The 57,671-nt window shown below is 33.8% G+C and carries 44 protein-coding genes and 1 pseudogene (1 of these 45 running past the window's edge); 28 read left to right on the forward strand and 17 right to left on the reverse strand.

What is annotated here, in order from left to right; genetic code table 11:
* The 6 genes from ERL59_RS21395 to ERL59_RS05680 form a co-directional block, all read left to right on the forward strand.
* Positions 1–4,072: S8 family serine peptidase (locus ERL59_RS21395; RefSeq protein WP_160645219.1), on the forward strand; the 4,072-nt coding region annotated here is incomplete at its 5' end.
* 125 nt (positions 4,073–4,197) lie between these two features.
* Positions 4,198–8,979, forward strand: a complete 4,782-nt coding sequence (locus ERL59_RS05660) for an RHS repeat-associated core domain-containing protein (protein WP_160645220.1) — start codon at positions 4,198–4,200, stop codon at positions 8,977–8,979.
* A gap of 9 nt (positions 8,980–8,988) precedes the next feature.
* On the forward strand, positions 8,989–9,339 hold the full coding sequence (locus tag ERL59_RS05665; RefSeq protein WP_160645221.1) for a hypothetical protein: 351 nt from the start codon (positions 8,989–8,991) through the stop codon (positions 9,337–9,339).
* A gap of 519 nt (positions 9,340–9,858) precedes the next feature.
* Positions 9,859–10,347, forward strand: coding sequence for a hypothetical protein (locus ERL59_RS05670; protein ID WP_160645222.1), 489 nt, complete (start codon positions 9,859–9,861; stop codon positions 10,345–10,347).
* Between the two features lie 178 nt (positions 10,348–10,525).
* Complete coding sequence (locus ERL59_RS05675; RefSeq protein WP_160645223.1) at positions 10,526–11,266, forward strand: peptide ABC transporter permease; 741 nt, start codon at positions 10,526–10,528, stop codon at positions 11,264–11,266.
* 79 nt (positions 11,267–11,345) lie between these two features.
* Entirely contained in the window at positions 11,346–11,798 is a 453-nt protein-coding gene (locus ERL59_RS05680; RefSeq protein WP_160645224.1) for a hypothetical protein, read from the forward strand.
* A gap of 386 nt (positions 11,799–12,184) precedes the next feature.
* Here ERL59_RS05680 and ERL59_RS05685 read toward each other — a convergent pair whose 3' ends face one another.
* Positions 12,185–13,699 (reverse strand): thiol-activated cytolysin family protein, encoded by a 1,515-nt coding sequence (locus tag ERL59_RS05685; RefSeq protein WP_407925683.1) that lies wholly within the window; start codon positions 13,697–13,699, stop codon positions 12,185–12,187.
* Positions 13,700–14,550: 851 nt separating this feature from the next.
* Between ERL59_RS05685 and ERL59_RS05690 the strand changes: the two are divergent.
* The 11 genes and pseudogenes from ERL59_RS05690 to ERL59_RS05740 all read left to right on the forward strand — a co-directional run bounded on the left by ERL59_RS05690 (position 14,551) and on the right by ERL59_RS05740 (position 31,250).
* Positions 14,551–15,767: pseudogene (locus ERL59_RS05690) on the forward strand (IS110 family RNA-guided transposase).
* Positions 15,768–16,506: 739 nt separating this feature from the next.
* The gene (locus ERL59_RS05695) at positions 16,507–17,253 is read left to right on the forward strand and encodes an N-acetylmuramoyl-L-alanine amidase (RefSeq protein WP_160645225.1); all 747 of its coding nucleotides are present in this window, start codon (positions 16,507–16,509) and stop codon (positions 17,251–17,253) included.
* A 177-nt stretch (positions 17,254–17,430) separates the two neighbouring features.
* A complete protein-coding gene (locus tag ERL59_RS05700; protein ID WP_160645226.1) occupies positions 17,431–19,203 on the forward strand; it encodes a methyl-accepting chemotaxis protein in 1,773 nt (590 codons plus the stop codon).
* 515 nt (positions 19,204–19,718) lie between these two features.
* Positions 19,719–20,504: a TIGR00266 family protein gene (locus ERL59_RS05705; RefSeq protein WP_160645227.1), complete on the forward strand. Its 786-nt coding sequence runs from the start codon at positions 19,719–19,721 to the stop codon at positions 20,502–20,504.
* Positions 20,505–21,130: 626 nt separating this feature from the next.
* Positions 21,131–21,769: a GDSL-type esterase/lipase family protein gene (locus ERL59_RS05710; RefSeq protein ID WP_160645228.1), complete on the forward strand. Its 639-nt coding sequence runs from the start codon at positions 21,131–21,133 to the stop codon at positions 21,767–21,769.
* A gap of 294 nt (positions 21,770–22,063) precedes the next feature.
* The gene (locus tag ERL59_RS05715) at positions 22,064–22,834 is read left to right on the forward strand and encodes an electron transfer flavoprotein subunit beta/FixA family protein (RefSeq protein WP_160645229.1); all 771 of its coding nucleotides are present in this window, start codon (positions 22,064–22,066) and stop codon (positions 22,832–22,834) included.
* Positions 22,827–23,807, forward strand: a complete 981-nt coding sequence (locus ERL59_RS05720; protein WP_160645230.1) for an electron transfer flavoprotein subunit alpha/FixB family protein — start codon at positions 22,827–22,829, stop codon at positions 23,805–23,807. Before ERL59_RS05715 ends, ERL59_RS05720 begins: the two co-directional genes overlap by 8 nt.
* 83 nt (positions 23,808–23,890) lie before the next feature.
* Complete coding sequence (locus tag ERL59_RS05725; RefSeq protein WP_160645231.1) at positions 23,891–25,564, forward strand: long-chain-fatty-acid--CoA ligase; 1,674 nt, start codon at positions 23,891–23,893, stop codon at positions 25,562–25,564.
* Positions 25,565–25,576: 12 nt separating this feature from the next.
* The gene (locus ERL59_RS05730) at positions 25,577–27,949 is read left to right on the forward strand and encodes a 3-hydroxyacyl-CoA dehydrogenase/enoyl-CoA hydratase family protein (protein ID WP_160645232.1); all 2,373 of its coding nucleotides are present in this window, start codon (positions 25,577–25,579) and stop codon (positions 27,947–27,949) included.
* A 212-nt stretch (positions 27,950–28,161) separates the two neighbouring features.
* Complete coding sequence (locus ERL59_RS05735) at positions 28,162–29,340, forward strand: acetyl-CoA C-acyltransferase (RefSeq protein ID WP_160645233.1); 1,179 nt, start codon at positions 28,162–28,164, stop codon at positions 29,338–29,340.
* Between the two features lie 122 nt (positions 29,341–29,462).
* Positions 29,463–31,250: an acyl-CoA dehydrogenase family protein gene (locus ERL59_RS05740; RefSeq protein ID WP_160645234.1), complete on the forward strand. Its 1,788-nt coding sequence runs from the start codon at positions 29,463–29,465 to the stop codon at positions 31,248–31,250.
* Between the two features lie 36 nt (positions 31,251–31,286).
* Here the strand turns inward: ERL59_RS05740 and ERL59_RS05745 are convergent, their stop codons facing one another.
* The 5 genes from ERL59_RS05745 to ERL59_RS05765 all read right to left on the reverse strand — a co-directional run bounded on the left by ERL59_RS05745 (position 31,287) and on the right by ERL59_RS05765 (position 35,060).
* A complete protein-coding gene (locus tag ERL59_RS05745; protein ID WP_160645235.1) occupies positions 31,287–32,297 on the reverse strand; it encodes a polysaccharide deacetylase family protein in 1,011 nt (336 codons plus the stop codon).
* Between the two features lie 171 nt (positions 32,298–32,468).
* Positions 32,469–32,771, reverse strand: coding sequence for a hypothetical protein (locus tag ERL59_RS05750; protein ID WP_160645236.1), 303 nt, complete (start codon positions 32,769–32,771; stop codon positions 32,469–32,471).
* Between the two features lie 137 nt (positions 32,772–32,908).
* The gene (locus ERL59_RS05755; RefSeq protein WP_160645237.1) at positions 32,909–33,238 is read right to left on the reverse strand and encodes a hypothetical protein; all 330 of its coding nucleotides are present in this window, start codon (positions 33,236–33,238) and stop codon (positions 32,909–32,911) included.
* Between the two features lie 344 nt (positions 33,239–33,582).
* Entirely contained in the window at positions 33,583–34,065 is a 483-nt protein-coding gene (locus tag ERL59_RS05760) for a bactofilin family protein (RefSeq protein ID WP_160645238.1), read from the reverse strand.
* A gap of 20 nt (positions 34,066–34,085) precedes the next feature.
* The gene (locus tag ERL59_RS05765) at positions 34,086–35,060 is read right to left on the reverse strand and encodes a peptidoglycan DD-metalloendopeptidase family protein (protein WP_160645239.1); all 975 of its coding nucleotides are present in this window, start codon (positions 35,058–35,060) and stop codon (positions 34,086–34,088) included.
* A gap of 157 nt (positions 35,061–35,217) precedes the next feature.
* Between ERL59_RS05765 and ilvD the strand changes: the two genes are divergently transcribed.
* On the forward strand, positions 35,218–36,903 hold the full coding sequence (gene ilvD, locus ERL59_RS05770) for a dihydroxy-acid dehydratase (protein WP_160645240.1): 1,686 nt from the start codon (positions 35,218–35,220) through the stop codon (positions 36,901–36,903).
* 199 nt (positions 36,904–37,102) lie between these two features.
* Here the strand turns inward: ilvD and ERL59_RS05775 are convergent, their stop codons facing one another.
* From ERL59_RS05775 to ERL59_RS05800, 6 genes are all read right to left on the reverse strand, one after another.
* Entirely contained in the window at positions 37,103–37,747 is a 645-nt protein-coding gene (locus ERL59_RS05775) for a TVP38/TMEM64 family protein (protein WP_328699909.1), read from the reverse strand.
* A gap of 216 nt (positions 37,748–37,963) precedes the next feature.
* Complete coding sequence (locus ERL59_RS05780; protein WP_160645241.1) at positions 37,964–39,634, reverse strand: M4 family metallopeptidase; 1,671 nt, start codon at positions 39,632–39,634, stop codon at positions 37,964–37,966.
* Between the two features lie 510 nt (positions 39,635–40,144).
* Complete coding sequence (locus ERL59_RS05785) at positions 40,145–41,791, reverse strand: M4 family metallopeptidase (RefSeq protein WP_160645242.1); 1,647 nt, start codon at positions 41,789–41,791, stop codon at positions 40,145–40,147.
* 541 nt (positions 41,792–42,332) lie between these two features.
* Positions 42,333–43,469 (reverse strand): Ger(x)C family spore germination protein, encoded by a 1,137-nt coding sequence (locus ERL59_RS05790; protein ID WP_160645243.1) that lies wholly within the window; start codon positions 43,467–43,469, stop codon positions 42,333–42,335.
* Between the two features lie 43 nt (positions 43,470–43,512).
* Positions 43,513–44,931 (reverse strand): spore germination protein, encoded by a 1,419-nt coding sequence (locus ERL59_RS05795; RefSeq protein WP_160645244.1) that lies wholly within the window; start codon positions 44,929–44,931, stop codon positions 43,513–43,515.
* 56 nt (positions 44,932–44,987) lie between these two features.
* Positions 44,988–46,082, reverse strand: coding sequence for a GerAB/ArcD/ProY family transporter (locus tag ERL59_RS05800; protein ID WP_160645245.1), 1,095 nt, complete (start codon positions 46,080–46,082; stop codon positions 44,988–44,990).
* 188 nt (positions 46,083–46,270) lie between these two features.
* Here ERL59_RS05800 and ERL59_RS05805 point away from each other — a divergent pair, with 188 nt between their 5' ends.
* From ERL59_RS05805 to ERL59_RS05850, 10 genes are all read left to right on the forward strand, one after another.
* On the forward strand, positions 46,271–46,741 hold the full coding sequence (locus ERL59_RS05805; RefSeq protein WP_160645246.1) for a DsrE/DsrF/DrsH-like family protein: 471 nt from the start codon (positions 46,271–46,273) through the stop codon (positions 46,739–46,741).
* A gap of 53 nt (positions 46,742–46,794) precedes the next feature.
* Positions 46,795–47,103 carry a rhodanese-like domain-containing protein gene (locus ERL59_RS05810; RefSeq protein WP_160645247.1) on the forward strand — a complete coding sequence of 103 codons (309 nt, stop codon included), beginning with the start codon at positions 46,795–46,797 and terminating at the stop codon, positions 47,101–47,103.
* Between the two features lie 68 nt (positions 47,104–47,171).
* Positions 47,172–47,744, forward strand: a complete 573-nt coding sequence (locus ERL59_RS05815; RefSeq protein ID WP_407925684.1) for a sulfurtransferase TusA family protein — start codon at positions 47,172–47,174, stop codon at positions 47,742–47,744.
* A 16-nt stretch (positions 47,745–47,760) separates the two neighbouring features.
* A complete protein-coding gene (locus tag ERL59_RS05820; protein WP_160645249.1) occupies positions 47,761–47,997 on the forward strand; it encodes a glutaredoxin family protein in 237 nt (78 codons plus the stop codon).
* A 49-nt stretch (positions 47,998–48,046) separates the two neighbouring features.
* Positions 48,047–48,442 carry a DsrE/DsrF/DrsH-like family protein gene (locus ERL59_RS05825; RefSeq protein ID WP_160645250.1) on the forward strand — a complete coding sequence of 132 codons (396 nt, stop codon included), beginning with the start codon at positions 48,047–48,049 and terminating at the stop codon, positions 48,440–48,442.
* Positions 48,443–48,484: 42 nt separating this feature from the next.
* The gene (locus ERL59_RS05830) at positions 48,485–49,618 is read left to right on the forward strand and encodes an MBL fold metallo-hydrolase (protein ID WP_160645251.1); all 1,134 of its coding nucleotides are present in this window, start codon (positions 48,485–48,487) and stop codon (positions 49,616–49,618) included.
* A gap of 21 nt (positions 49,619–49,639) precedes the next feature.
* Positions 49,640–49,867, forward strand: coding sequence for a sulfurtransferase TusA family protein (locus ERL59_RS05835; protein WP_160645252.1), 228 nt, complete (start codon positions 49,640–49,642; stop codon positions 49,865–49,867).
* Positions 49,868–49,909: 42 nt separating this feature from the next.
* A complete protein-coding gene (locus ERL59_RS05840) occupies positions 49,910–51,568 on the forward strand; it encodes a SulP family inorganic anion transporter (protein WP_160645253.1) in 1,659 nt (552 codons plus the stop codon).
* A 28-nt stretch (positions 51,569–51,596) separates the two neighbouring features.
* Positions 51,597–52,175, forward strand: a complete 579-nt coding sequence (locus ERL59_RS05845; protein ID WP_160645254.1) for a carbonic anhydrase — start codon at positions 51,597–51,599, stop codon at positions 52,173–52,175.
* Positions 52,176–52,301: 126 nt separating this feature from the next.
* Positions 52,302–52,562 (forward strand): metal-sensitive transcriptional regulator, encoded by a 261-nt coding sequence (locus ERL59_RS05850; RefSeq protein WP_160645255.1) that lies wholly within the window; start codon positions 52,302–52,304, stop codon positions 52,560–52,562.
* Between the two features lie 79 nt (positions 52,563–52,641).
* Here ERL59_RS05850 and ERL59_RS05855 read toward each other — a convergent pair whose 3' ends face one another.
* The 5 genes from ERL59_RS05855 to ERL59_RS05875 all read right to left on the reverse strand — a co-directional run.
* Positions 52,642–53,055, reverse strand: coding sequence for a bactofilin family protein (locus ERL59_RS05855; RefSeq protein WP_235929803.1), 414 nt, complete (start codon positions 53,053–53,055; stop codon positions 52,642–52,644).
* A 43-nt stretch (positions 53,056–53,098) separates the two neighbouring features.
* A complete protein-coding gene (locus ERL59_RS05860; RefSeq protein WP_160645256.1) occupies positions 53,099–54,148 on the reverse strand; it encodes a M23 family metallopeptidase in 1,050 nt (349 codons plus the stop codon).
* A gap of 171 nt (positions 54,149–54,319) precedes the next feature.
* On the reverse strand, positions 54,320–55,642 hold the full coding sequence (locus ERL59_RS05865) for a GerAB/ArcD/ProY family transporter (RefSeq protein ID WP_160645257.1): 1,323 nt from the start codon (positions 55,640–55,642) through the stop codon (positions 54,320–54,322).
* A 248-nt stretch (positions 55,643–55,890) separates the two neighbouring features.
* Positions 55,891–57,078: a Ger(x)C family spore germination protein gene (locus tag ERL59_RS05870; protein ID WP_160645258.1), complete on the reverse strand. Its 1,188-nt coding sequence runs from the start codon at positions 57,076–57,078 to the stop codon at positions 55,891–55,893.
* Positions 57,071–57,671 carry the 3' end of a spore germination protein gene (locus ERL59_RS05875; protein ID WP_160645259.1) on the reverse strand. 1,016 nt of this gene lie beyond the right edge of the window, so only the last 601 of its 1,617 coding nucleotides appear in the window; the start codon falls outside the window, past its right edge; its stop codon occupies positions 57,071–57,073. The genes ERL59_RS05870 and ERL59_RS05875 overlap by 8 nt, the downstream gene beginning before the upstream one ends.

The raw sequence follows: 57,671 nt of genomic DNA on the forward strand, positions 1-57,671 counted from the left end.
TACAGATGCAGGTATTTTAGTAATTGCAGCAGCAGGGAACTTAGGATTAGGGGAAGAAACTTTAATCTTTCCAGCAGGATATCCAGAAAGCATATCTGTTGGTGCTGTTGATGAAAACTTAAAACGAGCAGAATACTCTAGTACAGGTTCAGAATTAGAATTAGTGGCTCCAGGAACATCGATATTAAGTACTTTAAATGACAATACATATGGTGAAATGTCTGGGACATCAATGGCTGTACCTCATGTAACAGGAGCAGCAGCAGTATTGTGGGCTAATGATAAAAAACTAACTTCTGAAGATGTTAAGAATCAATTATTTGCTTCAGCTGTATCTTTAGGAGATATGTCTGAATATGGACATGGGCTAGTAACAATACAAGAAGGACTTCAAGAGATACAGGAATCAAATGAGATAGATGAGGAGATTATTGAAGAAGAACTATTGAATGACATACAAGTAGATGAAGAAGAATTATTAGATTTACCTGAAGAAGATCAAGAATATTTGTTAAATGATAAAGAAGCTATAGAATCAATAAACTTAAATTTAATAACCAATACATCTGTTCCTTTTACTTATAATAAAATTAAATATAATCATATTAGTGGAAGTTATCACACAGTTGGACTTAAAAATGATGGAAGTGTAGTGGCTGTAGGAAGAGATAATTATGGTCAATTGGAAGTTGAAAGTTGGACGAATATTGTAGAAGTATCTACAGGATCTTCTCATACAGTAGGCTTAAAAAGTGATGGAAGTGTAGTAGCCGTAGGAAGTGATAATTATGGTCAATTGGGAGTTGATAGCTGGACAAATATTGTAAAAGTTTCGGCAGGAAGTTCTCATACAGTAGGCTTAAAAAGTGATGGAAGTGTAGTGGCCGTAGGAAGTGATGGTTCTGGTCAATTGGGAGTTGATAGCTGGACGGATATTGTAGAAGTTTCGGCAGGAGGTTCTCATACAGTAGGCTTGAAAAATGATGGAAGTGTAGTGGCCGTAGGTAGGGATGATTATGGTCAATTGGGAGTTGATAGCTGGACGGATATTGTAGAAGTTTCGGCAGGATCTTATCATACAGTAGGCTTGAAAAATGATGGAAGTGTAGTGGCCGTAGGTAGGGATGATTATGGTCAATTGGGAGTTGATAACTGGACGGATATTGTAAAAGTGTCCGGAACATTCTATCATACAGTAGGCTTAAAAAGTGATGGAAGTGTAGTAGCCGTAGGAAGAGATAATTATGGTCAATTGGGAGTTGATAGCTGGACGGATATTGTAGAAGTGGCAGCAGGATACTATTACACAGTGGGCTTAAAAAGTGATGGAAGTGTAGTAGCCGTAGGAAGAGATAATTATGGTCAATTGGGAGTTGATAGCTGGATAGATATACAAATCCCTATGATTAGTGGTGGTGATTATACACCAAACACTCCCCCAGAAATCCTGTTTTCTACGATTACTTCAAGTGATGGAGGAGATAAGGCAGGTTTAAGAAGTACTGTGAAATTAGCAATTGGATTGGATGAAGCAGTAATGAAGGATCCGAAAATTACGATTATGGGAAAAACAGCCGATATATCATACTTTAGACATAGTATAGTAGCATCCATTACAGTAACGGAAGAAGATCCTGTTGGAGATATTGAATTTACGATACAAGGGTTAGAAGATTACTCAGGAAATATTGCAGAACCTATCACTTCCATAACAGCGTTGGATGGAACTAAAATCACAAGAGTCATTGACACTGATCTCATTTTAATGACAGAACCTTTAGGCTACAGTAAACAATTCATACTTGAAAAAGCACAGGAGGTTCTGATTCCTCTTTTAGAAGAAAGAGATATAAGATTAGATTTATCTGCAGATACATTAGGAAAGTTTGTACAAACCCCAGTTAAAGTTAGTACTACTGTAAAGAACAATTATTATACTACTAGTGGAGATGTGGGAACATATGGAGTCTCTATAGGGTTTGATTCTATTCCTTCTGTAAACACCATTGTATTGAGTCATATGGATTTGGTAGAAGAAGTTTCAGGATTTACTTTATCTACGAATAAATTAACAATGGAGGTTAGGGCATTAGACAGTAATGGAAATATTGTTACTTTATATAGTGGTATAGTTTGTGATGCTAATAATGATAGTACAGATCGTCAATATAGTTGCTCTGCATATATGGATTTATCAGGTTCAGGTATTGATTATAGTGATTGGGGAGATATGGTCGTTTACTCTAATCCGGATCAGTTACGTTTATATTCTATCGGTTTTATAGCAGAGGCATATGACTCTAGAGAACTCATTAATGAATATACAGAAAACTATATCAGTGATGAATATATCTACGAATATATTTTTGAGCAAGAAGCTATGATTTATAAAGATTCAATCCAACAGAATTTAGAAGTGAATAAATCAACAGAATACGTAGAGTATTATGACATCTTAAGTGATGGTGAACACAGCAGTCCAAGAGGTATTAAAGGTAGGGCTAATTTTATATTAATTCCAGAAGGGAACTTAATTTATCAACCCTATTCTGATAATAAACCTGATGAGAATTTTACTTATATTTCAAATCCAAATTATTTTACCATAGAGAGTCTTAATGTAAGTATAAATGCACAAAATAGTAATTTTGAAGATAAAGTATATAATAGAGAGTTAGCTGCCCATGATATGGAAGATCAAGTCATTAGATATGCAAGTATAGCAGAGGATTTAACTGAAGAATCTATAAGAGTTTTTATAGATGGAGAGACTTTATATAATCAAGAGACTGGTGTTCTTATGCAAGATGATGATGCTATTTATAAAAGAACTCCGGAAATAGAATATTTGGATTATGAAATGAACTTAACTGATGCTGAAGGAAGTATTTATGGATTATTTCTATACGATCAATTGGATACAACTTTCATCATGGAAGGAATGGATTCAGTAAACTTTGATTTTATTGGTTTAGGGAATGAGAACAATCAATCTAGTATTCAATCCTTGATAGAATATAATAACGGCAAAGGTAAGTATATAGATAACTCAGATATAGATATTGCGATGAGTAATTTAGCAGATTATATTATAGAAAAAGAATATGGTATTAACAGACCCATGAATCTACAGGCTCTGACAAGTGACTCGAAAGTTGATCTTACATGGGATGTGAAAGAATCCGCAGAGAGCTATAATGTCAAACGCTCTTCTACATTAGAAGGTCCTTATGTAACGATAGCAGAAAATCTAATTCATCCTTATTATAGTGATACAACAGTTGTGAGTGGGGAGAGCTATTATTATGTTGTAACCTCAATAAGTGGTGTTGGGGAAAGCCCAAATTCCAATGTTGTATATGTGAAAGTAAATCATTTGCCAAACGTAAACATTACTTCACATCATGATGGACAACAATTAGCAGAGAATATAGTTATTTTTAAATGGAATTATAGCGATATAGATACAGAAGAACAAATCGCGTATCAAGTGATCGGCTCACAAAACAACTGGGAAACATGGTCATATTTTTCTGATACGGTATTTTCATCTCTCACAACACATACCACTCCGCAATTAGCAGGTGGAGAGTGGGATTTTGGGATTCAAGTATATGATGGAAACGATTGGTCTGGATGGAGTTATGTTAACGATATTCTATTACCTATTTCATATGAACCTAACGATGATGTAAGTACTGCATATCCAATTGTTTATGATAGCAGTTATACTTCAACCATTAGTTCAGAAAATGATTCGGATTTCTATACGTACATTCCTACTCAAACAGGAGTGGATTATATTACGTTTGAGTCACCCGAGAATACTAAATATCATTTATATGTTTATGATGCTAATATGAATCTCCTAAATGGATTATTAGCTAGTGAACTCTATTATTTCGTAGAAAGCGGACAAACCTACTATATAGAAGTATTCAGTATAGATGGTAGCTTTTCAGAAGAAGCCTATTCATTTACAATAAGCCCTCTGCAAATGAATATTGAAACGCAATATCAATATGATGACAATGGAAATCTAATCAATAAACAGACAACGGTTGAATATTAAAATAATCATTCATTTTAATTATACAAGAATCATGGTAGTTGATGGTGGAATTAATTATATAACTGAGGAGTACTTTCTTCATCAACTACTAGTGACAGTACTTATAATTAGTAGGAGGAAATCAGGTGAATAAGAAGTTATTTAAAACTATAATCTTGTCTTTAATTTTTACTTTATTAGTAACCAGCTTTAATTTACAAGCATTATCTCCATCCGTTTATGCCAAGAATGATAAGGCAAAATCCATTGAGGTTAAAAAACCTCTAAAATCAGCAAAAAAGGACAAAAAGAATCTTGAAAAACGTTTTGATGTGACTCAAGAATTTATCCAAAATGAGTTAAATAAAGGATTTACGTTAAAAGACATTGAAGAAGCGTTAAAATATCAACAGGAAAGCAATAAAACCTATCAAGATAGCATAAAAAAGATCAAACCAAAATTTATTAACCCATCTAAAAATGCTCAAAGTATCATTCGTAACGAGCTTCCTAATCAAGAAGATGAGAAAGAAAAAAAGAATAAAGAAGATAAGAAAGATAAGGATGAAAAAAAAGAGAAGAATAATGAAGTTTCAATTTTACAAGAAGAGATACCGATTGAACCCGATGAAGAAACTTTAAATAATGTGAATTTACAAACTAATGAGGCACCGTATTCTATTGATTTAAAACATGAAACAGTATCTACTCTATCCGGTAGTTTATCGATTCAAGAAACAGATTTTGTTCTACCTGGAAGAAATGGATTATCTTTTGCTTTAACTAGAACCTATAACAGCGGCTCCTCTCAATTTTATAAGTTATCTATGGAAACAGGAAGAAGTACTTATGAAGATCAACTATTTCCATTTGGAAAAGGGTGGAGCTGGGACCTTTCCTATATAGAAGAAATCAATGACAAGAAATATTTGAAACTAGCAAGTGGAGGAAGTTATGAAATAAAAGATAATAATCTAGTAGGGTACCCATTAAAAGATCTTACGTTTACAACTGACACATCTGTATCAGTGGATGGAACCAGGTCACAGTATGTACTGAAATCTATTAATGGAGTTAACCAATATTTTGATAGCAATGGTAAATTGATTCAAATAAAAGATGAATATTCAAATACCATTGATTTTACGTATAGCGGATCTGTTTTACATACAATTACAGATGCTATAGGCAATAAGATTACGATAACGAGTACTTCATCTAATGTGTATGTTCAATATGGTGATAAAACCGTCACATATAAAAAGATAAATGAAGGTAGTGTGACTCTTTTAAGCCAAGTCATCGATCCATTAGGTAGAGTAACAACTTACGATTATGACTTGAAACCTGCAGAATACAGTTTAACAAGTACAACACCGAATACTAGCAACCCCTATGCTTTACTTACGGGTGTAACTCATCCAACAGGATCTAAAAGTATTTATACGTATGAAAACCCTGTAAAGAGATATCTTTCTAATAGTTCCGTTAACGAAGCTTATCGCGTTAATACTAGAGAAGAGCTTGTTTTCTATGAGAATGGAACAGAAGAAAGTAAAAACTTGCAAAGTTTTACTTATATGGGTGATCTCAGTAGTTCCTATAATAAGGATTTAACATTTTCAACGACGTTAAATAGTGGACAGAAATCAACAACATTCCATTATAAGAAAGATTATATTGACTCTACCAACCCAGCTATTTATTACAACACAGAAGTGGCCACACAAGCAGGGGATTTAAAAGAAACAACAGCATATACTTATGATGAAGAGCGTGGTCTATCATGGTTACCAATTGAAACTAGTAGCCAAACAATGAATATGGTAGATAGCACCACTTCAGAAATGGTGACCACATCCACTGAATATGATGATTACGGAAATGTGATTAGTTCAACGAATCCACTAGGTATAACATCTACAAATAGCTATGATACAGATACGAAGTTACTGAAAAATATCAATCAACCTATCAATGATACAACGAACCTTTATACTGTATTTGAGAGAAATGAACAGGGAAGCATTACCCAAATGCAAGTCTATGAAAATGATGAAACAGGTGAATTACTACAACAAATCAACTATGAAAACTACGATGCATACGGAAATGTAACACAAACACGAATTAAAAATGATGTAAAAGATATTGTTTCACAAATGTTATATAATGAAGAGTTTCAATTTGCATACCCGACGATAAAGTCAATGGATGTCACAGATATCGATGGTATAGTCTCTACGATTTCTACTGAAGCATCATATGATATAACATCTGCACAAACCACACAATATGTCGATGGAAATGGAAATATTAGCTCATACGAGTATGATGCACTAGGTAGAGTGACAAAAGCAATTCATCCAGATGGAAGCTATATTCAAATCCACTTTGATGATGTAGATAATGTCATTATCAAAACAGATGAAGAAGGAATTAAAACCGTTACAAAATTTAATCCATTAGGATGGAATACAGAAGTTGGCATCATGGAACATGGTGTATATAAATCTAAAGAAAAATATGGTTATGATGAAGCAGGGAATCAAATCTGGATAGAAGATGCTCTAGGAAATCGCACGGAATTTATTTATGATGCTTGGGATCGAAATATTGAAACGATACAAGCAGATGGATATTCTTCAACTACCCAATATGATAACATTCAACATACAGTGACAAGTACTGATCCAGAAAATAATGTATTTCGTACCACTTTTGATGTGTTAGGTAGGACAATAAAAGAAGAAGAACTTACAAATGGAATTAAAGTATTAGCAACCTATCAATATGATGATCTAGGAAACGTCATTGAATCAGTTGATGCCAAAGAAAATGTGACTCAATTTGAATACGATTCTTTAAACCAATTAATGGGTGTTATCAATGCAAAATTAGAACATACACAGTATGACTATGATATGGTAGGAAATCTCACTACAATTACTTATGCTGATTCCAATCAATTACAAAAACAGTTTGATGAACTTGGCAGAATGATTAAAAGAGTAGATGCTAAAAATAATGAAGACAGTTACACATACGATGCAAATGGTAACTTAATAGAGAGAGTGGACAGAAACGGAGATAGATTTACATTTGAATATAGTAATCGAAATTTCTTAACCGAAAAAACGAGTGTAGATGAAACGATTGGATTTACGTATGATTTATCTGGTAAACACCTATCCATAATTGATGCTACTGGAACAACTTCTTATGATTATGATGATTATAATGGGTTATTAAATAAAAAGACTTATCCAGACGGGCGAAATATTCAATATTACTATGATGAATTAGGTAATCGAATTCAAATGACAGATCCATTTGGTCTAAATTTATATTATGATTATGATGAAAATAATCAATTAAGTTCAGTCGGAAAAACGTTGCAAAACGCAGAGGCTACCTATTCATACTATACAAATGGGCAACTTCAAAAGATAGAGCAACGTAATGGTGTTGAAAGTATTTATACGTATGATGGTTTAAATTTAGATACGTTAAATCATCAAAAACAAGACGGTACGATAATTAATCAATATCAGTATGGATACGATAATAATCGTAACATTACATCTAAAACAGAAAATGAGAAATCAAATCAATATGACTATGATGAATTGAACCGTATTTCAACATCTGATGAATTTAATGAAACCTATTCGTATGATCCTCGAGGAAATAGAGAAGAGCTTTCTAGTACTTCTATGAGTAATGATCTAAGTGCAGAATATACGTATGATGATCGCGATCGATTGATTCAAGCTGTAGTGGATAGAAGTACTGTACAATATAAATACAATGGTGATAACTTATTATATGAGAGAACTGAAAATGGAGAAACGACTCGATACTATTATGACGGTACAGTAGTTATTGCTGAAGCAACAGTTATAAATGGTGAAACTCGTTTAAAAGCACGATATATTCGTGGTAATGGATTAGTTTCTACAGAAGACACCTATTCAAATTCATATTATTATCTTAGCAATGGTCATGGAGATGTAGTAGAATTAAGAGACAATACTGGAAATACAAGATTAAATCAATATGACTATGATATTTGGGGTAATCCTATAAAATCTATTGAAATGGTTCATAATCCATTCCAATATTCAGGTGAACTATGGGATGATACAACTAATCTACAATATTTACGTGCACGTTGGTACGACCCAAGTGATGGAAGGTTTATTAATGAAGATACGTATCAAGGAGATATAAGTAATCCTTTATCATTGAATTTGTATACGTATGTTTATAATAATCCGTTAATTTACGATGACCCTACGGGAAATTGGTGCCAATCAGTCGATTCTAATGGTAGACCAGATGGTAAATGGTCACATCCTGGGACATGTAGTAATCCCAATAGTAAATTTACATTTGATATTGACCATGATGGAGAATATATGATTTCAAATGGGGTTTTAATGGCGAAATATTACTTCATTCATGAACCGTCGAATATTAGAGAAGATGATAGTATTGTTTATGATATGATCGGTGGAGGACCTGTGTTAGCAAAAGCAGGTGTAAAAAAACTCTATAAATCTGTCACAAAGAAAGTAACTAAGAAGACGAGTATAATTGATGAGGCAGCGAACCTTGCAAGAAATTACAAATTAGATAATAAAACATACAAGAATCATATTTTGGAAAGACATGGTTATGGTTCAACTGGTTACTCTTACAAGAGTAAGTTTAGTTCGGATTTCGATATACTTGACGGAATTGACAAAGTGCTCACAGGAGGAAATTCTGTAATTAAACCTAATACAAATGATAGAGCAGGATTTATTTTTGAACAGACATTTGACTCGATAATTGGATATGACAATAAAGGGAAAGAATTGCATACATTAAAAGTAGTTATTGATGAAGCTGGTAACGTTATAACAGCATTCCCTAAGAAATAGGAGGTATATATGGCAATTAGTTTTGTTTTAGCAGCTAATATAGATGCTGTTGAGTTTGCTGAGAATACTGTAGAGTATTCAGAGGAAGTCCATAACTTTTTAATTAAAAATAAGCAGATGTTTGAGGGTAATGTTGAAATTGATATTCTTATTGGATTAGATCCATATAGCGATACGTGTATATCACAAGAAGAAATACCCATTGTAAAAGAAGCGGCTCAGATAATTCAACATACATTAGAAAGTCTATCTGATAAGAATGGCATTATTAAAGAGTTACTAGATTTTGCACAATCAATTATAGAGTTTTGTGACGAAGCAATTCAAAAGAAAAAATGTTTGATAGCAATCGGAGACTAAAGTAAGTACTGTATATTTCTAAAAAATTTGTAACATAACTCAGAGCCATGAAATTGACAACAAATCAAGTCGTTTCATGGCTTCTTTTCGCAGAAGAAAATCCCTATGCATTATCATAATTCTGTAGTAAGCTACACCAAAATACACTCTAATTTAAACGCAAACACTATAAATATTATATGTTTGTATCCAATTAAGTACATGGTAAGAAACGAATATTGTGATTAGTCCTTTAATTAGGTTTAAAAGTGTTATTTTTACCATCAACATTTTTTTCTAAATATAAAAAATCTCTATTTTAACTTTTCAAAGTTTATTAAATAGTTAGAGAACTCCTATGCAATTAGTCCAAGTAAAATACTAGTGCTTGATGGGGTGGCAAGATAATATCATGAACAAAACAAACAAGAAAAAATTCTATGATAGCCAAGCAAGAATGTAAGAATTAGTAGATATTATTAATCTACGTTATTCTGGAAATGTAATTATTACTAAAAAGTGATGAGAGGGAGTGTGAAGGTGTATTTTAATTTTTTAACAAATGAAAAAACTTATCATATATGTATAGAAACTTTACGTAATATAATTCATGATTACGACATTTCAGAAACAGAGGCTCTACAAAGAATTAATGAAGATTGGAAAGGTTTATCTTTGGAAGAAGATGTATTTTTAATTGATGAAGATCCTAAGTTTTGGTCAGATTATATTTATAAGGGTATTGCAAAAGGTAAACTTGGTTTTAACACCAATTCCGATGGATATGTATTATGTTTAGAAATAGTACGAACGATGAAAAATGATTTTGGTATTTCTACTGAAGAGGCAATAGGAAGGATAAGAAGTAAATGGAAAGGTAATGACATTATTGATGAAGATGATTTGGTATTTTATGAAGGACCAGATTATTGGGCATATGATATATATTATGGTCTCTACTCTGCTTGGTGGCAAAAAACCAAAGAGGAATTAGCTGAACTATCTCCTTTGCCTTATAATGAAGAATAATACAAAATGCAACATATAAAATGGTAATACTAGGATATTTAATAGAAGATGATGATTTCGATTATTGAAGTCATCTTTTTATTGATTTTGATAGGAATAATTTTTTAAAGATTAAGGTTTTTCTCCTAGCGTAAAGGACTAAATACTATTAATAAAGAAATTTTAAGAGGGGGATATTATGAAGAAAATAAGAAGCGTTGTTTATTTATTCAGCAATGTTAAAGAAAAATGCATACATTCAACAGGAATTGATTTCAATGAATACGTTAATTCAATGTGTCAAGATTTAAATCATATTCTATTGTTGTCATCACAATATGAGGGGAATGATTATCATAATGGTCTTAGAATGGATTACGTTAGGAAGGAAGATCTAGACAATTTATTAAAAGAAGATGTTTATAAATTTGGTGAATTTAGCTGGATAGATTTTGAAGAATTGAATTCTTTAGACTTACTTAATCCACAAGATGTTTCTAATATTTTATATCTTGATCATATGAAAGAACCAATAAATACTCCTTTTTTTGAAACATTAAATAATAAATATGTGTATTTAGCTCATGATGATGGTTGGTTTAATAAATGCTATGTGAAAGAGCAAAATTCCTATGAAAGATTAATTTCTAATTTAATCCCTCTAAAGTTAAAAGAGATTCATAGAAAAAAAACATCTATGATTAGGAAAGAAGTTGGGGAATACCTTTTCAAATTATCTACAGAAGGGTTGTTAATTGATTTCAAAGAAGCTTCTACTAGTGTTCGAGATTTTAAATTACCAGTGTATATTATAGGAGAAAATTATAATTTTGATAATCTAATCAATAATTTAGATTTCCATAAGAAGAAAGCTAAAGAAAAGCTATGGTTAGTGTATAAGGAAAAGCTATGGAATATAATGAACGATAACAATAACTAAATTTAAAGTTTAAAATCACCAATTACTCACTCAAGGGTAGTTCCTATACTTGTTTTCCCATAGAAAGGATTTGATAATTATGCAATATTATACAATTACTAATTATGGAGACCCTGAAGGAGATTTAATACGGAAAAGTAATCAATTAAAATATAGAGAACGTTTTAATACATTGGAAGGAAGGTTGAATAAAAAAGTTTTCCAATTTTTCAAGAATCGAACTTTTCATGATTATAAATTATTTAAATTTGAACTAGAACATGGAATGAATGGTGACAAGTATCCAATAAACATAAAAATTTTACTAACATCATATGACTTAGATATTTGGGAACTACATTTTAAAGGTGTTTCAAAGTTACAAACGAATTATGTAGAAGATTCTTTCTCCTCAGGCTTTGAAGATTGGATTTATGAAGAACTTTTAGATGTAGATGAAAATACATTATCTTTTGAAGTATTATTTGCATCAGAAGCGAGTATTTTGATTCACTTTAAGAATAAGATGCTATCAATAAGACAGCTTAAATAATTTATAGGTATACTCAATTACAAGTTAAGTAATGTACTTAACTTGTAGTTTTTTAGGTATGCTCAGATTTACGAAATAATTAAACTTTTATGTTCTCATAAGATTTGAGAGCAGTATTTAGAACTACCAAATTTTTTTCAAGAATATTGGCTGTTTATATTAAAATTTATAATGTTGATCCGCATTTTCCTGAGACCATTTGTAACAAAAACAATCTTTTTAGTTACAGGTACACTCTCAACGTAGAGAACATTTATACGAATATTACTTTTCATAATTAACTATATCTAAAATTGAGTAAAACGGGATATTAAGCCTTTTGGTGTAAAAACAAGCAAACGCACTAGCGCTTACACTAGTACGTTTGCTTAATTTAGAATAAAACTTTAATTAATATAACTAATACTACCCTTCGGGTGTAATGTAGTACTCCAGATAGAAACTTTTATTTCATTAAATAACGGAACGTTGTATTCATCTATAACCGTTCTCCATCCTTCCCATATAAGACCAGTATGTTCCTCTGCTTTAATTCTTATATTTTTTGAATTCGGTGGAAGTGGTATAACTGTAGAATAACGAGCCGTTCGATTTTTATTGTTTCCTTCCCAAGTTTTATGGGTTAAGACTTCATTTCCATTGTTATCATACGAGATTTCATCCCAGGATACCTCAAATCTAGCAATATATGCACCCGTATGTTCAAGTGATATTTTACCTTTAGAATATACAGTAGATGTAGTTTCAATATATTCTGTACTGTTTTTTACACTAGCAATGGAGTTATCTTTTAGGAAAATACTTGTATATGAAATGGGGTACGCTGGATTTTTAAGACTAAATTCTGAGTTGTCTTTAATTATATTTCGTATTACATCAAAGTCTTTTGTAACAACCTTATTATGCTCTGCTGAATCCCCACCTAGTACTACAGCAGTAAAGGAACTATCTTCAAAAATTTCTTGGTACTTTAATCTAGTTTCTAGATCAAGATCAGCATTCTGAAGTAAAGCTCTAAATGCAGCCTGAACATCCTTGCTTTTAGAATTCGTTTCTAACTTCACATAAATGGTTCTACCATACCCTACATTTGACACCATGACAGGTGGAGCCTCATTGCTTACTCCTTTACGAGTTAACTCTTCAAAAGTAACACTATCATCAAAAAGATCTGATGGATTATTAGTTAGTTCTGCACTAACAGAATAGAATATTTGCTTGTATGCGGCAACCATTACCTTTTTTTCATCATTTGAAATAGCATCAAAATCTATTCCAAGTGAACTATCAAGAACTTGAGCATTCACATTAAGAGCAGCTGCGATTTGAGATTTACTATATACCATAGATTCTGCATATTGAATTCTAGCAGGGATGGTATGGGTATCTGAATACTTTTCATTCCAAATAGATACTAACTCATCTATGGCTCCAGCAACATTCCCATATGTTGGGTTGTGTACAGTGATCGTATTCTCATCTCTCATCCCAGGTAAATCTATACTAATGTTCAAAGGCTTTCTACTAGAACTTATTACAGTAGGTTGATTATTTGTAAAAGCCTCGTTTGCCAGTTGTAATGCTCCCGGATAAGAACGACTAGCCATAGAATCTATAATCGATATATCTACAGGTGAAGTTGTAAGTGATTTTTTCTCACGTTCTATCACGATAAATTTACCATCTGAATAAATACCTTCCTTTGGAACAAAACTCTCAACTTTATCACCATTTACTGCTAAAATACTGCTGCTATTATAGTTTAAATTCGCTATCCCAGTATCAATGTCAATCGAGTTATTTGTTTCTGCAGAAGAAATAAGTGGATAATTCATGATGCTTAGACTCATAAAAAAACAAACCATAAGACTAATCATTTTTTTAATTTTCAAAAAGAACACTCCCTTCTAAATTATATTTCTATATTATAGCATAAATAGAATATATATACATTTAAAATTTATAACTATCAAGTTTTGATAGATTTGTGACTTTTTAAAGAACTTACGAAGGTCGCCATCTCCAATGACAAAAAGAAGGTACTATGAATCTATTAACCTACAAAACATGCCTTCTAAATAAGTAATGATAATACCTTAAACCATTGAACGTTACACCAAGATATAAATTCTTGTCCCAAAATCCAAAAATATTTGGAATAATTATGCATTAATGAAAGTATTTTATGTTGAACACTACGCTCTATTCGATATTTATATCTATGCCCTAACCAAAAGATTTTTGATATAAACGCCATCCGTAACCATCCTAAGCTCAGTATGATCTGGGCTTAGGTTTTTGTTTATTACACACTTAATTACACCCTAATTCTATCAAAAAATGGTATAATATAACTATGTACAACAAATAGTTTGGCGAGAGCGGTAGGCTGAAACCAAATTTCTCTTTATTTTTCAAGAGATTGGAGGTGATGCCATGATCATAGAATTTTTAAACTTGTTGGTTAATATAACAAGGTTAATTCTAGATTTTCGTCGTAAGAAAAGACGAAAACATACTAAGATTAGTAGTGCAGACCAAGGCATTGGTTCGCACTACTATTTTTTTATATAGTAGAAGTGAAGAATAGATCGAGGCGGTCTAGGGATCTGAATCCGTGACGAAAACAGGTCTACTTCACTACCCTTATTTGAATCAGGTTTAAGTATGTTGGATCCACTGAGATCGTGTATAAGAAATGGGAATCGATAAGGATAGAGTGAAGCTTCAAATCAATATAAGGAGACTAGAAATGAAACAACATGTAATGGCTTTTGATGTGAGTATGGGGAAAAGTTATATGGTCGTATATAATCCAATGAAAACATGTGTCATGGAAAAAGAAATAAAACATAATCGTCCTGAATTTTTGGAGTTAAAAAAGACAATTGAAGATTTAATCAGTAGAGATGGGGAACAACCACAAATCGTATTCGAAGCTACAGGTGTCTATTCTAGACAACTTGAACGTTTTATGCAGGAAAATGGATATTCTTATTGTCTATTGAATCCATTAGAATCAAAAATACAGTGTAGTGCTCTTCGCATTCATAAAACAGATCGGAGTGATGCTCATCAGCTTGCTCTTACTCATTTTTCTCATGAGAGAAGGGAGTATACCGTTGAAAACGAGGTATACCATCAATTAAAAAGATGTTCAAGATATTATGATGAATTGGATGATGAACTGAGTATTGTTCGAAATCGAATGCACAAACTGATTCAGGAAACCTTTCCCGAACTCGAACAAATCTTTACAAAGAAGTCTGCATTATTTTTAAACGTAGTCCAACTTTATCCTCATCCAGATTTCGTATTAGTTCTAAAACGATAATTAAAAATCGAATTCTAGCTAATACCAACAAACGAATGTCCAAGAAATCTGCTGAAAATAAAGCGATAGAATTGATCGAGGCAGCACAGCTTTCTTATCCAGCAGTATCTAAAATAAATGTACTTTGTAACCAAGTAAAATCTTATGCGAAGCGTTACCAAGAGCTACTTTTCCAAAAAGAAGAGTGTATCGAAAAAATGACATCGTTAGCTCATTCCCTAGAAGAGTTTAACTTGATCCTAAGTATTCCAGGTATCGGATTCAATACTGCTGTCCGTCTTATAGCTGAAGTCGGTGATATTCGACGATTCCATAATCATAAACAACTCAATGCGTATGCAGGGATTGATATCCGTCGTTTTCAATCTGGAAAGTCTTTTTTTAAAGATAAAATCAATAAACGGGGAAATTGACATCTCAGGAAGCTATTATACATTATTATTCAAAATATGATTAAGTTAAGGAGAAATGGTCAGAATCACTTCATAGATTACTATGACAAATTAAAAACGCAACCCTATAACAAGTGTCACAAGGTTGCATCCATCGCATGTGTAAACAAACTGTTAAAGACTGTATTCTATCTTGTTACACATAATATAAACTATGACTACAGGTATGCCGCCTCATCATAGTTACATAATTAATTTTAACATAAACTAGCCTAGTAAAAAAAATAATCCAGCTAGGTCTATTTGTGTTCTAATAAATAATTAAATTTTTAAAATAAATTCATCTTCCTATTAATTCTAAGATATACTTGACTAATCGTAAGAAAGACCGCTCTCTTCACTAAAAGGCACGGTCTTTCAATAGGTTGAGCCTTCCGTTTTTCAACGGACTATAAATTGTACTTATATCCCCGTAGGTGTTGGAGCACCTTCGGGATTTCTTTATTATTATATTCAATATCTTACTTATATTATACATTTGGAAACGTTATGTGGCAATATTTATCAACAAAGTGCTTTCTTGAAATTAAAATGAGGAGTGAAACAAAGATGATTAAATGAATAACGTTACATTGTTAAATTGGAGAATATTATATGAGTAAGATAATAATAGACCGCAGACGCTGTGAACGCCTACGGTTTAATGAACAAGAGATTGCCCTAAGGGCAGTTGGCTCGTTAATTTGTAGTAAAGCCGCGTCTGGTTGGGAACAAGGGCGGCTTTATTTCTTTTTTTGGAAGGATAATATCAAAACATATACCATATATTAGTATTTTAATTGTTTTAAAAAATTGATTATGTTATCTAAAGGCGCTAATAATAGGCGCCTTTTTTCGTATGTAGAAAAAAATAGACGCTTAAAAACAGGTGATTGTCCATGTCAATCATGACTAGCAAAACATAAGATAATATAAGGAGGTGATGATAATAGATCCTATATTAATCATAGATCCTGGTCATGGTGGAAATGATCCTGGTGGTGGAACCAATCACTTATGGAAAGAGAAAGATTTAGCATTACAGATTTCATTATACCAATATGATCGATTCAGGCAGTTGGGTGTTCCAATCACTATGACTCGTATGGAAGATATAAAAATTAGTTCCGTAGAACGTGCTAGAATGGTGCGAGAATCTGGTGCAAAGTATTGTTTTAGCAACCACATTAATGCTGGTGGCGGGGATGGTGTTGAAACCATTTACTCTATTTTTGATGATCCTACTTTAGCAAAACAATTAGCGCAAGGCATCGTGGATAAAGGACAAAACCTTCGCAGAGTATTCTCAAGGAGATTAACTACAGATCGGACAAAAGACTATTATTTTATGCATAGAGAAACTGGTAATGTTCATACCACAATAATAGAGTATGGTTTTGCTGATAGTAAATTAGATGATGTGGAACAGTTGCAAAATCATTGGATAGATTATGCTGAAGCAGTAGTAAAGACCTTTACTACTTTTATTGGTCATAAATATACATCACCTAATCAACAGCTCCCTAACGTACAAAGAAAAATAAATGGAAATTTAAACGGAAAAAGAGTGACACTCGATTCTTTTTTAATTAACAATACAACTTATGTGCCCCTGCGTCTTATTGGAGAATCATTTGGTGCCAAGATAGTATGGGATTCACAAAGGTTTGAATATCATATTTATAATTAAAAAATAATTTTTTCTTTCAAATAAATAGTTTAACAAAGCCAGTGGAGAAAGGGATTTCTATGACATTTATTCTACTGGTTTTCAATTTTTTTACAAATTGAATTAAAATTTTTTATAGATTCAGCCGATATAAAATAGGGTACATAGTTTACGATTATAATCCATAGGAGTGGTTAAATGTTGTTCATAAAATTAACAAAAAACATGTCAACAAGTCAGAAGTTATTATTGATATTTGGGGTTCCTCTCATTCTTGGATTAGTGTCTTCCATTTTTTTATTGAATCTAAATCAGCAGAATGAAAATAAACTTACAGAAACTTTGTATGATATTTCATTTCAAACGAACACACTGATTTTAGATGCAGATAAAGATCTGTATCAAGCATTGGTAGCTTATCTGTCTTTAACAAGAAAAGAAACTTTAAATAAGGGAGAATTACGTGAAGAAGTGAAGACAAAGATAGCCAATGCCAATGAAAAAGTGGATGAAGCGATTTCGATTATTACAAAGTATCAATTAGAAGATTTAACCTTAGCAAGTACATCTTTAGGGGAAGCAGCTGATAATCCGGAATCATCTAGTGATAAGAATACAATTAAAAAATATCTTTCCGAATTCGAAACGCAATTTGAATCCTGGGCAAGAATTACAGATGTAGAGAACCCTACATATGATTTGTATTTTATGGCACTTCCATATTTTGAAGGAGGGAGAGAAAAGTTAAAGATATCTGGTGATATCTTAAACGGGTATGCCCAAAATAGCATTCAAGAAATACATGCGTCAAACCAAACAACGAAAATATGGATTTACATCATTTACATTGTTATCTTTGTATTAATCACGATAAGTGGATTAATTTTTATTAAAGAAAATGTAAGACTCATAAAAGGGGTTGCTAAGAAAATTGATCATGTTAAAGAAGGAAATTTACTAGTAGAACCTTCTGAAGAGTATACCAAAGACGAAATGGGACAAATGGTAAAAGGTTTGGATGTGATGGTCTCCAATTTAAGAGATTTAATACATGGTATTGTTGAGCAATCTAGAACGGTAGCAACGTCTTCAATAGAACTAACACAAAGTACGCAGGAATCTTCTGCAGCTTCAAATCATGTAGCTGACAATATTCAAACGATTACTGAAGGAATAGAAATTCAAACAAAAACAACAGATGAAACAAGCAGAGCGGTTGAAGAAATGGCATCAGGGATACAAAGAATAGCTGAAAGTACTACATTTGTTTCTGAACTTTCACAAAAAACAGATCAGCAAGCTGATCGAGGAAATCAAGTGATTGTGGAATTGAACAATCAGATCGTATCTATGTACAATACGGTTCAGGAATTATCTACAACTGTAGATTCTTTAAATCAGCGTTCTGATAAAATAGGCGCTATCATGGATGATATTACAGGGTTTGCAAACCAAACGAATCTGCTTTCCCTTAATGCTTCGATTGAAGCAGCAAGAGCAGGAGAACATGGACGAGGTTTTTCAGTAGTAGCGGATGAAATTAGAAATCTAGCTTCTAGTTCATTAAAATCAGCAGATAATATTCAAAAGTTAATCATAGAAACGCAGAAAGAAATTACGATGGTATCTAAAAACATGACGTTAGCAGTTGAAGAGGCAGAAAAAAGTAATCAATCTATGGTAGAGGTGAGTCAAGATTTTCATAAAATCTCAGATAACGTGAAAGAGATTGATACTCATATTCAAGAAACTTCTGCCATTACAGAAGAGCTTTCCGCAAGTTCCGAGGAAGTTGCGGCTTCTATGGAACACTCTAATTCTACAGCGCATGAGATATTTAGTAAATCTCAAAATGTAGCAGCAGCAACAGAAGAACAATTAGCACTCATGGAAAATATGGATGATGCAGCAAAGAAATTAATGGATATTGTAAATCAATTAAATCAATCCATATCTAATTTCAAAGTATAAATTTTATTTTAAAAAATAGTTGAATTGTTAAATTAAAGAATATTAGTGTATAATAAGAGTAAGATAATAAAAGACCGCAGACGCTGCGAACGTCTACGGTTAAAATGTACAAAGATTGCCCAAGGGCAGTCGGCGTCTTCTAGAAATAGACCTCCGGAAGTGGCTAACTCAAGGGAGGTCTATTTTATTACGGTGATTAAAACCACAATAAAAGAAAGTAACGTTAGGATAAATATCCCAAATTAAGGAATAAAGATAATGCTTCATGTACTTTCATAAGCATCACCTCCTCTCATGAGGAAGTACGCCAACCTGCCCTTGAATCTATATACCTTTCTATTATGCTTTCCCATAGTTGGAAGTTAGTAGTTAGGAAAAATATTTAAAGACACTATATTATGAGTTGACAGCCACATTATCAATAATAGCCTGATGATAGGCTGGACTATTTTTGATATATTAAAAGAAAGCGAATCTATTAAATATAACCGAACTAAAAAGAAATGAGGGATTTTATGAACGCTCACGAAATTGATTATTTCATATCAGGAGAAGAAATGCAGTATGTTGAGGTAGAGTTAGATCCAGAGGAAAGTGTCATCGCTGAAGCGGGTAGCTTAATGATGATGGATGAACATATTGAAATGAATACGATCTTTGGAGATGGAACGAATCAAGATAGAGGTTTAGTAGGGAAATTATTCGGAGCAGGGAAACGATTATTAACAGGTGAAAGCTTGTTTATGACTTTATTTACGAATAATGGTCATGGTAAACGCAGGGTTAGTTTTGCATCACCTTATCCCGGCAAAATTATCCCTATGGATTTAAGCGAAATGGGTGGTAAGATTATTTGTCAAAAAGACTCTTTTTTATGCGCGGCAAAAGGAGTATCTGTAGGGATCGCTCTGCAAAAGAAATTAGGTGCAGGGTTCTTCGGTGGAGAAGGTTTCATCATGCAGAAACTTGAAGGAGATGGCATGAGTTTTGTTCATACTGGAGGTACGGTATGTAAAAGGCAACTTCAACCAGGTGAGGTTTTAAAAGTGGACACGGGTTGTTTGGTTGCAATGACTCAAGATGTAGAATATGATATTGAATTTGTAAAAGGAATTAAAACGGCCATATTCGGAGGGGAAGGACTCTTTTTTGCTACATTAAGAGGACCGGGCACGGTTTGGATTCAATCTCTACCATTTAGTCGAATGGCCGATAGAATCGTATCCGCATCTGGGGCTACGGGAAGAAAAGAAGAAGGTAGTGTGCTTGGAGGTATAGGAAGACTGATAGATGGAGATTGATAACGAACATGAATGTACTCTAAGCTTGGCAAAATTGAAATTATCCATGGAATAATGGGTTTTTTTGGACTTATTCTTGTCGTATTTAACTAAAAATAAAAAATAGTGGGAAATCGTGATCTTATTACGTTAATATTTGATTCTTATATCTATCATATTCTGGGATAATAACAGTGATATAAGACCTTTGTTTCCCGCTATTTTTCAAAAATCTTAAAAATTCATCTAAGCCCATTCATTCCTCTTATTTTTTAATATTATGAATATTTCATATATTTACTCAAAGAAACCTTCTCCATCTCGAACAAACGCTCACTTACTTGTATTAGAAATACTCCCCTTCATGTAATGCCAAATTTCGACACAATACCTAATAAAAATTGTCTCAAACCGTTTTTCCTTCCAGCCTAACTCTGGGATATATTCTTTTCATTTTACCAATATTTTATATATGAATATTTTGATTCTAAAGCAGGAAATGAACTTAAAAAAGTAGAAATAATAGAAATAAATAATGTAGACAAAACTCTCCATTTTTCACCACAAAATGTTGACTCCTTTTTAAACATTCTAAACAAACTATATGAATAAACTATAACAACATCATTAGATTGGAGAGGAGTCTTATGCATCACGAGCTTTGTTATGTAGCCATTGGTGATTCATTAACCGTTGGTGTAGGTGCACCTGAGGGTAGAGGATTTGCAAATAAGTACCATGCACTACTTGAACAAAATTTAAACAAAAACATACATTTTACGAATGCAGGTATTTCAGGGGCAACTTCACAGGACGTTTTGGAGTTAATCACACTTGATTCATTTATGCAACAAGAACTAAAGGAGGCTGATATCATTACAATTACGGTAGGAGGAAACGATTTACTTCGCGCTGCCGAATTGTATTTTACCGATCAAGAAATTAAACATATGATTGATTCACTAAAAAAGTTTAAAAAAAATATGCGGGAAATTGTCAGTTTAATCAAAAAGTTTAAAGACAATAGGTTAGACAATTGTATGATTAACATGACAAACCTCTACAATCCTAAACCTCAAATGTTAGATGCACAGTTTGTCGTGAATCGTTTTAACAATATGATACAACGTTTTCATAAAGGTAATATTCGTGTTGCGAATGCTTATCAAGCCTATATTGGTTATGAAGAACAATATTTGTTTTCTGATCAAGTTCATCCCAACTCCAAAGGTTATGATGTGCTGGCAAATGCTTTCCACCATCTTGGCTACGAGCCTCTAAAATAAATATAATGAGCAGGACAGACCGCTAGTGAATACTGAAACACTAAATATATGCCTAAATTTGAAAGCGCTACCACATAATGAGTTATATTTTCTAATCCAATTAAAAGTAAATTCATATAAATACAACTTATGAATTTAATAATGCCTCACAATACGTTATGACCAAAACAGTAAGTTAGTCCATAATGGCATGATACTCATATTTCAGCCATAAAATAAAACAAAATGAGAGAAAAGCAGTGGATTCAATTCTACTATAAATGAAAACAAATATTAGAATGGGGGGGTTGAAGTATGAACATCATGGTCTGCCTCAAGCAAACCTTTGATACAGAGGAAAAAATCATCATTGAACAGGATCAGATTAAAGAAGATGGAGTGAAATTCATCATTAATCCTTATGACGAATACGCTTTAGAAGAAGCGATTCGTTTAAAAGAGCAATATGGAGGTGTAGTGACCGCAATCTCCATTGGTCCCAGTCGTGTAGAGAGTGCACTAAGAACAGCTTTAGCTATGGGAGCAGATAAAGCGATATTAATAGATGATGAGCGATTGTTTGGTGATGAGTTCACCACTTCAAAAGTATTAGCTGCAGTTTTAAAGCAACACGATTTCGATTTGATTCTAGGGGGTTATATGTCTGTTGATAATGGTGCAGCTCAAGGAGGAGCACGTTTAGCAGAAGAGTTGGATCTTCCTCATATTTATGCAGCTCTAAAAGTAGAAGTGAATGGATCTCACGTTGAGGTTCAGAGAGATGTAGAAGGAGATATCGAAGTTATTGAAGCAAAGCTGCCCCTGTTAATTACAGCACAACAAGGTTTAAACGATCCGAGATACCCTTCGTTACCAGGTATTATGAAAGCCAAGAAAAAACCAATTCAATATGTTACTGCAGAAGAACTCTCCATTGATCTTACACAAATACAAGCAAAAACAAACATCAAAGATATTACTCTACCACCTGAAAGACAAGCAGGAAGAATTCTGCAAGGGGAATTAGACGATCAAGTGAATGAATTAGTCCAATGTTTAAAAAACGAGGTGAATACAATTGGCTAAACAAGTTGTGGTATTTGCGGAAACTAAAAATGGTAGTTTACGAAACGTATCTTTAGAAGTGTTAGAAGCCGCAAGAAGAGTGAACGATGGAGGTTTGATTACTGCAGTGATAATTGGCAGTCAACCTGAAGCCCTAGCAGATTCACTAGCTGTATATGGAGCAAATGAAGTTGTTTTCATAGAAAACGAGATATTGAATACGTATACTACCGATGGATATACACAAGCGTTCACTACCATCATTGAAGATAAAAATCCAGACATCATCTTAATGCCACATACCGCTTTAGGTAAAGATTTTGCCCCTCGTGTAGCGGCCCGTTTAGGATGTGGATTAATTACGGATTGTACAGATGTGGAAATCAGTGAAGGACATATCGTTTTTACCCGACCGATTTATGCAGGAAAGGCGTTTCAAAGGAGGGTGGTATCTCATGATAAGATTTTTGCTACAATACGGCCAAACAATATACCATGCTCTAAAATGGATCATCATGAAGCTCCAAAAAAGATACAGAAGACATTAAACCTAGATGAAATTCGAACGACTGTAAAAGAAGTCATCCAAAAAACTACGGATGGGGTCGATTTATCAGAAGCAAAAATCATTGTAGCTGGAGGCAGGGGGGTGAAAAGCACAGCAGGCTTTGAACCTTTAAAGGAACTAGCACAGGTGATTGGAGCGGCAGTGGGTGCCTCAAGAGGTGCTTGTGATGCTGAATATTGTGACTATGCACTGCAAATTGGTCAAACAGGCAAAGTAGTGACTCCTGATTTATATATTGCATGCGGTATTTCAGGTGCGATACAACATTTGGCAGGTATGTCGAATTCAAAAATCATAGTGGCGATCAATAAAGACCCAGAAGCCCCAATCTTTGATATTGCTGATTATGGCATTGTAGGTGATTTATTTGAAGTCATTCCATTGTTAACGAAACAGTTTAAGCAAGTGTTGCAAGATCAAGGATAAAAGTATTACTGTATTGCTTGAATCATGTTTGATAGAGAGATGAAAGATCGATTTTATAAAATTTGAAAAAAGAGGTGGTATTGATGCCAAACAATCCATGGAATAAATTTTATCCAACGGAGATTCAACCACACCTTGATTATCCTGACTATCGAATCTCAGATTACTTAAAATTGACTGCAGAACAATTTCCTAATCATAAAGCGATTCATTTTTTCGGTAAAGAATTAACTTTTCAAGAACTGATCACTCGTTCGTATCAAGTCGCAAATGGACTAAAAGATTTAGGTGTCAAGAAGGGAGATCGTGTAGCGATCATGTTACCGAATACTCCTCAGTTTGTCTATTGTTATTTTGGTATTTTATTTGCAGGAGGTATTGTTGTACAAACCAACCCATTGTATGTAGAAAGAGAGCTTGAGCATCACTTTTCAGATTCTGGGGCTAAGATTGTTTTTTGCTTAGATTTGGTCTATCCACGAGTAAAAGCTGTGAAAGAAAAAGTAGGTTTGGAACATATTTTCACCACAAGCATACCCGATGGACTTCCACCACTCAAAAAAATGTTATATCCGCTAGTTCAAAAAATTAAAAAAGGACCAACAGTAGATATCGATTATAGCAAAGAGCCGATTCAAACTTTACATCAATTTATGGAAAATGCCAAATCCACACCTGTGGAAGACCCTAATAATCCAGAAGATGTAGCTGTTCTTCAATACACGGGTGGTACAACAGGAACACCAAAAGGTGTCATGTTAACTCATAAAAATTTAGTAGCTAATGTAACGCAATGTCAGGCTTGGGCATATAAAACGGAAAGAGGAGAAGAAACGGTCTTAGCTGTAGTCCCATTATTCCATGTGTATGGGATGACCATTTGTATGCTTTTTGCAGCCGCACATGCAGCTAAACTGGTTTTAATTCCTAAATTTGATATTGATGTCATGATGAAAACGATCAAAACCCAAAGGCCAACATTTTTCCCAGGCGCTCCAACCTTATATCAAGGAATTATAAATCATCCTAAAGTAACCGAAACAGATCTGTCTTCCATTAAGTTTTGTATCAGTGGATCGGCTCCATTACCTTTAACCACACAAGCTAAGTTTGAAGAACTAACCGGTGGAAAATTAGTGGAAGGGTACGGCCTGTCTGAATCCTCGCCTGTCATTTGTGGGAATCCAGTATGGGGTAAAAGTGTGAATGGAAGTATTGGTATTCCATGGCCAGATACAGAATGCAAAGTAGTTAATCCAGAAGGTGAAGAAGTGAAATCAGGTGAATTAGGAGAAATCATCGGCAAAGGCCCACAAATTATGAAAGGGTATTGGAACAAACCAGAAGAAACGGCTGTTACCTTAAAAGACGGCTGGTTATACACTGGGGACATGGGATATATGGATGAAAATGGTTATTTCTACGTTGTAGATCGGAAAAAGGATCTCATCATTGCTGGTGGATACAATATTTATCCAAGAGATGTTGAGGAAGTTTTATACGAACACCCTGTAGTGAAAGAAGTAATTGTTTTAGGTGTTCCTGATGAATATCGAGGGGAAACCGTCAAGGCTTATATTGTAAAAAAAGAAGGATTCACTATTTCAGAGGAGGCATTAGACCAATACTGTCGTTCCAAGCTTGCTGCCTATAAAGTGCCTAGAATTTATGAGTTCCGGGATGAACTGCCTAAGTCCATGGTCGGTAAAATATTACGCAGAAAGTTAAAAGAAGAAGAAGAGGAAAAATTAGCTTAAGGAGTGGTTATCATGGAGAGAACAATTCGTAAAGCTGCTGTTTTGGGGTCAGGTGTGATGGGTGCGGCAATCGCTGCACATTTAGCGAATGTAGGCATTCAAACCTTACTGTTAGATATGGCTCCAAAGGGAGAGACAGATCCGAACAAAATGAATGACATCGTTGAAGCTTCTAAAAAAAATCTATTAAAAAACAAACCAAGTCCCCTTTTCACAAAAGAGGTTTTAAATCGTATAGAGATAGGTAATTTTGATGAGGATTTACATCGTATTACAGATGTGGATTGGGTGATCGAAGTCATCATAGAAAATCTTGAAATTAAACAAGAATTTTTCAAAAAAATAGAACTGCATTGGTACCCGGGCACCATTGTGAGTTCTAATACTTCAGGTATTTCAGTTCATGCCATATGTGAAAGTAACTCCGAGCAGTTTAAAAAACACTTTTTAGGCACTCATTTTTTTAATCCCCCTAGATATATGAAACTGCTTGAGTTTATCCCTACAAAACATACAGATCCGAACATTGTATCTTTTATGAAGAACTTCTGTGAGAAGAAATTAGGAAAAGGGGTAGTCATCGCAAAAGATACACCTAACTTTATTGCCAATCGGATTGGTACCTATGGTCTTTTATGCTCTCTTAAACAGATGGAAAAACTAGGGCTGACAATATCTGAAGTAGATGAATTGACAGGTCCTTTAATAGGGAGACCCAAAAGTGCTACATTTCGTACGTTGGATTTAGTTGGTATTGATACGTTTGTTTTAGTTGCTAATACAGTGTATGAAAATGTAACAGATCCTGAAGAAAAGGAAATATTTAAAGTCCCAGAACTGATGGAATACATGGTCGAACAAGGATACATTGGGGATAAAGCAGGGTCTGGTTTTTATCAGAAAAAGCGCACGGATACAGGAAAGGTGATATTAGAACTTGATGTTGTAAATAAAACGTATATTCCTAGAAGTAAAAGTAATTTGAGTTCCATAGAAGCAGCAAAAGATACAAAGGGACTAAAAAACAAGTTGAAAGTCCTGATTGAGTCAGATGATAAAGGCGGAAAATTTACTTGGGAATTAATGAAGAAAGGTTGGTTATACGCTGCAAATAAGGTCCCGGAAATATCAGATGATATTCGAGCTGTAGATGAAGCTATGAAATGGGGATTTAATTGGGAGCTTGGACCATTTGAAGCTTGGGATGCAGTTGGCGTTGTAGATACCGTCTCAAGAATGAAAGAGGAAGGAGAGATCATCCCTGTTTGGATTGAATCAATGTTGGCCACTGGGAAAACTTCTTTTTATGAAAAACAAGGTGATAAAACCTTTTATATTCAAATGGATGGTGGTTTAAAAGAAAAAGAAATCGCGAAAGAGATCATTTCCTTAGATCAAATCAAAGAAAAAAATGGAGTGATCAAGAGCAATACAGGGGCTAGTTTGTTTGATATTGGAGACGATATCGCGTGCCTACAATTCCATTCTATGAACAATACGATAGGACCTGATGTTTTACAAATGGTTCCTATCGCTTTAGAGGAAGTTCGTAAAAATTATCGTGGATTAGTCATTGGTCATCAAAAAGGGAAGAACTTTTGTGTAGGTGCCAATTTAATGATGCTGTTGATGGCGGCACAAGATGAAGATTGGTATGAAATTGAACAAATGATACAAGGTTTTCATCAAATGGCGATGGGACTAAAGTATTTTGAAAAACCGATTGTCACCGCTCCGTTTGGTATGACACTAGGTGGTGGTGTAGAAGTTTGTTTACCGTCTTCTCATGTGCAAGCATCTGCTGAAACCTACATGGGTCTAGTTGAGATGGGGGTTGGTTTAATTCCAGCAGGCGGAGGCACTAAAGAAATGTTAGTCCGATCGACCGTTTCTGTGGATATGGATAAAACCATTGATTTATTACCATTTGTTAATCGTGTATTTGAAACGATTGGCATGGCTAAAGTTTCTACGAGTGCAGCGGAGGCGAAGGAGCTTGGTTTATTAAGAGCATCAGATCGAATAACCATGAACCCGGATCATTTAATTTATGATGCAAAACAAGCGGCACTTGGGATGTCCATTGCAGGTTATGAGCCGCCAACACCAAAGAAAGTTAGAGTTGTGGGTGAACCAGGACTCGCTGCATTGAAGATGGGATTATATCAAATGAAAATGAGCGGATTTATTAGTGAGCATGATGAATTAATCGGCACACATCTAGCTAACATTTTATCTGGTGGAAAGGTAGCGGCGAATAGTTTAGTTACAGAAAAATATTTACTGGAATTAGAGCTTGAAGCCTTTTTAAGTTTATGTGGTGAACCAAAGTCACAAGAACGTATACAACACATGCTGTTAACTAGAAAACCGTTACGTAACTAATAGAGGTTGTTCAAAAAATACCCTTTTGATCACGAAGTGGCTCAAGGAAGTAATTTCGACATCGAATATTGCACTCACATTTGAAGTCCGGTGCTCATGTAACCAAACACTACACTCCGCTCCAGCTCCTGCATCTTCGCACAATCTTCTCGGTGCTGAAAACGGAAATTTTTGAACACATAATAATAAGACTGTTTTGAGGAGGGGATAGAATGAAGGAAGCAGTAATTGTTTCAGCAGTTAGAACTCCAATGGGGAAAGCTCATAAAGGCTCACTTGCTCAATCTCGTGCAGAGGATTTAGGGGGTTTAGTTGTTGAAGAAGTGATTCATCGTACAGCGGGTTTAAAGAAGCAGGAAATTGAAGATGTTATCATCGGATGTGCAATGCCAGAAGGTGAACAAGGTTTAAATATGGGAAGGATTATATCTTTGCGTGCAGGTTTACCGGATCACGTACCCGCATTAACTGTGAATCGATTTTGTGCTTCTGGTTTACAATCCATTGCTTTTGCAGCGGAACGAATACAATGCGGCTCTGCAGAAGTGATTGTAGCTGGTGGGGTGGAGAGCATGAGTCATGTTCCCATGTCAGGGTTTAAACCACAACCAAATCCGTTTTTAGTAGATTCACGTCCTGAGGTATATATCCAAATGGGAGTTACTGCTGAAAATGTAGCGAAAAAATATGATATCAACCGAGAGAAACAAGATGCTTTCTCTGTAAGAAGTCATCAAAAAGCGGCCTTAGCGATCAATGAGGGGAAATTTAAAGAGGAGATTGTCCCTGTATCAGTGACACAAACGTTCATAAATAAAGATGGAAAACAAGAGCAGACCTCCTTTTTATTTGAAACTGATGAAGGAGTGCGTCCTGATACTTCTCTGGAAGTGCTCTCAAGATTAAAACCTGCTTTTGTTACAAAAGGAACAGTAACTGCAGGAAACTCTTCGCAAATGAATGATGCGGCATCGGCCGTCGTTGTCATGTCTCGTGAAAAAGCAGAGCAATTAGGTTTAAAACCGATGGCCATATTTCGATCCTTTGCAGTATCAGGTGTTGCACCTGAGATCATGGGTATAGGTCCTGTAGATGCGATACCCAAAGCGATAAAACAAGCAGGGCTAACGTTGCAGGATATAGATCTTTTTGAAATAAATGAAGCCTTTGCTGCACAATGTGTAGCAGTCATTGAACAGGTAGGAATAGATATTGATAAAGTGAATGTTAATGGAGGAGGCATTGCTTTAGGGCATCCACTTGGTTGTACTGGATCAAAATTAACAACCACTTTATTATATGAGGCAAGACGGAGAAAGAGTAAATATGGAGTGGTAAGCATGTGTATTGGTGGGGGTATGGGAGCTGCTGGAGTATTTGAATTTGTTTGATGTAAAAAACCATTTCTTGTTTGTTTTCGTTTATAAAATGAAGAAGGGAGGGACGTTTGTCAAAACATATTGTATAACTTCATGAATAATGACATGCGAACTTCATTCTTTTTTGACAACGGATGATTATGAAAGCGAATAACCTCGTGAAAGGTGGTAGCTTTTTACTAAGTGAGGTGGATGTGTCTACAGTTTTTACACCAGAGGATTGTACTGAAGAGCATCTTATGATTGCAAACTTATCTGAGAGCTTTATTGATCAAGAAATTGATCCCTATGACGATGTTTTGGAAACACAGGACTTCACCTTGTTAGTAAAGTTGGTTAAAAAAGCAGGAGAATTAGGATTGTTAGGGGCTTCCGTTCCTGAAGAGTATGGTGGGACTAATTTAGATCGAATTAGTTCCACTTTAATTTCTGAAAAAATGATACGCTGCAGTTCTTATTCATTAACTATTGCAGCTCACATTGGGATTGGGACTTTACCCATCGTTTTGTTTGGCACAAAAGATCAAAAACAAAAATACTTACCTTTGTCAGTAAGTGGGGAGCAAATTTTTGCCTACTGTTTAACTGAACCTTCTTCAGGCTCCGATGCTTTGAATGCAAAAACCACAGCTGTGTTAAGTGAGGATGCTACACACTACGTTTTAACAGGTACGAAACAATTTATTACGAATGCAGCTTTTGCAGACGTATTTATCGTGTATGCGAAAGTAGATGGTAAACATTTTTCCACATTTATTGTAGAGAAAAAGTTTAAGGGTGTCTCCACTGGAGCAGAGGAGAAAAAAATGGGTATCAAGGGTTCTTCCACTCGTCAGCTTATTTTGGAAGATGTGCATGTTCCTATTGAAAACGTATTAGGCGAGGTCGGAAAAGGTCACGTGATCGCCTTTAATATTTTAAATCTAGGACGTTATTCACTGGCTGCAGGTTGTGTTGGTTCAAGCAAATGGGCGATAGAGCTTGCTGTACAATACGGTTGCGAGCGAAAACAGTTCAATAAAACACTAACTGAATTTCCTTTAATACAGAAAAAAATAGCAGACATGACGATATATACTTATGCGGCTGAGAGCATGGTATTTCGCACTGGTGGGTTAATGGATTCAGCGAGAAGAAGTTTAAATTTAAATATAGAAGATCATGCAAACCAAGTAATCAAAGGCATTGCTGAATATGCGATGGAATGTTCAATGAACAAAGTGTTTGCAACAGAGTGCTTGGATTATGTGGCTGATGAAAGTTTACAAATTCATGGGGGTTATGGATTTACACAAGAATATAAAATCGAAAGAATTTATCGAGACGCTAGAATTAATCGTATTTTTGAAGGCACAAATGAAATTAATCGCTTGTTGATTCCAAACCAGTTGTTTCGAAGAGCAATGAAAGGGGAACTTCCACTTATGGAAGCGGTAAAAAAACTAGAACAGGAATTAGTTACCTATATTCCTTCTACACCAGATGAGGGAGTACCGCTTTTGCAAGAAAAAGCGATATTAAACTCCGCTAAAAAAATCTTTTTAATGGTAGTAGGAAAGACAGTCAAACAATTCAAACAACAGTTGGAGGAACAACAAGAGATTATAGAAATCATTGCAAATCTAGCTATTCAAATTTATGCGATGGAATCCGTCATGATAAGGACGAAAAAAGCGATTGATAAAGAAGGCATCATAAGAGCCAAACAAAAATGGAATATTACAGCCGCATTTACCCAAGAAAGTTTCGCAAAGATCCAGCATATGGCAAAGGATGCGTTTGTAATGACAGAGAGCGGAGATGAATTAAAAATGACATTGGCAATGATGAAAAAATTAGTACGCTATAATCCAAGAAACTTACTCCCCGTCAAACGTCAAATTGCAGCTAGGATCATTGATAGTAAAAAATATGTTGTTTAAGTTTTTGTTATCGTCTACTTTAAGGGATACCTATTTTTAAAATTGAATGGGTTCCATACTTTCATTTAGTACCCCAAATTCATACCCATTTTCCACAAGATAATTTAATAATAAAGGTAGATGTTCATATGTTTCAGGGATTTCATGTAAAAGTATAACGATGGGTTCAACTGAATTTTCTTTTTGTTTTAATTGCTTGATAACATGATCAACATATTGTTCACTTTGAAATTTCCAATCTAAACTATCAATATTCCAATCCCAAAGCAGGTAACTATTTTCACTCACTTCATTCATATATTCATCCGTCATAAACGGTTTGCTTCCATATGGAGTACGAATTAAAAAAGATTCAACCCCTGTTATTTCTTTTAAGGTTTGCTTAGCTATATTCATTTCATTTATAACAGAACTTTGAGAGGCATAGAATGAGTTTTTATGATGTGTAACACCATGTAACCCAACGGAATGACCATCGTCTACCATTTGCTGTACTGATTCAGCGAATTTCCTCATACTTGGTTCTAACATAAAAAATGTGGCTTGAATATCATACTCTTTTAATAGTTGTAAAATATCACTTGAAACAGCTCTTGGACCATCATCAAAGGTTAAGTAAACTATTTTTTTATTTTCCTCTATTATTGCACTGACATCCGAATTGTCTTGTCTAGCTTCTTCATTTTTTTGCTTGGAAGTTATTGATTCAACCTCAATTTTATCAGTATTTAAATTAGTTTCTTCATTTTGAATAAACTGTTGGTTTTGTTCATTTATATTTATGTGGTTATCTTGTTTCTCTAAATTTGATAATGCTAAAGAATCAATGGGCTGTTTATCATCTTTTTGTAAATCGGGTTGGGGTAGTCTATTATTTGAATATAATTGTGTAGAATCACTTAAAGTAATGGGTTGTAAACTAATAAAAATAAAAATGCTAAGAATGAATAAAACTGCCACTCTCTTTATTTTAAATGGTTTAGTATTTCTCTTATTTATCTTCTGCTCTTGTTTGTACCTTGTCAGTAATTCTGGTTGTTGAAACATGAGTTTGATTCCCCTTCCCTGTAATCTATCTATTTCTATAATAGAAAAAAGAGCCTAGGAAAGGGTAACAAAAAGGTGACAATAACCTCGCGGTTTTGTCACCTTTTGTCATAAAAATATTCGATATTATCTGAAAAGGTTCCAATTCTTAAATGTTAAAAATCATTCTGATTAATAACGTGAAACTTGAGAGGAAGATCTAGCAGCACTCATGAGTAATAATATCGCTGTTACGATATGCATAATCATGCCTACAATAGGAATCCACGCGATACATGAGGTTATGATACCAACAATACTAGGCGTTTTTGTTGAGCCTTCTTTTGAACAAACTGCTAATGTAACAATATGTAACAAAAGCATGACCATTAAAGGTGTCCAAGCAAACCCAATTACGATGGAACCACCAATTACAGGTATGCCTAATATAGCTTCTAATCCACCTGTCAACCATTTTAAATTTTTTGATGCCATGCATATTCCCCCTAAAATAGAAAATAGTAAATTTAATGAATACAAGAAACATAAGGAATTGCTCGTTTAATTAATATAGTAACAAAATCCTAAATAAAAGGACACCCATAAGTGAGATGTCCTTAAGCACATAATTTTTAAATAAATAAAAATGCTCCAACTGCAAATGGTATTAAAAATAATGCCGCGATAGCTGCAAAACCTAGAGCAAACCGCGCCCCAAAAAATGGCGCAAAGGAGACCGAAGCTTTATCATCTGCTGCATTTTTAAGCTGAGCTTTTGCTTTTTTAGAACTTGTAGTCGAGATGTTAGAGGGTCCGTCATAACCAGCCTCAAAATGTAAACATCCTCCTGAAACATCTTGAAGATAACCATGTACCGTAGTTCCGTCATGTAATACAGCGCATACATGCTGACCTACACAAGGAGAACATGTTTCCTCAGTTATAGGATATATCTCTCTCATGATATATTTCCTCCTTTCTATACACAACCTGTATAAAAGTAATTTAACAACCTTTGAATAGGATATTTCATGATATTGTATGCACTGTTATGCTCTTGTGCTTGGATATCTGTCTATTTTTGAAATATACCAAAAAGTTTATTTGTAATTACTTTAAAATTAAAATTGTGCAGGAGGGTTAGAGGTGATGTACCTAAAAATAATCATCACCTTCCATCATCTTTTATCATACATTGTGATGAGTGGATGAAACACTGATTTAAATAAGTGAGTGGACACCATGTTATAAGAAGGAACCAAACATGTGCGAATAACTTTTTCATTCGTTATTCGCACTGTTTCAATTATCTATCCATTTGATAAACCTGTTCATTTTTTACAGACTGGGATTTTGCTTTTTCTTTTTTAATTTTGTGCATAATTGTTTTTACATCTGATTGCTTATCAGAATGATTTTCATTAGAAATGATGGCTACGTTTTTCTGCTCTTCCATTTTGCTCTCACCTGAGAAGATTCCACCTTCTTCAACTTTAATTGAACCTACGGAAATGTCACCAAATACTTTACCTGTATTAGTAATAGATAATAACCCACTAGTGTTAATGGTTCCTCGTATAATACCTGCATTGATAACATTTTTGGCATTAATATTAGATTGAACATTGGCATCTACTCCAATGGCTAGATCCCCAGCGCATTGGATGTCTCCAGAAAATTGACCTTCAATTCGTAAACTGGCTTTTGTTTTTAATTCTCCTTCAAAGGTGGTTTCTTTTCCAATTACAGTGTCAATTGAATTGGGATTTGCTTCTGATTTTTTAAACATATAAATGATCTCCTTTAATTTCATCTTTCGCCTTCTAAATAAGGAAATGGATTAGTAGGATTCCCACGAAGTAAGACTTCATAATGTAGATGAGATCCTGTACTTCGTCCAGTTGATCCCATTAAACCGATTTTCTCTCCCTTTATTACGGAGACGCCCTCTTTCACTAATATCTTTGATAAATGCATGTATAACGTTTTTACATCATTTGTATGGTTTATCAATATATAATTACCTAGTTGATGATCATATCCTGTTTCTTCAACGGTTCCATCTGCTGTTGTAAATATGGTATCGCCATAGTTTCCATCTATGTCTATACCTGTATGAAGACTATTCACATTTGTAAAAGGGTCTTTACGAATTCCATACCAAGAAGATATTCTTCTTGATTTGGTTGGCCATATGGAGGGTGTTATTTTTAATAAATCAACCTTTTTTTGCATCTTTTTTTTGATTTCTTCAAGATTACTAGATAAAATATTCACTTCTTTTTTAAGTTCATTTACATAATCATCAGACTCGTTAATTAAGTTTTCCAAATACTCACTGATAGGAAGCTCTTGTCCTCCTACTCCTATAGAAAACTGTTCTATCTCATTATATTCTTCTAATAGATCCTTTATGGAATAGGATACATCTTCTTTTAAATTTAATAGGTCTTGTTCTAATTGTTTCAACTCATCAACTTGTTCTTTGATATTGTCTACTTCAGATGTAAGTTCTAATATGTCATCTTGTAAATGTTCAATCGTTTGATCCTTTTCTTGGATCGTATCTTGATATGAGTTTTTATTCGTTATAATTTGTTCTGTTAGCTCGTTAATTTCAGTGTCTGATTGGAGATGGAGGTTATACTGCCAACCTATCGTGATGAGAATGATAAGAACAATAGTTACAGGGATTACAATTAGCAAATAAGGCGGGAATCGAATTCTCCTTATGGACTGCTCAGCATTCGGGATAAGCATAAAGGTGAACTTATTCTTTTTCATGGGAACCCCTCTTAAGTTTGAAATATTCTCGTAAGTTAAATATATGTTCCATCCGGACGGGATATACGAACAAAATCCTTAAATCTTTTACTTGACTAAAGTATTTGTTGTAGATTACGATTAAGGGTATAAATAAAACAGAAAGGAAACGTTACACATGGCAGGGAATGAAAAAGATTTAAGAATACGCAGTAAAGTGATCAGTGAAGGTGCCAATAAAGCTCCAAATCGTGCGATGTTAAGAGCTGTAGGATTTACAGATGAAGATTTTAAAAAACCGATGGTAGGGGTAGCTAGTACTTGGAGTGAGGTCACACCTTGTAATATGCATATCGATAAACTTGCCATTCAAGCTAAAGAAGGAGTATCTAAAGGTGGAGGAGCTCCATTAATATTTAATACAATAACAGTATCAGACGGTATTGCAATGGGACATGAAGGTATGTTTTACTCATTGCCTAGCCGTGAAGTCATCGCTGATTCAATTGAAACAGTAATGGGTGCGGAACGATTAGATGGTGTTGTTGCCATTGGTGGCTGTGATAAAAACATGCCTGGATGTATGATTGCGATTGGTCGAATGAATCTACCAGCTGTTTTTGTATATGGAGGAACGATCCAACCTGGGAAATGGGAAGGGAAGGATCTAGACATCGTTTCTGCTTTTGAAGCAGTAGGTCAGTATAATAAAGGTGACATTGATGCACAAGGATTAAAAGATATTGAATGTCATGCATGTCCAGGCCAAGGTTCATGTGGTGGAATGTATACTGCCAATACCATGGCTTCAGCTATTGAAGCTATGGGAATGAGTCTTCCAAGTAGTTCTTCTAACCCAGCGATTGCCGATTTAAAAGAGGATGATTGTAATAAAGCTGGACAGGCTGTAGTTGATTTATTAAGAAAAGAAATTTATCCAAGAGATATTATGACAAAAAAAGCGTTTGAAAATGCAATAATAGTCGTGATGGCTTTAGGTGGATCTACAAATGCTTTTCTTCATTTACTTGCTATTGCTCATGCGGTGGATGTTGATCTTCAACTTGAGGATTTTGAGCGTATCCGTGAGCGTGTACCACATTTAGCAGATTTAAAACCAAGTGGTCGATATGTGATGCAGGATTTATCAAATGTTGGTGGAGTACCAGCAGTGATGAAGTTGCTTCTTGAAGAAGGTCTACTTCACGGAGATTGTATTACGGTTACTGGTAAAACACTTGCTGAAAACTTAGCTGAACTCCCAGGGTTAAAAGAAGGTCAAGATGTGATTCGTCCATTCAACAATCCTTTGAAACCTCAAGGACCTCTTGTTGTATTAAGAGGAAACTTAGCACCTGAAGGTGCTGTAGCAAAAATGTCAGGTGTAAAAATGAAAAAAATTACAGGGCCTGCTCGAGTATTTGATTCTGAGGAAGCGGCTACTGAAGCATTGCTAGCAGATAAAATTAATAAAGGTGATGTGATTGTCATCCGTTATACGGGTCCAAAAGGTGGACCAGGTATGCCTGAGATGTTATCTGTAACTGCTATTGTGATCGGAAAAGGTTTAGGTGGAGACGTTGCATTGATGACAGATGGAAGATTTTCAGGAGGTACTCATGGTTTTGTGGTAGGACATGTTGCACCAGAAGCGCAAGTAGGAGGACCTATTGGACTTCTTGAAGAGGGCGACTTGGTTACAATTGATAGTGAAACACAGGAAATTAAAATGGATGTTTCTGAAGAAGAAATGAATAAACGTAAAGAACAATGGAAAGAGCGTCCTTTAAGATATTCCAGAGGAGTATTGAATAAATACGCAAGATTAGTATCTTCTGCTTCTAAAGGTGCTGTAACAGACTAAACATACTGTAATTTAAAATGATAAACGTCCATCTAAGTAGTGAGAACTATCCTAGTTAACTTAGAAGGAAAATGTCCAGATCGTACTTATATCATGCCTCAAACTAAAAAATAGCGGGAATTCGACACATTTATTCCCGCTATCTTCTTTTTTCGAGCAAAAACAATGTTAAAATAATCATCATTTCCTCTATTAAGGGCTATACATATCTCATTTCTAATCTCTTGCCTCCGATCCAGATAAGCAAAAAAATTCCCAATGTAAATATGACCTTCCATGGATTTTGCACAATAGAGAATAAATCATAACCTACTAATGATACGAGAAAACTCATAAAGGCTTTTCCTAAAAGTGTAGCAATAAAAAAGGTGCGTTTTGATACTTCAGATAACCCTGATACGACATTTACTAAAAATGTTGGTGCAAAAGGCAGACATGCTAAAGTAAAAATAACAGTAAAACCTCTTTTTTCTATCCAATGAAAGAATCGTCTTGATTTCTTGATGTTCCCTTTATATTTTCTCATAAATTGATATTTTCTTTTTGTTGAAAACCTTTGGTCTATGTAAGAAGATAATTTTCTACCTAAAGTTCTGCTAATCATAAAGACACTATAACTTCCTACTGTAATGCCTAGCCACGAAAATAAAAAACCTAAACCAAGCCCATATACTTGAGCATTTACCAAAACAATGAGGAAAATAGGTAAAATAGGAATAAATGACTCTAACATTGGTAGTAAAATTCCTGGAAGTGGTCCAAAAGCTTTATATTTCTCTATAAATAAGAGGATATCCTCTTCTGATATGTTGGATAGTAAATCTAATAAGTCGATATTATGCACCTCTCTATGATTCCATAAATGATGTTTAGGATACGTATATTATTCTCATAAAATCATTTGTTATGACAAAAAAAAGATTTTCTTACAACTATTATAAGACAATCTTAGATAGAGTTGAAGTTTTGCAACAAAAATGAACTCCCCTTATCGAAGTAATAAATATCGATAAAGGGAGTTGGAGAAAAAAATCTTTATTATGTTGATCTAAGATGTATATTAGTTAATCCCTACAGCATCAAAAGCTTGCTGTACAGATGTAACCGCTGAACTATTTGCTCCATACAAGTCAGTAGCAGATTGTTCTGCTGCAGAACGGAGCTGACTAAAAGTAGAAGATTCCGTTAGGTACTGCGTTAAAGAACGATAGAATATGTCACCCATATTATCTTGCCCAACACCATTTACGGTAACGCCACCATGGTTGCCGCCTTCACTTAATAAATAAGCTGTTTTATTAATAATTCCACTGTTTATGTGTACTCCGCCCCAATCACCTTCTCTTGTATTAGGTAGTTGTACAAAATCATCCATATGATCCGGGTCACCAAATAAAGTTGGATCAGCTAATGATCTCAAAGCATCTCCTGGAATGTTAGGTGTATAAATGTCTTCTCCCATTAACCAGTCAGGTCCTAAACCAGCCCAATTCTCTGCTAATACGCCAAATATATCAGACATAGCTTCATTTATTGCTCCTGATTGATTTTGATAAAGTAAGTTCGCAGTTCTATCTGTCACTGCATGTGTTATTTCATGTGCAATCACATCATATGCTCCAGAGAATGGAAGCCAATTCACACCATCTCCATCTCCATACATCATTTGATTTAGAGGCTCACCTAACCAACCTGCATTGTTGTAATTTCTTCCAAAATGAACAGTAGACTTAATCGCTGCGCCTTGATTATCAAAACTATCACGATTAAACTTCTCTAGGTAGTAATCATAAACTAATCCAGCATAATAGTGTGCATCAACTGCTGCATTGTCATATGAACTATTAAATACGTTATCACTATCACTCCATAAAGTACCTGGAAGATAACGCATAATTTGACGAAGAGATCTATCTAATATTCTCTGATGTACATTTTCACCATCATAAGTGAATATGCCATCTCCTCTCGTGTTATCTTGTAAATAATAGGTATTACCTTGTTTATCTGTATTTAACGATTTTACATCGCCTAATACACCTGTACCTGTCCCTACAGAATCAATTTTGAACGATTGATTAAATTTATCTAAGATGTCACCTGTAACTGCATCCACAAAATAACTCCAGTCTCCTATTTCAGGGTAAAGGAATTTAAAATTAACGTGAAATGCATAGTAAGATTCATCATCTTTTACATATATTACTTCTTCTGTAGTTGGATCCATAATATAGGATGGTGTTTCAGAGTAGGAAGAATTAAGATCTTTTTCAGCAATTGAAAATGCTTCTTTTTTCTTTACCTTTTTATCCTTTTTCAATTTTTTATCTAATTCAGGAGCGACAGTTCCAGAAAACGCGGTTAACACGCCAGACTGATCAATATGAGCTGTAAAGGTTCTTCCGTATACAGGTGTTCCTTTAAATTCCTGCTTTAATCTTAAATGAGTAAATCCTAACTCATCCACAAACTCATCCATGACAACAAAATCACTTTCCGCAGAATCAGCAAATTTGAAAACATCTTTTTTTGTATTTAAGTATCCAAACAAAACGTCTTTTGGTTTTTTGTTAGACTTTTCTGTTAATTTACCAGAGACGAATTCAGGGGTTAAAGATTTCTCACTTTTGTTTATTTTTTCAAAAATATCTGGTTTTGCACTTGCTTGGGGGATGAAGATAGCTAGAACTAAACTTAAGGATAAACAAACAGCAAGTAATTTTTTATTCACATAATCTCTCCTCTTTTTTACAGATTACTAGAGTTGAGTATTTGAATATGAAACAATTTCACCTCGCTCCTTTATAAAATAACCGTTTAACAATTCACATTACTTTCCTTCTGAAAGCGCTTTCTCATTTTTATAAATAAAGATTTAAAATTAAAAATGGAAGATATGCCTATGAGGTAATTTTTTTGGTAAGTGAATACTGGGATAGTAATAAATTCTAGTAAATAAGTTATGACTTAGTAACTTATTTGACATACAGAATAATTTGAAATTTTAAAATTACTTCAGAAGTGGAAAAAGTAATATGCAAGGGAATAATTGTTGAATGGTGTCGTATATTGTCAAATACTCAAATTAAATTATAGTTAAAAGTCACTAAATTGTCAATGATTTTTAAAGGTATTACTCTCTTTTCTATTAGTTTAGAACTCCCTTTATCGAAATAAAAAAATCGTATAAAGGGAGTTTAAATTAAATACTTTTATTTTTATATTTCAATCAAGAAGATTTTTAGTTAATTCCAACTGCATTAAATGCTTGTTGTACAGATGTAACTTCTGAACTGTTTGATCCATACAATTCAGATGCAGCTTGTATTGCAGCAGAACGGAGTTGACTAAAAGTAGAAGATGCGGTTAAGTGCTGGGTTAAAGTACGATAAAAGATGTCCCCCATTTTATCTTTACCAATCCCATTTACAGATACACCAGAATGGTTACCGCCTTCACTTAATAAATAAGCTGCTTTATTGATAATACTACTATTTGTATGAACGCCACCATAGTCTGCTGTAGTATGCAAATAATCATCGTAGTGATCTGGTTTATTAAATAAAGTTGGATCTGCCATAGATCTTATACCATTACTAGAAAGCGTAACATCTTCACCCATTAACCAGTCAGGGTCTAAGTCTGCCCAAAACTCAGCTAAAGCGCCAAAAATATCGGACATGGATTCGTTTATCGCTCCTGATTCATCTTGATAAATAAGATCGGCAGTTCTATCTGTGATTGCATGAGTGATCTCGTGTGCGATCACATCAAATGCACCTGAGAAAGGTAGAGTATCTGAATCCCCATCCCCATATATCATTTGATTTAAAGGTTCACCTAACCAACCTGCATTACTCCAGTTTTGTCCAAAGTGAACGGTAGATTTAATGGCAGAGCCTTGATTGTCAAAGCTATCACGATTAAACTCCTCTAAGAAGTAATCATAAACTAAACCTGCATAATAATGGGCATCAACTGCAGAGCCATCATTAAATATATTATCCGAATCACTCACTGCAGTACCTGGAAGATATCGTTGAATGAGCCAAATCGGATAATAAAGGAGATTCTGGTGGACGTTTTCTCCATCATAAGTGAAAATGCCATCGCCTCTCGTATTATCTTGTAAGTAATAAGTACTTCCTTGTCTGTCAATATTTAATGTTTTTTCATCTCCTAATACACCTGTACCTGTTCCTACAGCATCCACTTTAAAAGATTGATCAAATTTATCTAAGATGTCACCTGTGGAAGCATCTATAAAATAATTCCAATCTCCTAATTCAGGATAGAAGAATTTAAAATTAATGTGATATGCATAGTTTGATTTGTCATTTTTTACATAGATGACTTCCTCTGTAGTTGGGTCAATAGCATATTGCGGTTCTTCAGCGAAGGAGGAAATGAGGTCTTTTTCAGCAGTGGAAAATGCTTTTTTCTGTTTTACTTTTTTCTTTTTCTTTTTCATTTTCTGGTCTAGTTCAGGAGCAACCGTTCCTGAGAACGAAGTGAGTACACCGGAACTATCTATATGAGCTGTAAATGTTCTACCATATACAGGGATTCCATTAAATTCCTGTTTTAATCTTAAATGAGTAAATCCTAAATTATCAACAAACTCATCTATTACTACGAAGTCGCTCTCCGCAGATTCTGCAAATTTAAAAGTTTCTTTTTTTTCATTTAAGTAACTAAACAATACATCTTTTGGTTTTTTATTAGATTTTTTTGTTAGTTTACCGGAAACAAATTCTGGGGTAGAAGTTTTCTCGTTTTTATTAATTTTTTCAAATGTTTCAGGTTTTGGTGTTGCACCAGCTTGAGGTATGAAGATGGCTAGAACTAAACACATGGATAAACAAACAGCAAGGAATTTTTTATTCATATACTAATCTCTCCTCTTTTTATTAATTTTAATAGAGTTGAGTATTTGTATTGTAAAAAAGTTTCACCTCGCTCTCTCATTTAAATTACCGTTTAACAATTCACATTACTTTTTCCCACAAAATGATTGCATAGATTAGAATTTATCCTATATGGTATAAAGTTTAGTATAATCATAGATTGAATAACAAAAAATAGGAGTTTTAATTGATCAGTAGATGTAGTGGAATAATTATTTAATAAGATTCATGTTAATTAATTCGTTGAAATATTTTAGTAGATGTGATTTTTTTAGAAAAACAGTAGGTTTCCATAGTGAAATATGGTTTCAGGAGTGGTATAAGTAATATGTAAGGGAATAAATGTTAACTGGCATATATTAACAAAATACTCAATTTAAAGTATAATCGAATGACAAAAAATTGTCAATATTGATATTTACTGCATAAAAATTCAAATAAAGTTCATTAAACTCCAAAATTAGACAAAATTTTGTTAGATAATAGCTCTATTTATATTACTGATCTTTTATTTTCTTAAATTCAAGGGGTTAATTCTAAGATAGATGAGCTTTTGATCAATAAATCAATATCGATTTTAAGGGATGATTCAGTTAAAGGGAGTTTATCTTTAGATGTAATTTCCCTCCATTTTTTTAGATCTTTCCGATATAAAGTTTCTGTTAATCGATATACATCTGCTTCTAAGTCTAATCCACGTTTATATGTGGTTAGGATTTGCTTTTTTATTTCTTCCTTTGCTTTTTCTGTAAGTTGTTCCTGATTTATATTTTGAAATAATTCACCTACATAAGCCTTTGTTTTTATTTTAATGAGAAATGTTACATTTTCATTTTTTGTTTCAGGTATAATATCCACTTTCAATTTATCAATGATGATTGATGCAATAGGTTTTTTATTTTTATCTTCAATTAGGAGGTTATTATTGATAATATCGGGATGTAGCCAACGAAATCCGTCTATTTCTGCTTCTCTTAATATTCCTTTAAATTCATTGCGTGTATAAAGGACACTTACACTATCAAATCTAAGGTGCTTATTTTTACTGCCACCTAACAGTTGGATGTAAGGTATAGCAGAAGTATAACTGGGTTCATCTAATTCAATCAACATATCTATTAAATTGATTGGTTTAATCAAAGAGCTTTGTTCATAATTGTTTTTAGGATCACCTAATCTTCCAAAAATAGGGGATAAGTTCATATCTTTAAATGTACCTTCATTTAAAACTTCATCCAAAGCTTCTGCGTTGGTACTATAAACCCAAATGGTATATCTTGTTTTTGGATACCGAATAAACTTCTCTATAACTTCATTAACTTTCCCTTTTTGTTCCATTAGATTTTCTGTAAAAATAATGGCTGATAAATGTCCCCAGAATACTTTTTCCGGTACCGTTTTATACAAATCAAACAATGCTTCTTCAATCGTTTTTCCGGTCCCTTTTTTAACTGTAGGAATAAGTGAACCTCCCCCTGCTTCCTGACCTTGTGCACCACGACCTCCAAAAATCACAAACTGTACATGAATCTCAAATAGGCCATCTTTTTCATTAACCCCCAGTGCATGAGCATATAACATCCGATCAACCTCATCGGAATTCCAGCAGCCTGTCAGCAATATGATAATAGTAAGCATAAAGATTGTTTTTTTAAGCATAATTCTCATCCTAGTGTTTTTATTTCCACTTAAGTCATTAAAATTAGTTATTTTTCAAAGAGTTCACGTATGTTTTTAAAAAATTACCCGTTTTTTTTGACGTCATTGTTAAATAATTCACTCCGTAGGGTCTTAAGTTGGCTAAATAAAGAATAGTAAGAAAAGAAGATAAAAAGAATCCCCATATTCCTAAAATGGAAGAGACGAACAAAATAAAATATCTTACTACACTAATTGAACCAACTAATGATTGATTAATTAACGTATAGGTAGATACAACAGAAACTGCGATGATGACCATTGTTGTGGCATTGGTAATGCCGGCGGCGATTGCGGCATCACCGATAATAAGCCCTCCTACGACACTTAACGTTTGCCCTATCCCTACAGGCAACCTCATCCCAGCTTCTCTAAAGATTTCAAATAGCAGCAACATAATAAATACTTCTAATGCTGAAGGAAAAGGGACTCCACGTCTTGATTCAACAATAGTAGCGAGAAGTGCAAAAGGGATTTGATCATGATGAAAAGAGATTAAAGCAACCCAAAAACCAGGAAGAAAAGTTGCCATCATAAACCCAACGATTCTAATTGCTCTTTCAAACAAAGTAAAGATAGTGATCATCTCTTTATCCTCACCACTATCTAATAAAAACATAAAATTTGCAGGACCTATGATCACTGTTGGCAATCCGTCAACAATGAGGACAAAACGTCCATTCATCAATGAATGGACCGTAAAATCAGGCCTGCCTGAGTAACTAAATAATGGGAATAAGGGGAATTTAATATCTCCAATTAACTGTTTTATTTGTTTTGTACTATAGATGGCTTCCGCTTTAATATTTGCTAATTTACCTTTTATTTTCTTAAGTACATGAGGATCAATTTTATCATCAATATAAAGCAGACCTACTTTGGTTTTTGTTTTTTCGCCTACAGCATATTGATGATAGTGTAGACTATTTGAAGGTACTCTCTTTCTAATTAAGGCTACATTTGTAGTAATATCTTCAATAAATCCATCTCTAGATCCTTTGATGGGTACATCTGTAGTAGAATCTTGAGGTTCACGTTTAGGTAAGTCACGAATATCGATAGTGTAGGCAGTTGATAATTTTGGAAAGTAAATTAATACTTGTCCGGTTAAGACTTGTTCAATCATTTTCTCAGCATGTTCAACTTGATGCAATGTTGCTACTTTAAGTTCTTTATGAATGAAATCATTTGAAAAATTTTGATTATCCATCAATTCAAAAAGTTTACGCAGCTCTGGAATAATCACTTTATTCAGTTTATCGTAATCATAAAGACCTTCACAATATGTAAACATAACCTTGTAATCATTAGCATTGGATTGAAAATGTAAGATTTGATGTTTAACATCATAGCAGGCTTGAAAAGCTTCTTTTATTGATTGCTCTTTAAAGTGATTTTGATTATTATTTTTGTTTGTGATCATTGTTGTTTTTTCCTTTAGATTTAATTTGGATAGACACTATTATATTTTGATTGGATTCATTTCTTTTTTTGTTTTACTTTATTTTGTACAAATATTAAGAATCCTACTAATATTGAAATAGTGAACATAAACCAAAATGAATAAGGGATAAAAAATCCATATAATAATCCAGCTAAAAAGGTATCGCTAGTAGGTAATTGAACGAGAATAATCATCAGAGTAAATAAAATAAGTGTGATCCACACTTTATTTTTTTGTCTTTTTATATTTATCATTTCAGGGATGATATACATAAATAAGGAAATCCGAATAAAGGCACCTGCTAACCATTGATAAATAGACAAAAAATCAACATGTTCCACAAATCGCCCCAGTGTCACCATTCTCCATTGTTCAAATGCAGGGGCTCTCATTTTTTCTGCTTCTTCTGGACCAAAAATCGTAATCGCTCCAATCAGAGGTCCAAGTGTAAGTATGACCAATGATAACCCCGTTAATATCACAGGGAACAGTTTGATTTTTGAATGTACTTTATGCTGTAAAAATATGATGATAAACAATTCAATTAGTCCTGATCCTGATATCATCATGCCGATGAAAACAGGTTCCAAACCATGTTCTAAAATAGGGGTTAATAATGAATAATCTTTATATTGTGTATTTGAAAAGGAAACAAAAAAGCCTAAAGCGATCACAATGGGTAACAAAATGATATTCATATTTGTAATTGTTCTTAAACTAGTGATGACAGTAAAAAAACATAACAGTATAAAAGTGATCGTGAGCATAAACATGGGTGTTTCAGGCAAAAAGGTAAGGATTGTCCATCTAATTGTAGCAATTAGTGTTGTTGTAGAAAGTAAAAATAAATGCAAGCAGATAATGAAAAATAAAAAGAATGTAATTATTTTTCCAAATTTTGATTTCATAAATTCATAAATATTTTTTTGTTGTGTACGTTTTCTAATATAAATAATAAGGTAAATCCATATTGGATAAATTGCAATGTTCATCATAACTGAAATCCAGGCATCTCGATGAGCTGTGGACAATAAAACAGGGATGATTAAAACGTGATTAATTAAACCAACAGAGGTAATCATTAAGAACATTAATTGAGTTGACGATATTAAATCTCCATTTTTCCTCATTGATTCACCCCTCCCCATTAAATTCAACCTATTAGGTTTAATAAAAGAAGTATTTATAAACAGATATTTATTAGTATGGGTGGTTTTTTATGGAAAAATTCAAATTGCTGTTGACGAAATTAAAAATTTATTTTAAACTATAAATACCCATAGGGGTATATGTATTTAAAGGGAGGTGAAATAACTGAATGAAAAAAACAACGATTGTATTATTCAGTGGTGATTACGATAAAGCGATGGCTGCTTATATTATTGCAAATGGAGCAGCTGCTTATGATCATGAGGTTACCATTTTTCATACATTCTGGGGATTAAATGCTTTACGTAAAGAGGAAAATGTTCTAACCAAAAAAGGGTTCCTTGAAAAAATGTTTGGAAGCTTAATGCCACGTAGTGTAAAGAAGATGGGATTATCAAAAATGAATTTTGCTGGGATGGGACCTAAAATGATTAAACATGTGATGAAAAAGCACAATGCTTTACCTCCTGAACAACTAATACAAATGGCTCAAGAGCAAGGTGTTAAGCTGGTAGCATGCACGATGACAATGGATTTACTGGGTTTACAAAAAGAAGAGTTGTTAGAAGGAATTGAATATGGAGGGGTAGCTGCATATTTAGCAGATGCAGAAAATGGGAACGTTAATTTATTTATTTAATAGTTAATGAAAGATTAAAGAATGAAATATGTAAGGAAAAGGAGGGTCATATGTTGGACATCATTACACCAGAAGAATTAAAACAACTTCTTAATGAGAAGAAGCAAATTCATATGATAGATGTTCGTGAAGTTGATGAGGTCAAGGAGGGAATGATTGCTGGAGCTACACATATTCCATTAGGTTTGTTAGAATTTCGTCTTCATGAGTTGAATAGATCTAGAGAATATATTATGGTTTGTCGTTCAGGCAATCGCAGTGGTATTGCTGCACAATTTCTTGAAAGTCAAGGTTTCAAGGTGAAAAATATGATAGGTGGCATGTTGGAATGGACAGGGAAAGTCCAAAAAAATTTGCGCTAAATAATACCCTATGGGGTATATGAGGATATTGAAAGAAATAAAGGACGATGAATAGGGAGGTTTTATCATTGACAAATATTCAAACAGATAAGGTATTAGATGCAAAAGGATTAGCGTGTCCAATGCCAATTGTAAAGACCAAAAAAACAATGAATGAATTGGAACCTGGTCAAGTGTTGGAAATTCAAGCAACGGATAAGGGATCAACCGCTGATCTAAAAGCTTGGTGTGATAATATTGGCCATCAATACATTGGAACAATCGAGAAGGGAGAAATTATTCATCATTTTGTTAGAAAAGGCGGAGAAGAGATAGAGGAAATAAAATATCCTCATCTAATTGAAAACGAAGAATTAGCTAGAAAACTGGAGAGTAACGAACAAACGATAATTCTTGATGTAAGAGAGCCTTCAGAATTTGCATTTCATCATATTCCTGGCTCTATCTCTATTCCTTTTGGAGAGCTTGAGCAGCGAATGGATGATTTAAATAAAGAAACTGAGATGTATGTCATTTGTAGAACAGGCAATCGAAGTGACTTAGCAGCACAAAAATTAACACAGTTAGGGTTTAAAAAAGTCTTTAATGTTGTTCCAGGAATGTCCGAATGGAAAGGGATAACAGAGAAGTTAATTGACTAATTTGGAGGTGTTATAAATGAAAAATCAAATTACAGTTTATACGACAAACACATGTCCTTATTGTTTAATGTTGAAAAACTTTTTGAATGAACAAGGGCTGCCTTTTGAAGAGATCAATTTACAAAATGACGCTGGTGCAGCACAAAAGCTGATTAAAACTACAGGCCAATTAGGTGTGCCTCAAGCAGAGGTCAATGGAGAATGGGTATTAGGATTTGATCGTAATAAGATACTGGAGTTAATTCATAAATAAACAACGGTGTCATTTAGCAAGTTAAAAATTTTTAGGAGGATGAATAATCATGTCAAATAAAGTGGCAATCATCGCATCTAATGGTAGTTTATTTGATGCATATAAAGTGTTTAATATAGCAACAGCATCCGCAGCAACGGACGCAGAAGTAGGTATATTCTTTACTTTTGAGGGTTTGAATCTAATTCATAAAGAAGGGAATCAGCATCTTCCTTTACCAGAGGGAAAAGAACATTTTCAGGAAGGTTTTAAAGCAGCTCAAGTCCCATCTATTGATGAGCTTATTGTCATGGCAAAAGATTTAGGTGTGAAATTTATTGCTTGTCAAATGACGATGGATGTTATGAATGTAAAAAAAGAAGATTTAATTTATGGGATTGATGTAGGAGGGGCAGTGACCTTTCTTGATTTTGCTAAAGATGCAAATGTAAATTTAACATTCTAAAAAACTCGCAGTCTGCGAGTAAAAATTAAAGGAGTGAAAGAAATGAGTGTAACAGTGAAAACAGCTCAGCAAATTTTTGACCAAGTGTTAAATAAAGAAGAATTGTTTATTTTAGATGTACGTAATAAAGATGACTTTAAAGATTGGAAAATTGAAGGAAAACAAATCGATCATTTTAATATTCCTTATTTTGAACTGATTGATGGGGTAGAAGAGATTATGGATAAAATTCCATCTGATAAAGAAATTATAGTTGTATGTGCTAAAGAAGGTTCATCCAAAATGGTGGCTGAGATGTTAAGTGAACAAGGATTAACAGCTTCTTATCTAAAGGGCGGCATGAAATCATGGAGTGAGTATCTTTATAAAACAGAAGTATATTCAGATGACAAGATGAAAGTTTACCAATTTGTAAGAGTAGGTAAAGGATGTTTATCCTATATGATTGTCTCTGGGGAAGAAGCATTAATCGTTGATCCTTCAAGATTTACTGATATTTATAAAAAGGCTGCAAAGGATGAAGGTGTGAATATAACACATATTGTAGATTCCCATCTTCATGCGGATCATATTTCTGGTGGTCGTATACTAGCTGAAGAAACAGGAGCTAACTATTATTTAATGAAAAGTGAAGGGGCAATTTTTGATTTCAAAGCGCTAGAAAATTATAACAAAATTGACTTTGAGCATGTTTCATTAGAAGTGATTGCTGTAAAAACTCCAGGACATACTCCAGGTAGTGTTTCATTCTTTGTAAATGAAAAAGTATTATTCTCAGGAGATACCATCTTTGTAAGTGGTTTAGGTAGACCAGATTTAGGTGGAAAGGTTAGAGAATGGGCTAAAGATTTATATGATACGGTTTATAACAAAGTTTCCCTGATCACAGATGATGTGATTGTGCTTCCTGCACATTATGCTGATTTTGAAGAAGAAGTAAATGTAGCTGGATATATAGGTGAGATATTAGGTGAAATTCGTAAACAAAATGAAATGATGTCCAATCAGAGTGAGTCAGATTTCGTTGAACATGTAGCACAATCTGCAAGCTCAGAAACACCTCCAAACTTCGAAGAGATTATCGCAATAAATAGAGGGGTAGAAGAAGCAGAAGAAGAAAAGCAGCAAGAGTTAGAAATTGGTCCAAATCGTTGTGCAGTTCACCATACTAATTAAAAAATAAGGAGAGATAAGAACATGAATGCAACAAAAATATTAGACGCTAAAGGTTTAGCGTGTCCAATGCCGATCGTAAAAACAAAAAAAATGATAGAGGAGTTACAATCAGGTGATATTTTAGAAATACATGCTACAGACAAAGGGGCTAAAAATGATTTGGCCGCTTGGGTAAAATCAACGGGTCATGAGTTATTAGAATCCTCAGAAGATAACGGGTTGTTTAAATTTTGGATAAAAAAAGGCTAATTGAAATAGTGAGAGAAGAATGAGAAGAAGGGAGGGAAAAACGTGTTAAAAAAAATTATCCCAGCAATTGATTGGATTCAAAATTACAATAAACATGATCTTAAAGGAGATATGTCGGCTGGTGTAATTGTTGCTATTATGTTAATACCACAGGCTATGGCTTATGCCATGATTGCAGGTTTGCCTCCAGTCATTGGTTTATACGCATCTACAATCCCACTTTTTATTTATGCGATTCTGGGATCTTCCAAACATTTAGCAGTAGGTCCAGTTGCTATGGTTTCGCTTCTTGTTTTATCGGGTGTATCTGCTTTAGCTGAACCAGGTTCTGAAGAATATTTATCCTATGTCTTTTTACTGATGTTTATGATAGGGATCATTCAGTTTAGCATGGGAATATTTAAATTAGGTTTTATCGTTAATTTTTTATCCCATGCAGTAGTAAGTGGGTTTACATCCGCTGCGGCTTTAATTATTGGTTTAAGTCAGTTAAAAAATTTATTAGGCATCAATTTGGATACAGGTGAAACGATATTTCATACTTTGTTTGAAGCGGCTCAGAGAATCAGTGAAATCAATATAATTACCTTTTTAATTGGTATTGGCAGCATTCTCACTTTGCTTTTTTTCAAGAAAAAACTACCGCGATTTCCTGCTCCATTAGTGGTTGTTTTGGTAAGTACGTTATTGGTATATTTTCTGAATTTAAAAGATTATGGTGTGAAAATTGTTGGGGAGGTTCCAATAGGGATTCCGAGTTTTTCACTTCCTGCCTTTAATATAGATTCGATTGTAGCATTACTACCCATTGCTTTAACGATTTCTTTTGTAGGTTTTATGGAATCTATTGCTGTTGCTAAAGCGATTGCTGCAAAAGAAAAATATAAAATTAATTCCAATCAGGAGTTAAACGGGTTGGGTTTAGCAAACATCATCGGTTCCTTTTTCTCAGCTTATCCTGTGACAGGTGGTTTTTCAAGATCTGCCGTTAACTATCAAGCAGGAGCTAAAACAGGATTAGCCTCTATCATTACAGCTATACTCATCATTGTTACTTTATTATTTTTAACACCGTTGTTTTATTATTTACCAAATGCCGTTTTAGCAGCCATCATCATGGTAGCTGTATTTGGTTTAATTGATATACAGGAAGCAAAACATTTATTTAAGGTGAAAAAGATGGATGGGTTAACGCTCCTCATTACTTTTATTTTTACATTAATGTTAGGAATAGAAGAAGGAATACTAATTGGAGTAGCTTTTTCTTTACTTGTCTTCATTTGGAGAAGTGCTTATCCACACATTGCTGAACTAGGATATATTGAGAAAACAAAAGTATTTAGAAATATTAAACGTTACCCTGAAGCGAAAACCTATAAAGATACTTTAATTTTTAGAATTGATGCTTCTATTTATTTTGCAAATGTGGGGTTTATTGAAAAAAAATTTAGTGATGAAATGTCTAAAAAACCAAATATAAATCGAATTATTCTCGATTTTAGTGCTGTAAATGATATCGATGCAGTTTCAATTGATGAGTTAGAAAAAATCATGGACAATTATACAAGCGCCGGTATTCAATTTCTCATTATTGGGATGAAAGGACCGATTAAAGATCTAGTTCAAAAAGCAGGTTGGAATGAAAAATATGGACAAAATATTAAACATCCATCATTGCAACATGTTTTACAAATGAAGTGATGAGAGATAAAAGATAGGTGAACGAAAAATGACTTTAACAGAGACTAATTTAATAAAACAAAATGAACAGTTCGTTACAGAGATATTACAGCAAGATCCAGCATATTTTCACAAATTAGTAAAAGGCCAATCTCCTGAATATTTTGTGCTGGCTTGTAGTGATTCCCGTGTTAGTCCATCTGTAACAGCAAATATGCCTTTAGGAAATATGTTTGTTCATCGCAATGTAGCAAATCAAGTTGTTGAGGGCGATCATAGTTTTTCAGCGGGGTTATATTATGCTTTAAAACATTTAAAAGTAAAAAAAATACTCATAGAAGGTCATACTCAATGTGGAGGGATTCAAGCCGCATGTGAAATGAAACAAGAACAGAGTAATTTACAAAAAGACGATGGATTTCATTTATGGGTTTCAGAAATTCAACAAAACGTACCAAGTAAACATCAGTGTGATGAATTAACATCATTTGAGTTGTCTAAATTAAATGTGTTAAATCAAATAGAAAATCTCAAAAAACATCCTGTTTATATAAAGTATGGATCTAATGTTGACATTATAGGGTTTGTATTTGATCTGTCTTCTGGAAAGTTACAGAAGGTGACTTAATCACTTTGGAACAAGCATAACGTCACATTCTTTGGGATTACTTTTATAAGTATATGTACTTGTTTCATTCAACTACTCATGATAGTATACCTATACATGTATGAGTGATTGAAGGGGGTTTATAGGATGGAATATGGAGAAGATGTCAAAAGGAGATTAAAACGTTTAGAAGGACAAGTTCGTGGGGTATTAAATATGATGGAAGAGGACAAACCTTGCAAGGAAGTGGTTAGTCAATTATCTGCAGTAAGAAGTGCTGCAGACAAAGCGATTGCTTATATTGTAGCTATGAACTTAGAAAACTGTATTTTAGAAGAACAAGAAAAAGGAAACGACACGAGTAAACTAGTGAAAGAAGCCATTGATTTATTAGTCAAGAGCAGATAAAATCGTTTCGAATACATGGTTTGTAAATATTAAAACGTCGATCCATTGATTTGGTCGACGTTTTTATTACTGTATGTAATTAAGCAGGTACATTTTTTTTCTTATCTTGTTTGATTTCACTTTGAATATCTGTTGTACTTTGATCGGCAATCATCTTACTGCTGCCTTCAAATTTTCCCCCATCTTCAATAGATAAGATCGATATAGAAATATTGCCATGGACTTTACCAGTAGAGGAGATTTGCAGTTTCTTTGTTTCAACATTACCTTCAATTTTACCTACAACCGTAGTATTACGAGCAGTGATATTTGAAACGGCTACACCATTTTCTCCGATAATGACGTCACCTTCACAATGAATATCCCCTACGATTTTACCATCAATGCGAATGCTTGCTTCCGATTTTATGTTCCCATCAAAATATGATCCTTCACCGATTAAAGTATCTGTTTTATTTGGATCCATGTTTTTTTCTTTGTTACCTTTAAACAAAATACATCATCCCTTCTAAAGATAGAAATACAGTTTTTTGTATTTATTGAATGAAATCTAACGGATTTTGTCTTTGACCATTTTTAACTATTTCATAATGAAGATGTGGTCCTGTACTTCGTCCGGTTGAACCTACCAAACCTATCTTTTGTCCTTTTTTTACCTGTTGCCCAGATTCAACTAATATCTTATTTAAGTGCATGTATCTAGTAATCATCCCTCTGGAATGATTGATGGTGATTTGATTTCCATAGATCCGATCATAACCCGTATAACTAATGGTTCCATCAGCTGCTGCAAAAACAGGATCGTTATAGAAGGCTCCAATGTCTAATCCTGTGTGAAAGCTAAGCGCATTAGTAAAAGGATCTCTTCGATATCCAAAATTAGATGTGACTTTTTGATGGTTTGTAGGCCAAATTGAAGGTGTTATATTTAATAGCTGTTGATATTCTACAATATCTTGTTTTGAGTCTGATAAACTAACTAATAAGGAATCCACATTTTTATTTAAAGAGATTAAATTTTCAGATGTATTTGTTGTAATATCATTTAAAGATTCATTATGTAACGGTACAAGATGACCACCTGTACCTATAAGTTTATTATTTTTATGTAGAATAGAAACGGATGATGTGGCAACAGCATCTTTTTCTAATATAGTGTTTGATGGATCTGCAAGCGCAGTAGTGTCATTTCCCGTGATTTTTTTTATTTCATTTTCTAATTTTTCTAACTCATTTAGTTTTGATTCTATTTCTTTCGTTTGTTCTGATAAACTCATTAAATTGGTTTGTAATTGTTCAATCGTTTCATCTTTATCTTCAATGGTTTGATTTTTTTCAGTAACCATATCGGTATATTTCGTTTCACTTACTTTTAAAGTTGTATGTAATCGATCGTACTTTAGCAAAGCACTTTGATGAAGTGTGAAGAGGACGAAGATAGAGAAGATAAGTAGGCCAAGGAAAATGGGAAGGCTATATAGAATGAAATCCATCACCTTAAATTGTATGGATGAACGACCAGCATCTTCTAAAATAATAAAAGTGAACTTCTTTTTCTTCCACTTAAATTTAAATAGTTTTTTCATACGTAACTCCTTATGTGTCCTTTTAAAGTAAGTGATCAAAAATGATTGTTTACCAAATTGTGTAGTAAAAGTTCAATTGTAAGTATTTCTAACATGAAAAAATATTTCTGTCATTAATTATTCTACATAAGAACTAAAAAACCTGCCTCTAAATCCAAAAATAATTAAATTTTATGTTTTATTTTGTCTTAATTTGTTGCATTTAATCATTTCCATGAATGAGGTGAGTAAAGCACCGGTCAAACATAATGCAAAACCAATCCCAGCAATAAGCCCACAAATAGAATAAAGTCTCCCAAACAAAATCCCAAATAAGATAAAAAGAACACAAGAGAGAATAAGTAAGTTGGTAGACCAGCGCCAGTTTCCAGCATACCTGTGCTCTTTTTTAACGATATTGGATTGTTTCTTTTTAAATTTCTTTCTTCTAGAAAAAGCAAACAATATAATCAAAACGGGGACTTGAAGACCTAAGGTGATTACAACACTGCTGTAACTTGAAAAAATATACAGTTCTGTAATACTTGAAAAAGATAGAACTTTAAACATATAGAGGAACCAACCAACAGATGTAGAATAGATTCGATAGTCTTTTCGATTTGTATAACTGCTTAGTCCGATTAAACCTGCGATAAACATAAAAATCATATTTAACATAAACGAAAAAGTATACGCTGTAACCATAATAATTTCCAATCGTTCCAAAAAATCTGTAAAATGAATTTGTTCTGCTAAAAGATAAATAGGATACGTGGCTTTACTCCCAATATTAGGTCCTAAAACAGTAATCGTTAAAGCCATAACTAAGGTTAAGATAAATGTAGCGTTTATTAATCCAAATCTGATGGCTGCATGAATTTGCTTAGGAACAGAAAGTGCATGTAAAAAAGCGCCTAAAATAAAAATGTCTCCAAACCATCCAATAGTTAAAGTGTTTGATTTTACGAATCCATCAACACCCTTTGCTAAAATAGGAAGTAACCTTTCAAATTGAATGTCTCCTATTAACATAAGTGGCATCGTGAATGCCATGCCAATAAACAATAAAAAAGTTAATTCATTTACACGTGCACTTACTTCATAACTCATTTTCCCATAGTAAATGAACATGAGAATTATGATGATCCCAATAATATAAATAGGGGTCGAAATTAAAATAGAGCTGTCCATAAATGCAGTCAAAATAGCAATATTTCGCATCAATGATATCCAAATATAAGCTATGATAATGAAGTTTATAATGCCCCCCATGACTTTACCTAAAATTTGTTGTGAGATTTCAAATATGTTTTTTTCGGGGAATCTTTTAGACAATTCGTAAAATATGTATGTAATACACAATGCATAAATAAGCGGTATTGTATACGCAATCCAACCATTATGACCAGAAATATAGAGTGCTTCTCTTGGGAAAAAAGTCTGACTGCTGGTGAAAATAATGACAGTTGCAAGCCAAGATAATTGTGAAGGACTAATAATTTGTCGTTGATCCATCAGTTCATATACTCCTTAATTTTCTGAATGAGCCCATTTATGAATCCATGGCGAGACATGATTGATAAAGAAATCTAAAGGCATTGGAATATCCGTATACAAATATCTCATGACCATAAAACTGAGTACAAATAAATTTAAACTCAATAAAATGATTTTTTCAGATCGTTTGATTGACTTGAGATACTTTATATCAAAAGATATTGTTAATAAATACAATAGAAACAAGATGATTTTAATAATACTGCTCATTTTGATTCTTCCGCCTTAACTCTATTTGTAATGTTTTCTGATACTAATCCAGCATCTGTAATATTAGCTTTGATTTGGATTGAAAATTTGGCTTTTGCTAATTCTTCATACCAATTGTCCTCATATTTTTCCCGCCATTGTTTAGGGTAGTGGCGTTGTAATAATAAACCTAATTGAGCTGAGTCACCCTTATTCTCTTGTATAACTTTGATTGCACTATGGATTGCTCCATCGATGTGATCTTCAAGACTTTTACTAAGTACTTCTTGCGTTGAATTATTCGTAATATCAGATCTAGTAAAGTCCTCAATTAAATTTGCATTAATCTCAATATCTAATGCATATTCAATATGATCATCATTAAGTTTAGGCTTAATTTTTACGTTCCCATTTTTAACATTAACGGATGCATACTTATTTTCTTCAATTTTTAATATTGTAGTATAAGGGCTTATTTCATCTTTTAACCACATTAAACCATGTGCCTCTTCACCTTCGAACGTTCCAACCATTTTATCATCTTGAAATTGTGCATAGCCCACAAACTCAATTTCTTTTGATGGATCGTTAGAAAGCTGTGATTTCTTCACTGTCATATAGGACAAGATTGTATCACTACCTATAGGGCTCATTGCTTGTGCAGCTTGCCTCATATTTACTTTAATTACCCCTCTGGCTTCCGCTAAATACAATATGTTTTCTCCAGAGAATCGTTCAAACTGTGGTTCAGCTTTTAATAGATCAAAAGCTTTTCCTTTGGCAACAATAATATATGCGGATAGTCGATTACTGGCTGTACGTGCTGTTGTATCAAACATATCTCTAATTCCGTTTCTAGCCAGTTCTTCACTTACGATAAGTACTCGTCGATGGGAAAATGTGATTCGTTGTGACATTCTTGCTTGCATTTTAGTTACGGCTTCTCGAAGTGTCTTTCCAATATCTGAATCAATATAAGCAATATTATCTTCAGCCCCACCCCCAGATCCTGTAGTTTGAGAAGCTCCCATTTTACCAGGTAATGCATATTGTACGGTTGTACGATAAACATGATCCTCCTCTACATCAACGGCAGTAGCTAGGGCAACGGCAATATCATTTAGTTCGATGCGATCCCAACATCCGGTAAGCAGTAAACATTCAATTAAGAGTGAATAAATGAGAAGCTGTATACTTTTATTCACCTTGATCCCCTACTTCCTCTGCATTTTTATTTTTGATGCCACCATCTTTTTCAACATTTTTTTTCACTTGAGTACCCATCCGCTTTTTATCTTGGACTGGTATATATTGAGGACGTTCAGTCATAAAAGGCCACGGAGCAGCGACTACCGTATCTTTTAAATCTTTAATTCTCAAAGGGGCCAAAGGGGTTAAATACGGTACACCAAATGATTTTAAATTTCCTAAATGTCCTAATAACAGCAGTAAACTCATAAAGATTCCAAAAATACCAAATAAAGAGGCTGCAAACATAATTGGAAATCGTAATAAACGTATGGCTATACCTGTGTTAAAAGTAGGGATAGTAAAGGATGCAATCCCGGTCACAGATACAACGATAACCATAGGAGCGGAAACTATACCTGCTTCTACAGCAGCTTGACCAACAACCAATGCACCCAAAATACTTACAGCCTGGCCAATGGTTTTGGGTAATCGAACACTGGCTTCTCTTAAGGCCTCAAATGTGACCTCCATAATTAAAGCTTCTACAATTGCTGGAAATGGAATCGCTTCGTGAGCTGCAATAATGCTTAGCAACAAAGTAGTTGGT

The sequence above is a fragment of the Chengkuizengella marina genome, assembly GCF_009910845.1.
Lineage (GTDB): Bacteria > Bacillota > Bacilli > Paenibacillales > KCTC-33759 > Chengkuizengella > Chengkuizengella marina.

Bases quoted from the DNA above. Each gene is read 5' to 3' on its own strand.
- ERL59_RS05665 (WP_160645221.1), top strand. From the start codon at position 8,989: ATGGCAATTAGTTTTGTTTTAGCAGCTAATATAGATGCTGTTGAGTTT.
- ERL59_RS05675 (WP_160645223.1), top strand. From the start codon at position 10,526: ATGAAGAAAATAAGAAGCGTTGTTTATTTATTCAGCAATGTTAAAGAA.
- ERL59_RS05680 (WP_160645224.1), top strand. From the start codon at position 11,346: ATGCAATATTATACAATTACTAATTATGGAGACCCTGAAGGAGATTTA.
- ERL59_RS05695 (WP_160645225.1), top strand. From the start codon at position 16,507: ATGATAATAGATCCTATATTAATCATAGATCCTGGTCATGGTGGAAAT.
- ERL59_RS05700 (WP_160645226.1), top strand. From the start codon at position 17,431: ATGTTGTTCATAAAATTAACAAAAAACATGTCAACAAGTCAGAAGTTA.
- ERL59_RS05705 (WP_160645227.1), top strand. From the start codon at position 19,719: ATGAACGCTCACGAAATTGATTATTTCATATCAGGAGAAGAAATGCAG.
- ERL59_RS05710 (WP_160645228.1), top strand. From the start codon at position 21,131: ATGCATCACGAGCTTTGTTATGTAGCCATTGGTGATTCATTAACCGTT.
- ERL59_RS05715 (WP_160645229.1), top strand. From the start codon at position 22,064: ATGAACATCATGGTCTGCCTCAAGCAAACCTTTGATACAGAGGAAAAA.
- ERL59_RS05725 (WP_160645231.1), top strand. From the start codon at position 23,891: ATGCCAAACAATCCATGGAATAAATTTTATCCAACGGAGATTCAACCA.
- ERL59_RS05730 (WP_160645232.1), top strand. From the start codon at position 25,577: ATGGAGAGAACAATTCGTAAAGCTGCTGTTTTGGGGTCAGGTGTGATG.
- ERL59_RS05735 (WP_160645233.1), top strand. From the start codon at position 28,162: ATGAAGGAAGCAGTAATTGTTTCAGCAGTTAGAACTCCAATGGGGAAA.
- ERL59_RS05740 (WP_160645234.1), top strand. From the start codon at position 29,463: ATGATTATGAAAGCGAATAACCTCGTGAAAGGTGGTAGCTTTTTACTA.
- ERL59_RS05745 (WP_160645235.1), bottom strand. From the start codon at position 32,297: ATGTTTCAACAACCAGAATTACTGACAAGGTACAAACAAGAGCAGAAG.
- ERL59_RS05750 (WP_160645236.1), bottom strand. From the start codon at position 32,771: ATGGCATCAAAAAATTTAAAATGGTTGACAGGTGGATTAGAAGCTATA.
- ERL59_RS05755 (WP_160645237.1), bottom strand. From the start codon at position 33,238: ATGAGAGAGATATATCCTATAACTGAGGAAACATGTTCTCCTTGTGTA.
- ERL59_RS05760 (WP_160645238.1), bottom strand. From the start codon at position 34,065: ATGTTTAAAAAATCAGAAGCAAATCCCAATTCAATTGACACTGTAATT.
- ERL59_RS05765 (WP_160645239.1), bottom strand. From the start codon at position 35,060: ATGAAAAAGAATAAGTTCACCTTTATGCTTATCCCGAATGCTGAGCAG.
- ilvD (WP_160645240.1), top strand. From the start codon at position 35,218: ATGGCAGGGAATGAAAAAGATTTAAGAATACGCAGTAAAGTGATCAGT.
- ERL59_RS05785 (WP_160645242.1), bottom strand. From the start codon at position 41,791: ATGAATAAAAAATTCCTTGCTGTTTGTTTATCCATGTGTTTAGTTCTA.
- ERL59_RS05790 (WP_160645243.1), bottom strand. From the start codon at position 43,469: ATGCTTAAAAAAACAATCTTTATGCTTACTATTATCATATTGCTGACA.
- ERL59_RS05795 (WP_160645244.1), bottom strand. From the start codon at position 44,931: ATGATCACAAACAAAAATAATAATCAAAATCACTTTAAAGAGCAATCA.
- ERL59_RS05800 (WP_160645245.1), bottom strand. From the start codon at position 46,082: ATGAGGAAAAATGGAGATTTAATATCGTCAACTCAATTAATGTTCTTA.
- ERL59_RS05805 (WP_160645246.1), top strand. From the start codon at position 46,271: ATGAAAAAAACAACGATTGTATTATTCAGTGGTGATTACGATAAAGCG.
- ERL59_RS05820 (WP_160645249.1), top strand. From the start codon at position 47,761: ATGAAAAATCAAATTACAGTTTATACGACAAACACATGTCCTTATTGT.
- ERL59_RS05825 (WP_160645250.1), top strand. From the start codon at position 48,047: ATGTCAAATAAAGTGGCAATCATCGCATCTAATGGTAGTTTATTTGAT.
- ERL59_RS05830 (WP_160645251.1), top strand. From the start codon at position 48,485: ATGAGTGTAACAGTGAAAACAGCTCAGCAAATTTTTGACCAAGTGTTA.
- ERL59_RS05835 (WP_160645252.1), top strand. From the start codon at position 49,640: ATGAATGCAACAAAAATATTAGACGCTAAAGGTTTAGCGTGTCCAATG.
- ERL59_RS05845 (WP_160645254.1), top strand. From the start codon at position 51,597: ATGACTTTAACAGAGACTAATTTAATAAAACAAAATGAACAGTTCGTT.
- ERL59_RS05850 (WP_160645255.1), top strand. From the start codon at position 52,302: ATGGAATATGGAGAAGATGTCAAAAGGAGATTAAAACGTTTAGAAGGA.
- ERL59_RS05860 (WP_160645256.1), bottom strand. From the start codon at position 54,148: ATGAAAAAACTATTTAAATTTAAGTGGAAGAAAAAGAAGTTCACTTTT.
- ERL59_RS05865 (WP_160645257.1), bottom strand. From the start codon at position 55,642: ATGGATCAACGACAAATTATTAGTCCTTCACAATTATCTTGGCTTGCA.